At 61.3% G+C, this 57,671-nt stretch carries 46 protein-coding genes and 2 riboswitches; of the genes, 20 read left to right on the top strand and 26 right to left on the bottom strand.

Annotated elements, in window-relative coordinates; translation table 11 throughout:
• Positions 1 to 76: 76 nt before the first annotated feature.
• Positions 77 to 1,150, top strand: a complete 1,074-nt coding sequence (locus KGA97_RS11215) for an ABC transporter substrate-binding protein (RefSeq protein ID WP_223450462.1) — start codon at positions 77 to 79, stop codon at positions 1,148 to 1,150.
• Here the strand turns inward: KGA97_RS11215 and KGA97_RS11210 are convergent.
• Together KGA97_RS11210 and metH are read right to left on the bottom strand one after the other, a co-directional pair.
• Positions 1,147 to 1,365: a DUF2970 domain-containing protein gene (locus tag KGA97_RS11210; RefSeq protein WP_192227412.1), complete on the bottom strand. Its 219-nt coding sequence runs from the start codon at positions 1,363 to 1,365 to the stop codon at positions 1,147 to 1,149. The two genes, KGA97_RS11215 and KGA97_RS11210, sit on opposite strands and share 4 nt — an antisense overlap.
• A 170-nt stretch (positions 1,366 to 1,535) precedes the next feature.
• On the bottom strand, positions 1,536 to 5,246 hold the full coding sequence (gene metH, locus KGA97_RS11205) for a methionine synthase (RefSeq protein ID WP_008040076.1): 3,711 nt from the start codon (positions 5,244 to 5,246) through the stop codon (positions 1,536 to 1,538).
• A gap of 156 nt (positions 5,247 to 5,402) precedes the next feature.
• On the opposite strand from metH, the gene KGA97_RS11200 reads away from it, so the two are divergent.
• Entirely contained in the window at positions 5,403 to 7,700 is a 2,298-nt protein-coding gene (locus KGA97_RS11200) for a fatty acid cis/trans isomerase (RefSeq protein WP_223480784.1), read from the top strand.
• 203 nt (positions 7,701 to 7,903) lie between these two features.
• Entirely contained in the window at positions 7,904 to 8,488 is a 585-nt protein-coding gene (gene nfuA, locus KGA97_RS11195; RefSeq protein WP_008035804.1) for a Fe-S biogenesis protein NfuA, read from the top strand.
• Positions 8,489 to 8,658: 170 nt separating this feature from the next.
• Here the strand turns inward: nfuA and cobM are convergent, their stop codons facing one another.
• The 4 genes from cobM to KGA97_RS11175 form a co-directional block, all read right to left on the bottom strand.
• On the bottom strand, positions 8,659 to 9,405 hold the full coding sequence (gene cobM / locus KGA97_RS11190) for a precorrin-4 C(11)-methyltransferase (RefSeq protein ID WP_008035806.1): 747 nt from the start codon (positions 9,403 to 9,405) through the stop codon (positions 8,659 to 8,661).
• A 71-nt stretch (positions 9,406 to 9,476) separates the two neighbouring features.
• Positions 9,477 to 9,902, bottom strand: a complete 426-nt coding sequence (locus KGA97_RS11185) for a cobalamin biosynthesis protein (protein WP_192227416.1) — start codon at positions 9,900 to 9,902, stop codon at positions 9,477 to 9,479.
• Positions 9,899 to 10,603, bottom strand: a complete 705-nt coding sequence (locus KGA97_RS11180) for a CbtA family protein (RefSeq protein ID WP_008040067.1) — start codon at positions 10,601 to 10,603, stop codon at positions 9,899 to 9,901. The genes KGA97_RS11185 and KGA97_RS11180 overlap by 4 nt, the downstream gene beginning before the upstream one ends.
• Positions 10,604 to 10,614: 11 nt before the next feature.
• Positions 10,615 to 10,809: a CbtB domain-containing protein gene (locus KGA97_RS11175; RefSeq protein WP_008040066.1), complete on the bottom strand. Its 195-nt coding sequence runs from the start codon at positions 10,807 to 10,809 to the stop codon at positions 10,615 to 10,617.
• Positions 10,810 to 10,929: 120 nt separating this feature from the next.
• Positions 10,930 to 11,158, bottom strand: a riboswitch (cobalamin riboswitch).
• A gap of 178 nt (positions 11,159 to 11,336) precedes the next feature.
• Positions 11,337 to 11,549, top strand: a riboswitch (cobalamin riboswitch).
• A gap of 95 nt (positions 11,550 to 11,644) precedes the next feature.
• Between KGA97_RS11175 and cobW the strand changes: the two genes are divergently transcribed.
• The 5 genes from cobW to KGA97_RS11150 all read left to right on the top strand — a co-directional run bounded on the left by cobW (position 11,645) and on the right by KGA97_RS11150 (position 20,190).
• On the top strand, positions 11,645 to 12,712 hold the full coding sequence (gene cobW / locus KGA97_RS11170; RefSeq protein ID WP_317848237.1) for a cobalamin biosynthesis protein CobW: 1,068 nt from the start codon (positions 11,645 to 11,647) through the stop codon (positions 12,710 to 12,712).
• A 3-nt stretch (positions 12,713 to 12,715) separates the two neighbouring features.
• Positions 12,716 to 16,561, top strand: coding sequence for a cobaltochelatase subunit CobN (gene cobN, locus KGA97_RS11165; protein WP_223480783.1), 3,846 nt, complete (start codon positions 12,716 to 12,718; stop codon positions 16,559 to 16,561).
• Positions 16,562 to 16,714: 153 nt separating this feature from the next.
• Positions 16,715 to 17,713, top strand: coding sequence for an ATP-binding protein (locus KGA97_RS11160; protein WP_008040060.1), 999 nt, complete (start codon positions 16,715 to 16,717; stop codon positions 17,711 to 17,713).
• Positions 17,714 to 17,766: 53 nt separating this feature from the next.
• Positions 17,767 to 18,378 carry a vWA domain-containing protein gene (locus KGA97_RS11155; protein WP_317848238.1) on the top strand — a complete coding sequence of 204 codons (612 nt, stop codon included), beginning with the start codon at positions 17,767 to 17,769 and terminating at the stop codon, positions 18,376 to 18,378.
• 165 nt (positions 18,379 to 18,543) lie between these two features.
• On the top strand, positions 18,544 to 20,190 hold the full coding sequence (locus KGA97_RS11150; RefSeq protein WP_223480782.1) for a phospholipase D-like domain-containing protein: 1,647 nt from the start codon (positions 18,544 to 18,546) through the stop codon (positions 20,188 to 20,190).
• Between the two features lie 151 nt (positions 20,191 to 20,341).
• Here the strand turns inward: KGA97_RS11150 and KGA97_RS11145 are convergent, their stop codons facing one another.
• Positions 20,342 to 21,565 carry an NADH:flavin oxidoreductase/NADH oxidase family protein gene (locus KGA97_RS11145; RefSeq protein ID WP_223480781.1) on the bottom strand — a complete coding sequence of 408 codons (1,224 nt, stop codon included), beginning with the start codon at positions 21,563 to 21,565 and terminating at the stop codon, positions 20,342 to 20,344.
• A gap of 108 nt (positions 21,566 to 21,673) precedes the next feature.
• A complete protein-coding gene (locus tag KGA97_RS11140) occupies positions 21,674 to 23,215 on the bottom strand; it encodes an MFS transporter (RefSeq protein WP_223480780.1) in 1,542 nt (513 codons plus the stop codon).
• 165 nt (positions 23,216 to 23,380) lie between these two features.
• On the opposite strand from KGA97_RS11140, the gene KGA97_RS11135 reads away from it, so the two are divergent.
• Entirely contained in the window at positions 23,381 to 24,247 is an 867-nt protein-coding gene (locus KGA97_RS11135; RefSeq protein WP_008040050.1) for a LysR family transcriptional regulator, read from the top strand.
• Positions 24,248 to 24,528: 281 nt separating this feature from the next.
• Positions 24,529 to 26,088, top strand: coding sequence for a TerC family protein (locus KGA97_RS11130; RefSeq protein WP_223415963.1), 1,560 nt, complete (start codon positions 24,529 to 24,531; stop codon positions 26,086 to 26,088).
• A gap of 128 nt (positions 26,089 to 26,216) precedes the next feature.
• On the opposite strand, the gene KGA97_RS11125 is transcribed toward KGA97_RS11130, so the two are convergent.
• The 4 genes from KGA97_RS11125 to KGA97_RS11110 all read right to left on the bottom strand — a co-directional run bounded on the left by KGA97_RS11125 (position 26,217) and on the right by KGA97_RS11110 (position 31,027).
• A complete protein-coding gene (locus tag KGA97_RS11125; protein WP_223480779.1) occupies positions 26,217 to 28,025 on the bottom strand; it encodes a monovalent cation:proton antiporter-2 (CPA2) family protein in 1,809 nt (602 codons plus the stop codon).
• 151 nt (positions 28,026 to 28,176) lie between these two features.
• Positions 28,177 to 29,196, bottom strand: a complete 1,020-nt coding sequence (locus KGA97_RS11120; protein WP_223435907.1) for a M48 family metallopeptidase — start codon at positions 29,194 to 29,196, stop codon at positions 28,177 to 28,179.
• 24 nt (positions 29,197 to 29,220) lie between these two features.
• Positions 29,221 to 29,826, bottom strand: a complete 606-nt coding sequence (locus KGA97_RS11115) for a LemA family protein (protein ID WP_008040042.1) — start codon at positions 29,824 to 29,826, stop codon at positions 29,221 to 29,223.
• A 127-nt stretch (positions 29,827 to 29,953) separates the two neighbouring features.
• Positions 29,954 to 31,027 (bottom strand): sensor domain-containing diguanylate cyclase, encoded by a 1,074-nt coding sequence (locus tag KGA97_RS11110; RefSeq protein ID WP_008040041.1) that lies wholly within the window; start codon positions 31,025 to 31,027, stop codon positions 29,954 to 29,956.
• A 163-nt stretch (positions 31,028 to 31,190) separates the two neighbouring features.
• Between KGA97_RS11110 and KGA97_RS11105 the strand changes: the two genes are divergently transcribed.
• Entirely contained in the window at positions 31,191 to 31,529 is a 339-nt protein-coding gene (locus KGA97_RS11105) for an FKBP-type peptidyl-prolyl cis-trans isomerase (RefSeq protein ID WP_207285623.1), read from the top strand.
• A 112-nt stretch (positions 31,530 to 31,641) separates the two neighbouring features.
• Here KGA97_RS11105 and KGA97_RS11100 read toward each other — a convergent pair whose 3' ends face one another.
• Entirely contained in the window at positions 31,642 to 32,673 is a 1,032-nt protein-coding gene (locus tag KGA97_RS11100; protein WP_223480778.1) for a D-cysteine desulfhydrase family protein, read from the bottom strand.
• A gap of 116 nt (positions 32,674 to 32,789) precedes the next feature.
• Entirely contained in the window at positions 32,790 to 33,902 is a 1,113-nt protein-coding gene (locus KGA97_RS11095; protein ID WP_223480777.1) for a cytochrome P450, read from the bottom strand.
• Between the two features lie 82 nt (positions 33,903 to 33,984).
• Between KGA97_RS11095 and KGA97_RS11090 the strand changes: the two genes are divergently transcribed.
• A complete protein-coding gene (locus tag KGA97_RS11090; protein WP_223480776.1) occupies positions 33,985 to 34,815 on the top strand; it encodes an ArsR/SmtB family transcription factor in 831 nt (276 codons plus the stop codon).
• 180 nt (positions 34,816 to 34,995) lie between these two features.
• Here KGA97_RS11090 and KGA97_RS11085 read toward each other — a convergent pair whose 3' ends face one another.
• From KGA97_RS11085 to KGA97_RS11065, 5 genes are all read right to left on the bottom strand, one after another.
• Positions 34,996 to 36,015: a branched-chain amino acid aminotransferase gene (locus KGA97_RS11085; protein ID WP_008034076.1), complete on the bottom strand. Its 1,020-nt coding sequence runs from the start codon at positions 36,013 to 36,015 to the stop codon at positions 34,996 to 34,998.
• A gap of 241 nt (positions 36,016 to 36,256) precedes the next feature.
• Entirely contained in the window at positions 36,257 to 37,639 is a 1,383-nt protein-coding gene (gene lpdA, locus KGA97_RS11080; protein WP_192416574.1) for a dihydrolipoyl dehydrogenase, read from the bottom strand.
• Positions 37,640 to 37,642: 3 nt separating this feature from the next.
• Positions 37,643 to 38,914: a dihydrolipoamide acetyltransferase family protein gene (locus KGA97_RS11075; RefSeq protein WP_223480775.1), complete on the bottom strand. Its 1,272-nt coding sequence runs from the start codon at positions 38,912 to 38,914 to the stop codon at positions 37,643 to 37,645.
• Positions 38,915 to 39,973: an alpha-ketoacid dehydrogenase subunit beta gene (locus tag KGA97_RS11070; protein WP_008040031.1), complete on the bottom strand. Its 1,059-nt coding sequence runs from the start codon at positions 39,971 to 39,973 to the stop codon at positions 38,915 to 38,917. It lies immediately after the preceding gene.
• Between the two features lies 1 nt (position 39,974).
• On the bottom strand, positions 39,975 to 41,210 hold the full coding sequence (locus KGA97_RS11065; RefSeq protein WP_008034068.1) for a 3-methyl-2-oxobutanoate dehydrogenase (2-methylpropanoyl-transferring) subunit alpha: 1,236 nt from the start codon (positions 41,208 to 41,210) through the stop codon (positions 39,975 to 39,977).
• A gap of 186 nt (positions 41,211 to 41,396) precedes the next feature.
• Between KGA97_RS11065 and bkdR the strand changes: the two genes are divergently transcribed.
• Positions 41,397 to 41,885 carry a Bkd operon transcriptional regulator BkdR gene (bkdR, locus tag KGA97_RS11060; protein ID WP_008034067.1) on the top strand — a complete coding sequence of 163 codons (489 nt, stop codon included), beginning with the start codon at positions 41,397 to 41,399 and terminating at the stop codon, positions 41,883 to 41,885.
• A gap of 321 nt (positions 41,886 to 42,206) precedes the next feature.
• On the opposite strand, the gene KGA97_RS11055 is transcribed toward bkdR, so the two are convergent.
• Positions 42,207 to 43,070, bottom strand: a complete 864-nt coding sequence (locus KGA97_RS11055; protein WP_223480774.1) for an MBL fold metallo-hydrolase — start codon at positions 43,068 to 43,070, stop codon at positions 42,207 to 42,209.
• Positions 43,071 to 43,230: 160 nt separating this feature from the next.
• Here KGA97_RS11055 and KGA97_RS11050 point away from each other — a divergent pair, with 160 nt between their 5' ends.
• The 4 genes from KGA97_RS11050 to nahK all read left to right on the top strand — a co-directional run bounded on the left by KGA97_RS11050 (position 43,231) and on the right by nahK (position 49,881).
• Positions 43,231 to 44,037, top strand: a complete 807-nt coding sequence (locus KGA97_RS11050) for a sulfite exporter TauE/SafE family protein (RefSeq protein WP_008034065.1) — start codon at positions 43,231 to 43,233, stop codon at positions 44,035 to 44,037.
• A gap of 175 nt (positions 44,038 to 44,212) precedes the next feature.
• On the top strand, positions 44,213 to 45,397 hold the full coding sequence (locus KGA97_RS11045; protein WP_008040029.1) for a porin: 1,185 nt from the start codon (positions 44,213 to 44,215) through the stop codon (positions 45,395 to 45,397).
• Positions 45,398 to 46,154: 757 nt separating this feature from the next.
• Complete coding sequence (gene nosP, locus KGA97_RS11040; RefSeq protein WP_008024902.1) at positions 46,155 to 47,318, top strand: nitric oxide-sensing protein NosP; 1,164 nt, start codon at positions 46,155 to 46,157, stop codon at positions 47,316 to 47,318.
• Positions 47,248 to 49,881 (top strand): hybrid sensor histidine kinase/response regulator NahK/ErcS', encoded by a 2,634-nt coding sequence (nahK, locus tag KGA97_RS11035; protein ID WP_223480773.1) that lies wholly within the window; start codon positions 47,248 to 47,250, stop codon positions 49,879 to 49,881. Before nosP ends, nahK begins: the two co-directional genes overlap by 71 nt.
• A gap of 321 nt (positions 49,882 to 50,202) precedes the next feature.
• Here the strand turns inward: nahK and KGA97_RS11030 are convergent, their stop codons facing one another.
• From KGA97_RS11030 to KGA97_RS11005, 6 genes are all read right to left on the bottom strand, one after another.
• A complete protein-coding gene (locus KGA97_RS11030) occupies positions 50,203 to 50,868 on the bottom strand; it encodes a response regulator transcription factor (protein WP_008024898.1) in 666 nt (221 codons plus the stop codon).
• A 56-nt stretch (positions 50,869 to 50,924) separates the two neighbouring features.
• Positions 50,925 to 51,482, bottom strand: coding sequence for a PQQ-dependent catabolism-associated CXXCW motif protein (locus KGA97_RS11025; protein WP_223480772.1), 558 nt, complete (start codon positions 51,480 to 51,482; stop codon positions 50,925 to 50,927).
• Positions 51,483 to 51,713: 231 nt separating this feature from the next.
• Positions 51,714 to 52,505, bottom strand: coding sequence for an ABC transporter permease (locus KGA97_RS11020; protein WP_223480771.1), 792 nt, complete (start codon positions 52,503 to 52,505; stop codon positions 51,714 to 51,716).
• Entirely contained in the window at positions 52,502 to 53,233 is a 732-nt protein-coding gene (locus tag KGA97_RS11015) for an ABC transporter ATP-binding protein (RefSeq protein ID WP_192416564.1), read from the bottom strand. Before KGA97_RS11015 ends, KGA97_RS11020 begins: the two co-directional genes overlap by 4 nt.
• Positions 53,230 to 54,189: a YVTN family beta-propeller repeat protein gene (locus KGA97_RS11010; protein ID WP_223480770.1), complete on the bottom strand. Its 960-nt coding sequence runs from the start codon at positions 54,187 to 54,189 to the stop codon at positions 53,230 to 53,232. Before KGA97_RS11010 ends, KGA97_RS11015 begins: the two co-directional genes overlap by 4 nt.
• A 29-nt stretch (positions 54,190 to 54,218) precedes the next feature.
• On the bottom strand, positions 54,219 to 55,403 hold the full coding sequence (locus tag KGA97_RS11005) for an ABC transporter substrate-binding protein (RefSeq protein ID WP_223480769.1): 1,185 nt from the start codon (positions 55,401 to 55,403) through the stop codon (positions 54,219 to 54,221).
• Positions 55,404 to 55,560: 157 nt separating this feature from the next.
• On the opposite strand from KGA97_RS11005, the gene KGA97_RS29450 reads away from it, so the two are divergent.
• Genes KGA97_RS29450 through KGA97_RS10995 form a run of 3 tightly spaced genes read left to right on the top strand, consistent with a single transcriptional unit; the run spans position 55,561 to position 57,583 of the window.
• Positions 55,561 to 55,683, top strand: a complete 123-nt coding sequence (locus tag KGA97_RS29450) for a hypothetical protein (protein WP_008024888.1) — start codon at positions 55,561 to 55,563, stop codon at positions 55,681 to 55,683.
• A 2-nt stretch (positions 55,684 to 55,685) separates the two neighbouring features.
• Entirely contained in the window at positions 55,686 to 56,948 is a 1,263-nt protein-coding gene (locus tag KGA97_RS11000) for a histidine kinase (protein WP_223480768.1), read from the top strand.
• On the top strand, positions 56,945 to 57,583 hold the full coding sequence (locus KGA97_RS10995; RefSeq protein ID WP_192227438.1) for a response regulator transcription factor: 639 nt from the start codon (positions 56,945 to 56,947) through the stop codon (positions 57,581 to 57,583). Before KGA97_RS11000 ends, KGA97_RS10995 begins: the two co-directional genes overlap by 4 nt.
• Positions 57,584 to 57,671 lie beyond the last annotated feature (88 nt).

Genomic DNA, 57,671 nt, shown 5'->3' with positions numbered 1-57,671 from the left:
AAACTGTAATAAACGCCGTTTTACGGGTGTTCGCTGGCTATAATGCGCGGCGAATTTCCGGGGGCTCGGACGATCCATGTTGAAGTTTTTCTACACCTTCCTGTTGCTGCTCGGCACGGTTTACGGCCCTGCTGCGCGAGCGGAATCGGTGTTGTTCCTGAATCCCGGGGAAACTGACGAAGCCTTCTGGGTCAGCTATTCGCAATTCATGCAGGCGGCCGCCACGGACCTGGGTATCGACCTTCGGATTCTCTATTCCCGGCGCATGCCGGAACTCACGCTGGCGCAAGCGCGCCGTGCACTGCAAGGTCCCGATCGTCCGGACTATCTGATCTTCGCCAACGAACAGTACATTGCCCCGCAAGTGTTGCGCCTGGCGCAAGGCAGCGGCGTGAAACTGTTTATGGTCAACGCGTCGCTGACGGCCAACCAAATGAGCCTGCTGGGTGAACGCCCTGATCGACTGGGCAGCCTGGTGCCCAACGACGAGGAGGGCGGTTACCTGATGGCCAAGGAGCTGATTCGCCAGCATCCGCCCGTGGCGCCTGGTCAGGTGATCGAGTTGCTGGCGTTCTCCGGCCTGAAGATCACGCCGTCGGCGCAACTGCGTGAGCAAGGCATGATGCGAGCGCTGGCCGAGCACCCGCAAGTGCGTTTGCGGCAACTGGTTTACAGCGGTTGGACCCGCGAACGTGCGTATGAACAGGCAAAGTTGCTGTTCCGGCGCTACCCGAAAGTCTCGCTGGTGTGGTCAGCCAATGACGAAATGGCGTTTGGCGCCATGCAGGCCTATTCGGAGACGGGCGGTGTGCCCGGAAAGGACGCATTGTTCAGCGCGGTCAATACCTCGACGGCCGCGTTGCAGGCAAAGGTCGATGGAAAGTTGAGCGTATTGTTGGGCGGGCATTTCACTTTGGGCGGTTGGGCACTGGTGCAGGTGCACGACCTTGATCGGGGCGTGGACATCAGCCAGTACGGCGGCCGTGACCGCCAGATCCCGCTGCTGCAACTGGTCGACAGGGCAACCGCCAGGCGAATGCTGGCCATGGGTGAGTCGCCGGACTACGGCGTGAACTTCCGCCGAATGTCGGCCAAGGGTCGGCCTGTGTCTTATCGCTATCCGTTCAGCCTGCAAACCCTGATGCGCTAAACCCCGGCCAGCGTGATCACCAGTTGCACGATGCCGTAGAGCGTCAACGCAAACACCGCCGTGAACAGAATCCCCAGAATCACGAAATGACTCGGCTTGCCGTGGGTGAAATCCCGCGCACGGTTCTTTCCGCTTTGCACCCCGAACGCCGCCGCCATGACGCTGTGCAGCATCTGCCAGAAAGTAGGCGGCTTGTTGTCGACTGGATCGTCCATAAACCCCTCGTCACTTGTGTGTGAATCGTAAGCATAGACATTCCAACCGGATCCTGTAGGAGCGAGGCTTGCCCGCGAAGAAGCCACCGCAGTCCTACAGGAAAACCGCGTCATCGTTCTTCGCGGGCAAGCCTCGCTCCTACAGAGGCGATGCTCAGCGCGAAGAGTGGTTAGTTGTCGTAACCCAGGTTCGGCGCCAGCCAGCGTTCGGTCACGCTCAACTCCTGACCTTTACGCGACGTGTAGCTCTGCACCTGATCCTTGTCGATCTTGCCCACTGCGAAGTACTGCGCCTGCGGGTGAGCGAAGTACCAGCCGCTGACCGCTGCCGCCGGGAACATCGCGTAGTGTTCGGTGAGGAACACGCCGCTGCGGCCGGCACGCATTTCGGCGGCCTCGGGGTCGAGCAGGGCAAACAGCGCGGCCTTCTCGGTGTGATCGGGGCACGCCGGGTAGCCCGGAGCAGGGCGGATGCCGGTGTATTGCTCTTTGATCAGCGCCTCGTTGTCCAGCGTCTCGTCCTTGGCATAACCCCAGTAATCCTTACGAACCTGCTGGTGCAGCCATTCGGCGCAGGCCTCGGCCAGACGGTCGGCCAGGGCCTTGACCATGATCGAGTTGTAATCGTCGCCGGCGTCCTGATACGCCTTGGCCACTTCCTCGGCACCGATGCCGGCGGTGGTGATGAAGCCACCCACGTAGTCAGTGATTTCGCTGTCCTTCGGTGCAACGAAGTCGGCCAGGGAGAAGTTCGGCTTGCCGTCGGTCTTGATGATCTGCTGACGCAGGTGATGCAGCTTGGCCAATGGCTTGCCGTCATCGCCGTAGACTTCGATGTCGTCGTCACGCACCTGGTTGGCTGGCCAGAAGCCGAACACTGCGCGGGCGCTGATCAGTTTCTCGTCGATCAGTTTGGCGAGCATTTCCTGGGCATCGGCGTACAGCGCGGTGGCGGCTTCACCGACCACTTCATCCGTGAGGATGCGCGGGAACTTGCCGGCCAGGTCCCAGGAGATGAAGAACGGCGTCCAGTCGATGTATTCGGCCAGGACTTTCAGGTCGATGTTGTCCAGCACTTTGGAGCCGGTGAACGTCGGTTTGACCGGCGCGTAGGTGCTCCAGTCGAACTGCGGCTTCTTGGCGATGGCCGCCGGGTAGCTCAGGCGTTCGGTGCGGGCGCTGCGGTTGGCAGTGCGTTCGCGAACGTCGATGTATTCCAGACGGGTCTTCTCGACGAAGCCGGCTTTCAATTCCTTGGACAGCAACTGCGTCGCCACACCTACGGCGCGGGAGGCGTCGGTCACGTAGATCACCGCGTCGTTGCTGTACTTCGGCTCGATCTTCACCGCCGTGTGTGCCTTGGAGGTGGTCGCGCCGCCGATCATCAACGGCAGGTGGAAGTCCTGGCGCTGCATTTCGCGGGCGACGTGGACCATTTCATCCAGCGAAGGCGTGATCAGGCCGGACAGGCCGATGATGTCGCACTTCTGCTCCTTGGCCACTTGCAGGATCTTCTCGGCCGGCACCATCACGCCGAGGTCGACGATGTCGTAGCCGTTGCAGCCGAGTACCACGCCGACGATGTTCTTGCCGATGTCGTGCACGTCGCCTTTCACCGTTGCCATCAGGATCTTGCCCTTGGCTTCCGGCTTGTCACCTTTTTCCAGTTCGATGAACGGGATCAAGTGGGCTACGGCCTGCTTCATTACGCGAGCGGATTTCACCACCTGCGGCAGGAACATTTTGCCGGCACCGAACAGGTCGCCGACGATGTTCATGCCGGACATCAGCGGGCCTTCGATCACCTCGATCGGGCGGGCGAACGACTGGCGCGATTCTTCGGTGTCTTCGACGATGTGCGTGGTGATGCCCTTGACCAGTGCGTGCTCAAGACGTTTGTTGACCTCCCAGCCGCGCCATTCTTCGGTCTCGGCTTCCTTGACGCTGCCGTCGCCCTTGTACTTGTCGGCGATGGCGAGGAGGGCGTCGGTGCCTTCCGGGGTGCGGTTGAGGATCACGTCTTCGACGGCGTCGCGCAATTCCACCGGGATCTGGTCGTAGATCTCCAGTTGGCCGGCGTTGACGATACCCATGGTCAGGCCGTTGCGGATCGCGTACAGCAGGAACACCGAGTGAATCGCCTCACGCACCGGGTTGTTGCCACGGAACGAGAACGACACGTTCGACACGCCGCCCGAGGTCAGGGCGTACGGCAGTTCGTCGCGGATGTAGGCACAGGCGTTGATGAAGTCCACAGCGTAGTTGTTGTGTTCTTCAATACCGGTGGCCACGGCAAAGATGTTCGGGTCGAAGATGATGTCTTCCGGCGGGAAGCCGACTTCGTTGACCAGAATGTCGTAGGAGCGTTTGCAGATCTCTTTCTTGCGCGCTTCGGTGTCGGCCTGGCCGGCTTCGTCGAAGGCCATCACGACGACTGCAGCGCCGTAGCGCTTGCACAGCTTGGCGTGATGGATGAATTGCTCGACGCCTTCTTTCATGCTGATCGAGTTGACGATGCCCTTGCCCTGGATGCATTTCAGGCCGGCTTCGATCACTTCCCACTTCGAGGAGTCGATCATGATCGGTACGCGGGAGATGTCCGGTTCGCCGGCAATCAGATTGAGGAAGGTCACCATGGCCTTCTTCGAATCGAGCATCCCTTCGTCCATGTTGATGTCGATCACCTGGGCGCCGGCTTCGACCTGCTGCAGGGCGACTTCCAGGGCTTCGGTGTAGTTGTCTTCACGGATCAGGCGGGCGAATTTGGCCGAGCCGGTGATGTTGGTGCGCTCGCCGACGTTGACGAACAACGAGCTGCGATCGATGGTGAACGGCTCCAGGCCGGAGAGGCGGCAAGCCTTGGGAATGTCCGGGATTTCACGCGGTGCATAACCGGCCACGGCTTTGGCGATGGCTTCGATATGGCCCGGCGTGGTGCCGCAGCAGCCGCCGACGATGTTGAGGAAGCCGCTTTGGGCGAATTCTTCGATGACCTTGGCGGTTTGCGACGGCAGTTCGTCGTACTCGCCGAATTCGTTCGGCAGGCCGGCGTTCGGGTGCGCCGAAACGTGGGTGCCGGCCTTGTTCGACAGCTCTTCCAGGTACGGGCGCAGTTCGCTGGCGCCGAGGGCGCAGTTCAGGCCGACCGAAATCGGTTTGGCGTGGGCCACGGAGTTCCAGAACGCTTCGGTGGTCTGGCCGGAAAGGGTACGGCCGGAGGCGTCGGTGATGGTGCCGGAAATCATGATCGGCAGCTCGATGCCCAACTCTTCGAACACCCCTTGCACGGCGAAGATCGCGGCTTTGGCGTTCAGGGTGTCGAAAATGGTTTCGATCAGGATCAGGTCGGCGCCGCCTTCGATCAGGCCTTTGGTGGCCTCGGTGTAGTTTTCCACCAGTTCATCGAAGGTCACGTTGCGATAGCCGGGGTTGTTCACGTCCGGGGACAGCGAGCAGGTGCGGCTGGTCGGGCCGAGCACGCCGGCGACGAAGCGCGGCTTGTCCGGGTTCTCGAGGGTTTTCGCATCGGCAATCTTGCGGGCCAGGCGAGCGCCTTCTACGTTCAGTTCGTAGGCCAGTTCTTCCATGCCGTAGTCGGCCATGGAAATCCGCGTGGCGTTGAAGGTGTTGGTTTCCAGAATGTCAGCGCCGGCATCCAGGTAGGCTTTTTCGATGCCACCGATCACGTCCGGGCGCGTCAGCACCAACAGGTCGTTGTTGCCTTTGACATCGCTTGGCCAGTCGGCAAAGCGTTTGCCACGGTAATCCTGTTCCTCGAGCTTGTAGCTCTGGATCATCGTGCCCATGCCGCCATCGAGAATCAGAATGCGCTCTTTGAGGGCGTGCTTGAGGGCTTGAAGGCGAACACTGCGATCGGACATTGGGACTACTCGGAAAGACCATGACGAAGGGGCGGAATCATAGCAAACCTGTGCGGTTTTAGAGCATGTCGGGGAATTGCATGAATATCGCTCATGTTGGTCGGCGCGCTGTCCCGGTAGAATCGCTGCGTTTTTTCAAGGATCGGGAACAGGGACATGTCGTATCGCGTCGTCATCAGCAGCGTACTGCTGTTTTTAAGCTGGGGCGCCGTGGCGCAGGGCCTGGCGCCTTCCGCTGCCATTTCCTACACCCGCGACATCCAACCGATCTTCACCGAAAAGTGCGTGGCCTGCCATGCCTGCAATGACGCCGCTTGTCAGCTCAACCTGGGCAGCGGCGAAGGCGCGGCGCGCGGTGCGTCGAAAGTCCCGGTTTACGACGGCGACCGCAGCCAGGCGGCCGCGCCGACCCGGTTGTTTTATGACGCCTTCGGCAAGCACGCCTGGCAGCAAAAAGGCTTCTATCCGGTACTTGACGCCCAGGGCAGCCAGGCCGCGTTGATGGCGCGGATGCTGGAACTGGGTCACAAAACGCCTTTGACGCCTAACGCCAAATTGCCGGAAGACATCGTCCTGGGCCTCAATCGTGAAAACATGTGCGCGATGCCGGCCGAGTTCGACGGTTACGCGGGCGCTCATCCGAAGGAAGGCATGCCGCTGGCGGTCACCGGCCTGACCGATCAGCAGTACCAGACGCTGCAACGCTGGCTGGCCTCGGGTGCGCCGATCGATGAACAAGGCCTGGTGCCTTCGGCGAAAGAAGCCTTGCAGGTGGTGCAGTGGGAAAACCTGCTCAACTCGCCGGGCGCCCGGCAGAGTCTGGTGGGGCGCTGGTTGTTCGAGCACTGGTTCCTTGCCCACATTTACTTCAAGGACGGTGAGCCGGGACATTTCTTCCAATGGGTGCGTTCGCGCACGCCGACCGGCCAGCCGATTGACCTGATCAACACCCGCCGCCCGAATGACGATCCGGGCACGCAGGTGTATTACCGCTTGTGGCCGGTGCAGGGCGTGATCGTGCAGAAGACCCACATCACCTATCCGCTGAGCGCGGCGAAGATGGCACGGGTCAAAAGCCTGTTCTACAACGGCAACTGGCAGGCCAATGCCTTGCCGGGCTACGGCCCGGAACGCCGGGCCAATCCGTTTGCCACGTTCGAGGCGATTCCGGCGCAGGCGCGCTATCAGTTCATGCTCGATAACGCCGAATACTTCGTGCGCACGTTTATCCGCGGGCCGGTGTGCCGTGGGCAGATCGCCACGGATGTGATTCGCGATAACTTCTGGGCGCTGTTCCAGGCGCCGGAACATGATCTCTACATCATCGACCCGATCTACCGCGGCCAGGCCACGCCGTTGCTGGCCATGCCGGGGCAGAACGACGATGTCGGCAGCGTGCTGAGCCTGTGGCATGACTACCGTGACAAACGTAACGAGTATGAAGTGCTGCGCCGCGACAACTACGCCGACGCGCCCGCGCCGAGCTGGTCGACTTTATGGGCTGGCAACGACAACGCGCTGCTGACCATCTTCCGGCATTTCGACAGCGCCTCGGTGAACAAGGGACTGATCGGCGATGTGCCGCAAACGATGTGGCTGTTCGATTTCCCGTTGCTGGAGCGCACGTATTATCAGTTGGCGGTCAACTTCGACGTGTACGGCAACGTTTCCCATCAGGCGCAGACGCGCCTGTATTTCGACCTGATCCGTAATGGCGCCGAGCAGAACTTCCTGCGCCTGATGCCCGCCGATTCACGCGACGACTATCTCGACGACTGGTACCAGAGCAGCGGCAAATTCAAGATGTGGCTGGATTACGAGGCCATCGACAACGACAAGCCGACGGCACTGAACCTCGACGAAAAAGACCCGAAACGCGACTTTTCCAAGCAACTGCTGGCCCGTTACGGCGAGCTCAATGCCAAGCCCGATCCGATCAATCGCTGCGACGGGGCCTATTGCTCTCGGCCGAACATCGACCCGGATTTGCAGAGCGCCGAGCAGGCCTTGAGTCGCCTGGCCTCACGGCCTGCCGCCGGGCTGAAGGTTATTGATCAACTGCCGGAAGCGACGATGCTGCGTATCGAAGCCGCGAGCGGCAAACGCGAGGTTTACAGCCTGTTGCGCAATCGCGCGCACAGCAACGTCGCATTCCTGCTTGGTGAGTCGCTGCGTTATCAGCCGGGGCTCGACACGCTGACCATTTTTCCGGGAGTGCTCAGCAGCTATCCGAACTTCATGTTCAACATTCCCGCCGATCAAGTGCCAGCCTTTGTCGAGGCGATGGAAAACGCCAAGGATGCCAATCGCTTCGAGAAAATCGTCGAACGCTGGGGGATTCGCCGCAGTCATCCGCAATTCTGGTTCTACTTCCATGACCTGAGCCGGTACGTCCACGAAACCGACCCGGTGGAAGAGGGCGTGCTGGACATGAACCGCTACGAGAATCTCTGAATCCCCCTATCTAACGTAGGAGCGAAGCTTGCTCGCGAAGGTGTGTCAGGCGACATGTATGTAGCTGATACACCTTCGCGAGCAAGCTTCGCTCCCACATTAGGCAGGGGGGGTATTGTCGTAATCTTTCCCGACAAAAATACTAGGACTTTGTGCGGCGCGATGATTGGCGTAAACTGCGCCCAAGCCTGCGAGGAGTTTCCATGACCGCTATTACCATTACCGACGCCGCCCACGATTACCTGGCTGATCTGCTCTCCAAGCAGAACACCCCGGGCATCGGCATCCGCGTCTTCATCACCCAGCCTGGCACCCAGTACGCCGAAACCTGCATTGCTTATTGCAAGCCGGGCGAAGAAAAACCCGAAGACACTGCGCTGGGGCTGAAAAGCTTCACTGCTTACATCGACTCGTTCAGCGAAGCTTTCCTGGACGATGCGGTTGTCGACTACGCCACCGACCGCATGGGCGGCCAGCTGACCATCAAGGCGCCTAACGCCAAAGTCCCGATGGTCAACGCCGACAGCCCGATCAACGAGCGCATCAACTACTACCTGCAAACCGAGATCAACCCGGGGCTCGCGAGCCACGGCGGTCAGGTCAGCCTGATCGATGTGGTCGATGATGGCATCGCCGTGTTGAAGTTCGGCGGCGGTTGCCAGGGCTGCGGCCAGGCAGACGTCACCCTGCGTGAAGGCATCGAGCGCACCTTGCTCGAGCGCATTCCCGAGCTCAAGGGTGTTCGTGACGTGACTGACCACACGCAGAAAGAAAACGCCTACTACTAAGGTGTTCGCTGCGACATGAAAAACGGCGCCCCGTGAGCGCCGTTTTTTTATGGGTGAAATTCATTGGCCCCATCGCGAGCAGGCTCGCTCCCACAGGGGATCGTGACCAGCCCCAAATACTGTGTCCACCACAGATCTAATGTGGGAGTGAGCCTGCTCGCGATGGGGCCCTATGGCCGATACAAATGCGCATGCCCGGCGCGATACAGCGACGACTCACTAAAGTGATCACTGCCCAACACCCGACCCACCAGAATCAACGCCGTGCGCCGAAACCCCTTCGCCTCAACCTTTCCGGCAATATCCGCAATCGTCCCCACCACCCAATCCTGATCCGGCCAGGTCGCCCGGTGAATCACCGCAATCGGGCAGTCCGCGCCGTAATGCGGCAGCAATTCAACCAGGATTTTCTCCAGGTGATTCACCCCCAAATGAATGGCCATGGTCGCCCCATGCTGCGCCAGGCTGCCCAGCTCTTCACCGGCCGGCATCGCGGTCTTGTCGGCGTAGCGAGTCAGGATCACGCTCTGTGACACGTCCGGCAACGTCAGCTCCGCACCCAACAGCGCCGCACACGCCGCCGTCGCGGTAACACCGGGAATGATTTCAAACGCAATATCGAGTTCGCGCAGGTAACGAATCTGCTCGCCAATCGCGCCATACAGGCTCGGATCGCCGGAATGCACCCGCGCCACATCCTGGCCGTTGGCATGGGCGGTTTTGATCAGCTCGATGATCTGTTCCAGGTGCAGTTCGGCGCTGTTGACCACCTGTTCGGCGTTGTGGCCTTCCAGCACGGCGGCGGGCACCAGTGAGCCGGCGTAGATGATTACCGGGCAGCTGCGAATCAGCCGCTGCCCTTTGACGGTGATCAGTTCCGGGTCGCCGGGACCTGCGCCAATGAAATAGACGGTCATCGTCGTTTCCTGTCAAAAAAGGGGGCTGGGCAAGGCTTCAGATGAAGATTGCTCATGATCGAAGGCGAGGATTATCGGGGATTTTGCGCCGCGCAGGCCAATGCCAGGGTCGCCTGGGCATATTTTTGTCGGGAAATCAGCAGTTTTGCCGGCGCCTGGGCCAGTTGTTCGGCAAGGGCGAGGGCGGCGCTTTCTGCTACGCCGTAGCAGCCGGTGCGCTCAAAAGCGATTTCCGAACGGTGGCTGAGTTGCGGTTGATAACCGGCCAATTCTTCACTGCTGAAGTACGTCAGCGGCAATTCGAGTTGCGCGGCAAGCTCGATCAGGCCCGGTTCGTCGCGCTTCAGGTCGATGCTGGCCAACGCCGTGATCTGCTGAAGTCCGATTTGATGCGCCTGTAATGCCTGATCGAGTAACGCCCGAAGCGTGCTGACGGGGCAGCCGCGCTGGCAGCCCAGGCCGACCACTAACGTCGGCGCTGTGCTGGTGTCGCTCATGCGTGGTATTGACCATCGCTTTTGCGGCGGAACAACCAGGCGCTGATCAGGCCCAGGGCCAGCCAGAATCCAAGGTTGGTCAGCTGCGAAGCGATTTTGAATTGCGTTTCCAGGGCTTGCGGCGCGAGCATCGAGTGCACTTCCGGTTGTGGTGCACCGATCACGTGAGGGACGGCGAGAATCGCCACGCCCAGGATCTTCATCAGCCAGTGGCGGCTGAAAGCGATCAGCGCGATGCCGACGGCGGTGGACGCTGCAGTGCCGATCCACCAGATTTGCCGTTGTGCCAGGTCAGCTGCTGCCGTGCCCGGCAGTTCCGGCGGCAGGCCGAGGGTCGGCGCCAGTACAAACGTTGCGTAACCGGCCAGGCCCCAGAGCAAGCCCTGCGAGGTTTTGGTCGGCGAGCGCAGCGTGTAGAGGCCCGCGAGCATCAGGGCGAAACCGACAGCCACTACCAGGTTGCCGCCAGTTGTCGACAGCACGCGCTGCCAGCCATCTTCCGGCTCCCAGGCTTCTGCATCGTGGGTGTGAGCGGCGGCACCGGCGGCGTGTTCATGAACTTCAACAGCGGCCGGCTCGGATTTTTCGTAAGTCTCGGCCTGCAGAATCAGCGGAGCGACCCAGAAGCTTTGCAGCAGGGTCAGCAACAGGGCGGCCAGCAGCCCTGTGAAACCTGCGGTTTGCGCAATACGCTTGATCATGTCGACAGGTCTCAATGGCACGGGAAGGCGGAGCTGTGACGGGTATCGTGCGCAGCGTTGTGCACCGCTTCGATGTGCGAGAAACCGGCGAAATACACCAGGCACGCGCCAAGGATCGACGCGCAGACTGCGGCGGTCAGGCGTTGAGCCAGGGTGGTCGTGGTGGTGCTGGTGGATGTGTGGCCGGTGCTGCTGATGATCGACATGGCGCTTCCCTCTGGTCTGTCAGCGGGTGAATAGAGCGCATGGAAGACCCCTGCGAATCGGGCTCGCAGAGATTCAAACAGCGCCCGCCCACCGCGGGTTTGTTATTCAGTGAACGTAAATCGTCACTTTGTGTTGCGGGCCGGTCTCCGGGCTCACGAGGGGCTTTGGCGTCAGCCGAAACCTGCAAGCGTCACCTTCCCATGCCGAACTGCTGGCACAGTGGATCTGACGCTTCGCTCGCTTACCGTTGCGGGGGCAGCACCGGACTGACATGGCTTTGAGTAAAGCACATGAATCACCGGTTTCCCGTTTCACCCTGTGAAGGGCACCCGTAACAAGGTGTGTAGGAGAGCATGGGCGGGGGTTGGGCGTCAATTGGCAAGGGTTCTCAACTCGGAACCGAGGTGGATTCTTCGCGGGCAAGCCTTGCTCCTACGGGGCGGCGGTGTTCTTGGTAGGAGCGAGGCTTGCCCGCGAAGGGGCCCGTGCGGCTACCACAAGACATTGACCCGCCCCCACACCATGCGTAGCCTTGCGCATTCGAGGTTCTTCGGCGTTTGCCGGAGCTAAGAAGGGAACGCGGTCGATGCCGCGGCTGCCCCCGCAACTGTGAACGGTGATGTTCGCTGCCACGCCACTGCAAACCTGTCCAACGGGTTCGCGGGAAGGCGCAGCCAACGCCAGTCTCGCGACAGGCACACCGTCAGCCAGGAGACCTGCCTCGACACGAATTCTCACTACAACCGGGCGGGGTGATCCGGTGGCGAACTCTTCCGCGCGCCTGTCGCTGCGGTCGTCGTCCCGCATGCCCGCCACCTTGCCAAAGGGCATCCGATGAAAACACTGGCCAAACTCCCCGTCACCATCGTTACCGGCTTCCTCGGCTCGGGCAAAACCACCTTGCTGCGGCACATGCTCGATAACGCGCAGGGCCGCCGCATCGCGGTGATCGTCAACGAGTTCGGCGAGCTGGGCATCGACGGCGAAATTCTCAAGCAGTGCTCCATCGGTTGCACCGAAGAAGAAGCCAACGGCCGCGTCTACGAACTGGCCAACGGCTGCCTGTGCTGCACCGTCCAGGAAGAGTTCTTCCCGGTAATGCGCGAACTGGTGGCCCGTCGCGGCGACCTCGATCACATCCTGATCGAAACGTCGGGCCTGGCCCTGCCAAAACCTTTGGTCCAGGCCTTCCAGTGGCCGGAAATCCGCAGCGCCTGCACCGTTGATGCGGTGATCACCGTGGTCGACAGCCCGGCCGTGGCGGCCGGCACGTTCGCCGCGTTCCCGGACCAAGTGGATGCCCAGCGCAAACTCGACCCGAACCTGGACCACGAGTCGCCGCTGCACGAGCTGTTCGCCGACCAACTGGCCAGCGCCGACCTGGTGATTCTCAACAAGGCCGACCTGATCAGCGCCGAAGACCTGGCCCGCGTACGCCTGGAAGTCGCCGAAGAACTGCCGCCCGCCGTCAAAGTCATCGAAGCCAGCAGCGGTCGCCTGCCACTGGACGTGCTGATCGGTCTCGGCGCCGGTTCCGAAGAACACATCGACAGCCGTCATAGCCACCACGATCATCACCACGACGGCGATGACCATGACGACCACGATCACGACGCGTTCGACTCCATTTCCATCGAACTGCCACAAGCCGACGAAAGCCTGCTGATGGACGCGCTGACGCAATTGGTGGTCAAGCACGGCATCCTGCGGGTCAAGGGTTTCGCGGCGATCCCGAACAAGCCGATGCGCCTGTTGATCCAGGGCGTGGGCACGCGTTTCGACAAGCATTTCGACCGTCAGTGGGGCGCCGACGAAGCGCGCACCACGCGTCTGGTGCTGATCGGCCAGGCGCTCAACGCCGCGCAACTCGAAGCGCAACTGCGCGCCGCGCTCAGCGTTTAACCCATGCACCTGCTCAGGACCCAGCCCGGCGGTTTCGTCTCGGATGACAACATTGCCGACCTTGGACAAACCCCTGCCGAGCTGGTGATCCTGTGCAGCGGCGATTCCAGCCTCGCGCTGCTCGCCGAAGCCGCGCAACAGTTGCCGGACGATTACCCGAGCGTGCGTCTGGCCAACCCGATGCAGGTGCAGAACCACGCCTCGGTCGATTTGTATGTCGACGAAGTGCTGCGCCACGCCAAGGTGATTCTGATCTCGCTGCACGGCGGCATTGCGTATTGGCGTTACGGCGTCGAGCGGTTGGTCGAGCTCTCCCAGCGCGGCGTGCAGCTGATTCTGGTGCCCGGCGATGATCGCCCGGACCCGGAACTCAGCGACCTGAGCACGGTGGTTGCCGAAGACCGCGACCGGCTTTGGCATTACTTGCGTCAGGGCGGCATGGCCAACGCGCTCGATCTGTTTCGCTGCCTCGCCACTCGTTGGCTGGAGCGCGACTACGCGTGGGCCGAACCGCAAACCCTGCCGCGCACAGCGATTTACCACCCACAAAAAAGTCCCGCCGCACTGCAGGATTGGCTAGCCGACTGGCAGGCCGGTCAACCGGTGGCGGCGGTGCTGTTTTACCGCTCGCATTTGCAGGCGGCGAACACCGCGTTCATTGATGTTTTCTGCCAGCGTTTGCAAGCGGCTGGGTTGAATCCCTTGCCGATTGCCGTGGCCAGTCTCAAAGAGCCCGGCTGCCTGACGGTAGTCGAGGACTGGCTGGATGAAGTCGAAGCCTCGGTGATCCTCAACACCACCGGCTTCGCCCAATCCAGCCCCGAAGCGCCGCACTTGCGACCGTTTCGACGCAACATCCCGGTGATCCAGGCCATCTGCGCCCAGGACAACGAACCCGGTTGGCGTGCCAGCGAGCAAGGCCTCGGTCCGCGGGATCTGGCGATGCACATCGCGCTGCCGGAGCTGGACGGGCGGATCATCAGTCGCCCGATCAGCTTCAAGGACCTGGCGTGGCGCAGCGAGCGCAGTCAGTCCGACGTGGTGTGCTATCGACCACAACCGGAACGCATGGATTTTGTCGCCGAACTGGCGCGGCGCTGGATCGATCTGGCGCGGGTGCCGAACAGCGAAAAACGCATTGCCCTGATCCTCGCCAACTACCCGACCCGCGACGGGCGCATCGGCAACGGCGTGGGCCTCGACACACCGGCCGCTGCACTGAATATTCTGCGTGCGCTGCATCAAGAAGGTTACCCGCTGCCGGCCGAACTGCCGGGCAGCGGCACCGAACTGATCCAGCAATTGCTCGGCGGCGTCAGCAACGATCTCGACACCATCGATCAGCGCCCGTGCCAGCAAAGCCTCGCGCTGGATGATTACAACCTGATGTTCAACGCCTTGCCCGAGGCTAATCGCCAGGCAGTGCTGGAACGTTGGGGCACCGCGCAAAACGATCCGATGTTCCGTGACGGGCGAATGATGATCGCCGGCCTGCGTTTCGGCCTGACCTTCGTCGGCATTCAACCGGCGCGCGGTTATCAGGTGGACCCGAGCGCGGTCTATCACGACCCGGACCTGGTGCCGCCTCACGGTTATCTGGCGTTCTATTTCTGGTTGCGCAACACCTACGGCGCCCACGGCGTGATCCACGTCGGCAAGCACGGCAACCTCGAATGGCTGCCGGGCAAAGGTGTCGGACTGTCCGAGCATTGCTGGCCGGACGCATTGCTCGGGCCGCTGCCGAACATCTATCCGTTCATCGTCAACGATCCGGGCGAGGGCGCCCAGGCCAAGCGCCGCACGCAAGCGGTGATCATCGATCACCTGATGCCGCCGCTGACCCGCGCCGAAACCTACGGCCCGCTGCGCAACCTCGAACTGCTCGCCGACGAGTATTACGAAGCGCAATTGCTTGACCCGCGCCGCGCCCGTGAATTGCAGCGCGACATTCTGCAATTGGTACGCGACACGCACATCGACCGTGAGTTGCAACTGGACGAGAAGCTCGACAGCGACGCCGATGCAGCGATCTGGCTGCCGCGTCTGGACACGTATTTGTGCGATCTGAAGGAGTCGCAGATCCGCGATGGGCTGCACATCTTTGGTGAATCGCCGACCGGGCGTCTGCGCATCGACACGTTGTTGGCTTTGTTGCGGATTCCACGGGGCGATGGCCGTGGGGCGCAGTCGAGTTTGCTGCGGGCGTTGGCCAAGGCGTTTGGGTTGGGCTTTGATCCGCTGGATTGCGCGTTGGCTGAGCCTTGGGTTGGGCCGCGACCGATTGAGCTGCAATCGCTCGACGATGAAGTCTGGCGCACGGCAGGTGATACCCGCGAACGCCTCGAACTGTTCGCCGCTCAACTGATCTCGCAAGCGCTCGATACCTGTAGGAGCGAGCCTGCTCGCGAAAGCGGAGTGTCAGTCGACATTGATTTGCCTGTCACACCGCATTCGCGAGCAGGCTCGCTCCCACAGGGGCCGGGGTGGTCTGATGTGAGCGCCATCCTCGACAACCTGCGCGAAGTGGTCGCGCCAAGGCTCGACGCCTGCGGCCCGGCGGAAATGCGCGGCTTGCTCGACGCCCTCAGCGGTCGTTTCGTCCCTGCCGGCCCCAGCGGCGCGCCGAGTCGCGGGCGGCTGGACGTGCTGCCGACCGGACGCAATTTCTATTCGGTGGACGTGCGCAACCTGCCGACCACCACCGCGTGGCGCATCGGTTTCCAATCGGCGAACCTGATTCTCGAGCGGCACTTGCAGGACCACGGCGATCACCTGCGTCAACTCGGCCTGTCGGTCTGGGGCACCGCGACCATGCGCACCGGCGGCGACGACATCGCGCAAGCCATGGCGCTGATGGGTGTGCGCCCGGTCTGGGCGACGGGCAGTCAGCGGGTCGATGACTTCGAAATTCTGCCGCTGAGCCTGCTCGACCGCCCACGCGTGGACGTGACCTTGCGCGTGTCCGGATTCTTCCGTGATGCCTTTGCCAATCTGATCCGCCTGTTCGATGCGGCGGTGCAGGCAGTCGCTGCGCTGGATGAACCGGACGATCTCAATCCATTGGCGGCCAAGGTCCGCGCCGAACGTGAGGCGTTGCTGCAATCGGGCCTTGATGAAGAAGCGGCCAAACGGCAGGCCGGTTGGCGCATCTTCGGCGCCAAACCCGGTGCTTACGGTGCTGGCGTGCAAGGGGCAATCGATGGTCGTTTGTGGCAGAGCCGCGAAGACCTGGCCGAGGTTTACCTGAATTGGGGCGGCTACGCTTACGGCGGTGCCGACGAAGGCACGGCGGCCCGCGAGCAGTTCGCCCAGCGCCTGAGCCAGGTTCAGGCCGTGCTGCAAAATCAGGACAACCGCGAGCATGATTTGCTCGACTCCAACGACTATTACCAGTTCCAGGGCGGTATGCTCGCGGCCGTGGAAAGCCTCAGCGGTGCAGCGGCGGCCAGTTACCATGGTGACCACAGCCAGCCGGACTTGCCGAAAATCCGTACGCTGAAGGAAGAACTGAACCGGGTGATCCGCTCGCGGGCGGCCAATCCGAAGTGGATCGACGGCGTGAAGCGCCACGGCTACAAAGGTGCGTTTGAACTGGCGGCGACGGTCGATAACCTGTTCGCGTTCGACGCGACGACGCAGTTGATCGACGATCACCAATACGCGTTGCTGGCCGATGCGTATTTGCTGGACCCTGCAACCCGGGATTTTGTGCGCGAGCACAATCCCCATGCGTTGCGCGACATGACCGAGCGCATGCTGGAAGCACAGCAGCGCGGGATGTGGCAAGAGCCCGGCGCCTATAAAGAAGCACTGGAAAACCTGCTGCTGGACATAGAAGAAGACACCTGACACACCGTAGATCCCCTGTAGGAGTGAGACCGGCTTGCCGGCGATAGCGTTGGGTCAGTCAATATTGATTTGCCTGACACACCGCTATCGCCGGCAAGCCGGTCTCGCTCCCACAGTTAGAAGCATTTCACCGACCATGACCGAGATTTGATAATGACCGACACCCCGCATTTCCCGCTCTCCGCCGTGGTCGGCGCCGACGATCTCAAACTCGCTTTGTACCTCACCGCCATCGACCCGAAAATCGGCGGCGTGCTGATCGAAGGTCCACGCGGCATGGCCAAATCCACCCTGGCCCGAGGCCTCGCGGACCTGCTCGCCAGCGGTCAGTTCGTCACCTTGCCGCTGGGTGCCACTGAAGAACGCCTGGTCGGCACCCTCGACCTTGATGCCGCCCTGAGCGAAGGTCGTGCGCAGTTTTCTCCCGGCGTACTGGCTAAGGCTGACGGTGGCGTGCTCTACGTCGATGAAGTCAATCTGCTGCCCGATCACCTGGTGGACTTGCTGCTCGACGTCGCTGCCAGCGGCACCAACCTGATTGAGCGTGACGGCATTTCCCATCGGCATTCGGCAAAGTTCGTGTTGATCGGCACCATGAATCCGGAAGAGGGCGAGTTGCGTCCGCAACTGCTCGACCGCTTTGGCCTGAACGTCGCCCTCAGCGGTCATACCGCACCCGCCCAGCGTGGGCAGATTATCCGTCGGCGGCTGGATTTCGACAGCGATCCGCAACGCTTCTGCGCCGAGTGGGAAAGCCAGCAGCAGTCTTTGCGTGAGCGTTGCCAGACAGCGCGCAGCACACTGGCGAGCATCCCCCTGGACGATGAGGCGCTGGCGCAGATTACCGAGCGCTGTTTTGCCGCTGGTGTCGATGGCCTGCGCGCCGATCTGGTCTGGCTGCGTGCCGCCCGTGCCCATGCGGCGTGGCGGGGGGCGAGCGCCATTGCCGAGGAAGATATCGACGCCGTTGCCGAGTTCGCCTTGCGCCATCGTCGTCGCGAACAGTCGCCACCGGCGCCGCAACAGGCCCGGCAACCCGCCCCGCAACAATCCAGCCCGAGCGAAGGCCAGGGCCAATGGGGCGAAATGCCCGCGCAGGCGCTGCCGGTCGGCGCTCGACGTGAAGTGCCGAGCTGGCCAAAAAAGCCCTAGGCATTCGCCCTCGAACTGACGCGGGGGCGAATGCCAGGCCCCGCGCCGGACGGCTGGACCACGGCAAGCAGGGTAAGCGTCATGCCGCCCGCAGCGGTTCGATCAATTGGCCCGGCACCTTGCTCAACGGCCGCCCGCGCCAACGCCAGGATGTGCTGTTTCAATTGCGCACCCGTTCGCCCCATGAACTGTGGCTGGTGATCGTCGACGCCTCGGCCTCGACGCGCCGCCACCAGGCCTTGAGCGATGCCAAGGGGCTGTTGGCGCAGTTGTTCGACGACGCTTACCGCCAGCGTGTGCACCTGGCGTTGCTGACGGCCAGCGGCCATGCGCCGAAGTGGCAAGTGCAGGGGTTGAAAGCTTCCAGCGGGTTGCGCCACTGGCTCGATGGCCTTGGCGCGGGCGGCGGTACGCCGTTGCTGGCGGCATTGGGCGAAGCGGGGCGATGGCTCGCGGTCCGGCAAAAACGCTTCCCGGCGGAGCAGCAACGGTTGTTGCTGGTGACCGATGGGCGGTTGAAGGAGTGGTCGGGGTTACCGGCGCTGGCGTGTCCGGGGCTGCTGATCGACATCGAGCGTGGGCCGATTCGGTTGGGGCGGGCGCGGCAGTTGGCAGAGGAGTTGCAAACGGATTATCGGCATATCGATGAGATGGTTTCAGGCTGAGTTTGCAGTGTCTGTGCTGGCCTCTTCGCGGGCAAGCCTCGCTCCTACAGGGACAATGCGTAACCTGTAGGAGCGAGGCTTGCCCGCGAAGGCATCACCGGATAATCCGGTTAATCTGCAGCGCTGCCCTATGCTATCCAGGCAAGCCATTCACAGGAGTGAAGCATGCGTGTTCTAGCCACAAACAGTCAGGACGATTTCCGCGTCAAAGCCTACGCCGGCACCAACGGCGTGCTGCTGGCCATGGACCTGGCCGAATCCCGCCGCAAAGGCCTGCTGGGTTTCGCCATCGAAAAACAGCAAGGCAGCAAACCCTGGTTGTTCCTGTTCAATAGCCTGACGTTCCCCGGCAAGGCTCATACGTTCCCGCAGTTTCACGCCACCCCGAGCGACCTCGCGCCGTTGCAGAAATTTCGCTGGGCCGATTACGCGGTCAATCCGGGGATGACGATCCATTACCGAATCCACCTCGCCTATGGCAGCGCAGATGCACCGCAGCTGGGCGAATTTCTCGAAGTGACCGTCACGTCCGACAACGGCCTGCCGCACAATCAGAGTGTGATTTTCAACCGCGCGGTGGCCGCCAGCCAGGCATTCCAGCGCAAGTTTCCCGACCTCGACGCGTTGATCAGCGCCAACAAGAACCTGCCCATCGAGGCCTGGCCCGATGCGCCGCGCCAGTGGCTGGAAAACGGTTTGCTCGGGCGCCTGCTGGGGTTTATCGAACGGGCGGTGGATGGTCAGTGGGCGCTGGACATTGCCATTTACGAGTACGAGTTGCAGGTGATCGTCGATGCCGTCAACGCGGCGTTCGAACGGGGTGTGAAGGTTCGCGTGCTGTATCACGCACAACCCGACGATGACGACACCGTCATCAACCAGGCCAGCCTGGAAAAAATACCGGCGGCGAACAAGCGCGGGCGTGTCACCCATAACATCTTCCACAACAAATTCATGGTGCTGAGCCAGGTCGATGCCGCCGGGCAGCTTCAGCCTGAAGCGGTGCTGTGCGGCAGCACCAACTTCACGCCCAATGGCGTTTATCGACAGGCCAACGTGGTGCATGTGCTGGACGACGCGCGCATCAGCGCCAGCTATCTGCAGACCTTCGAGCAAGTCTGGGCGACACCGGACGACGTCGGCGCCACCCGGCAATGGATCACGCAACACAACCCGATAGACCCGCAGCAGCCGTTGTTCGCCGGGTTCTCACCGCGTTCGGGGCAGGGTGATTTGCGGGCGTTTGTCGAGATCATCAACGCCGCGAAAAAGGACGTGCTGTTTGTCACTGCGTTCGCCTTGCCCGATGACATTCTCAACGCGCTGCTTGGCCAGCCCCACGACGACATTTTGCGTTACGGCCTGCAAAACACCGCTAGCCGCATCACCGGTTTTCACGCTGATCGCAGCGCCGAATTTGCCGCGACTGCGCTGCTCAACACCGGGCTGGAAGGCTGGCTTCGAGAGAACATGAAGGGCCAGAAGGGCAATTTGCTGGTGCACACCAAAGCCGTGGTCACCGACTTCACCAGCGACGCGCCGACGATCATCAGCGGCAGCCACAACCTCAGCGCTGCGGCCAGCAACGGCAACGACGAGAACTACCTGATCGTGCGCGGTGATACCGATCTGGCTGATCGTTATGGTTTGGAGTTGCTGCGGTTTTACGAGCATTACCGCTTTCGCTACTTCGCGAAGAAACTTGCGCTCAAACAGGTGCAGCCGTTGAAGGTGGATGACAGCTGGACTGATGATTATTACCTGGCGGGGGATTTGCGGCAGCTGTCCAGATTGCGATTCTCCGGACGGTAAATCAGTGTATCCAATGGCCCCATCGCGAGCAGGCTCGCTCCCACATGGGATTTGTGTACGCCACCGACCAAATGTGGGAGCGAGACCGGCTTGCCGGCGATGGGGGCGACACGGTCTCCCCGCGTCAGTGGAACTTTGAACTTCCCCCCGATTACTTCCCCATCGCCTGTCGGTACTGCCGCGTACGCCGCCCAATGTACAAACGGTCAAGGATCAGCGCCCAGACTGCCGACACCTCCGGCCGGGGCTTGCGGCCACGGCTCAGGCGCTGGAGCTGGAATTTCACCACAGCCATGCTCGCCAGCGAGGCCAACGGTTTGCGTTTCCACTGGATCGGCGGCAGTTGCGGATGGCTGTTCCGGCCTTCGCGCCAGTGTTTGACCAACTGCGGTTCGAGGGCCAACGCGGTGCCGATACCGGCCATGGCGATGCCGCTGTCCAGCACTTGTTCGACGATCGCCAAACGCCGAATCCCGCCGGTCACCATCACCGGCATACGCGCCACGCTCGCCAGTTCGCCGGCCATTTCCAGAAAATACGCTTCCCGCGCCAGGGTCCGGCCATCGCGTGCCTCGCCCTGCATGGCTGGCGCTTCGTAGCTGCCGCCCGACAACTCAAGCAAATCGATCGGTTGCTCGTTGAGCCACTGGATCACTTGGCGGGCATCGTCGGCGTCGAAGCCACCGCGCTGGAAGTCGGCCGAGTTGAGTTTTACCGAGACGCAAAACTTCGGTGATACGGCCTGGCGAACGGCGCTGATCACGTCGAGCAACAAGCGTGCGCGATTCTCCAGGGATCCGCCCCAGCGGTCGGTGCGGCGATTGGTCAATGGCGACAGGAACTGGCTGATCAGGTAACCGTGTGCCGCATGAATCTGCACGCCGGTGAAACCGGCCTTTTCGGCGAGGGCAGCGCTGGTGGCGAAGCGCGTGATTACCTCGGCGATATCGCCCTCGGACATCGGTTTGGGTTCGGCAAACATCTTGGAAAATGAACCGAGATCCAGCGCCACCGCCGAGGGCGCCCACGCTTGCTGGCCGAGGTTGGCCATGGTCTGGCGCCCCGGATGATTGAGCTGCATCCAGAATTGCGCGCCACCAGAGCGGCCAATCGTTGCCCATTGGCGAAAGCGTTCCATGTCGCGATCATCTTCCAGCACCACGCCACCGGGGCCGGTCATGGCGCGGCGGTCGATCATCACATTGCCCGTCAGCAACAACCCGGCTTCGCCCCCGGCCCAGGCCTGGTACAAGCGAAACAGTGCATCGGACGGCGCCTGCCCGGTGTCGGCAAGGTTCTCTTCCATCGCCGCTTTGGCAATGCGATTGCCGATTGTCTGGCCGTTGGGCAAATTCAACGCTTGGAAGGGCGACATGCTTGACTCCTCATCAGTGAAGATCAGAGGCTAAGCTTAAAGCTAACTTTAATGTCAAGCAGGAAAACGAGACCGGGATGAAAATTGGTGAATCGGCTCTGGCGCCGTTCAAGCCTTCGCGCTGATGGCGGCAGCCGATGGGGCGGGAATCGGATTGCGCATCAGCGTGCCCACCACCAACGCCCCCAGCAATGCGAGTAATCCGGCGACCAACAACAAGAGACTGAAGCCGCCGACGAACGCCTGTCGGGCCAACGGTTCGACCCCGTTGCGCGCGGCTTCCGGCAACAAGCCCAGCGCTGCCGGCATGTCACCGGCCACCACCCGTGATGCGATGCCTTGGGTCTGGGCGAGCCATTGCGCGCCTTGTGCCGACAAATCTGCGCGCAACAACTGTTCGGCATGGCTGGATAGCAACGCGCCGTACACGCCGATGGCCAGCACGATCGCACTGAAACGCATGGTGGTGCTCATGCCCGAGGCCATCCCGGTGCGTTCCCTGGGCACGCAGGCCATGATGTTTTTCTGCGTGTCGCCATTGAGCAGCCCGGCCCCCGCGCCGGTGACGGCAATCGCCAGGGCAAAAGGCAGGTAACCGCCGCTGCTGACCGCCCAGGCACTGAGCAGATTGCCGCTGCCGACCAGGGTCAAACCGGTCGCCATCAACGTGGCCGGGGCAAATCGACTGGCCAGGCGCACGCCGATACGCGGGCAAATCAACATGGTCAGGGCAAACGGCAACATGCCCAACCCTGAGGCGATGGCCGAGAAACCCAGGCCGTTTTGCAGATAAAACGGCAGCAACGTCATCATCACTTGCGCGCAACCGGCGTAGGCAAACATGCCCAGCAGCGCGCCAATGAAGCGCGGATGTTTGAACAATTGCAGGTCGACCATCGGCCGCCGCTGCATCCGCTCGATCACGACGAACAACCCCAGTAACAGCGCGCCGCCGATCAGTCGGGCGTAAGTGATCGGGTTGTTCCAGCCGATCCGGTTGGCCTCGATCAGACCCCAGATCAGGCACAACAAACTGCCACTGAACGCCAGGCTGCCCCACGGATCGAGGCGTGCGGATTGAGGGTCGCGGGATTCCGGCACCGCACGCCAGACCATGACCATCAGGAACAGACCCACCGGCAAATTGAGGTAGAAGATCCAGCGCCAGCCAATGAATTCAGTGATCAAGCCGCCGACGGTCGGCGCGGCGGTCATCGCCACACCCATGCACGCGCCCCAGAACGCCCAGGCCTTGGCCCGTTCCACTTCATCGTGAAACGTATGGCCGATAGAGGCCAGGGCCGAGGTCAGCAGCAACGCCGCGCCGACCCCCTTGATCGCCCGTGCGATGTCGAGGAACAACGCGTTGGGCGCAGCGCCGCAACCGATGGACGCCAGAATGAAAATGCCCAGGCCACAGAGCAGGGTTTTCTGCCGGCCGAAGCGGTCGGCGATGCTGCCCGCCGGCAGCAACAGGGCGGCGAAGGCGAGCATGTAGGCGCTGACCACCCATTCGATGTCGGCAAAATTGGCGCCCAGGTCCCGGGCGATCGTCGGCAGGGTGACGGCGACGATGTTGGTATCGAGGACGATCAACGAACACACGCCAGAGGCGGTCAGCAATGTGAGGCGCGGATTGACGCGGCTCATGAGCGGATTGCCTTTTGCACAAGGCTGCTTTCTGTAACGGCGAAAAGGGGTTTGACGTACATGCTGTGGGCTCTCTACTGTGATTGCCGAATGAGCTTATCGCGACCGCTTGTGCGCTTCGTTAGCCGAAAACCGACACTTCATTACCTTTGAGCTAATGCGTCCATGGACATACGGCATTTCCGCTACTTTCTGGCCGTTGCCCGGCAAGGCAACTTCACGCGTGCTGCCGAACAACTCGGTATCGCACCGCCGACCCTGACTCGACAGATCCAGGACATGGAGAACGAGCTCGGCACGCGACTGTTCGTGCGCCAGACCCGCGAAGTCAGCCTGACCGAAGCCGGTGCCGCACTGCTGATCGAAGCCGAGGCGACGGTGCGGCAATTCGAGTATGCCCAACGCAACGCCCAGCGCGCCGGGCGAGGGGATATCGGTCATATCGAGTTGGGTTACGTGGCCTCTGCGGTGTACTCGGGCCTGCTGCAAAAGCAGGTGCAAGCGTTCAGCCGCGAATGCCCGGACGTCAGCCTCAACGTGCGCGAAAGCCCGATGGCGAGCTTGCCGGCGATGGTCCTCGAAGGCCGGTTCGATATCGGTTATGTGCGTTCACCCATGACGTTGCCCGAAGGGCTGGAAGCCATTCGCCTCGACGCGGAAGGTTTTGTGCTGGCGCTGTCGAGCGAGTCGTGGCTGTGCCGTTTGACCGAGATCGGCCCGGAGCATTTGCAGGGCGAGACGTTCATCCTGCCGGAGCAGATCAGCGGCACCTTGCAAGTCGCCGCCGAGGGTGGGTTTGCGCCGAAACTCGGGGCGCAACCCGGCGGGCTGGTGGCGGTGCTGGCGCTGGTGTCGCTGGGGCAGGGCGTGGCGGTGGTGCCGGAGTCGGTGGTCGGGCACGTCGGGTTGCCCGGCGTGGTTTACCGGTCGATCAAAGGGTGTGAGGCGAGCTCGTGGTTGTCGTTGGTTTATCGGCGGTTTGAGAAGTCAGCGGCGGTGGTGCGGTACATCGAACGGGTGAAAAACCGTTAAAAGATCGCAGCCTTCTACAGATTTTGTAATGATTTCTGGCTGTAGGAAAAGTCGCTTTCACCTGTACGCTCCAAGGCCTTTTTCCTTTCAGGACTTGCATGAACACCCTCTCGGAGCCCCCCGGTTATCCTTCCCTTCAGCGCCATCGTGCGCGCCTGATACACGCGAAACACCCGGTCTTTCGCCTTCCGAACACCCTTGTCATTGCAGCTCCACGGCCTCTGCGCCGCGCCTTGCCGTGCCCGGCATTCTGAATTCACTGAAGAGATCGAGACGTTTTTATGGAATGGATAGCTGACCCCACCGCGTGGCTGGGCCTGTTGACGTTGATCGTGCTGGAGCTGGTGCTCGGCATCGACAACCTGGTGTTTATCGCGATCCTGGCGGACAAACTTCCGCCCGAGCAGCGTGACCGTGCGCGAATCATCGGTTTGTCCCTGGCCTTGCTGATGCGCCTGGGTCTGCTGGCGAGTATTTCCTGGCTGGTGACCCTGACCCAGCCGCTGTTCGAGGTGTTCGAGCACAGTTTCTCCGGCCGTGACCTGATCATGTTGTTCGGTGGTGTGTTCCTGTTGTTCAAAGCGACGATGGAATTGCACGAGCGACTTGAAGGCCATGTTGGCCAGCGCTCGTCCAACACGGCTTACGCGCTGTTCTGGCCGATCGTCGCGCAGATCGTGGTGCTCGACGCGGTGTTCTCCCTCGACGCGGTGATTACCGCCGTGGGCATGGTCGATGAGCTGGCGGTCATGATGATCGCGGTGATCATCTCCATCGGCCTGATGATTGTCGCCAGCAAGCCGCTGACCCGTTTCGTCAACGCACACCCGACGGTGATCATGCTGTGCCTGGGTTTCCTGATGATGATCGGCTTCGCGCTGACCGCTGAAGGCCTGGGCTTCCATATTCCGAAGGGCTACCTGTACGCGGCCATTGGTTTTTCGATTTTGATCGAGCTGTTCAACCAGATCGCCCGGGCGCGCCGCAAAAAGTCCATGCAGGGCCTGCGACCGATGCGCGAGCGCACGGCCCATGCGGTTTTGCGTTTGCTGGGGGGGCGCAAACTGGCGGTGGAAGAGGTCGGCGAAGAGATTGCCGACATGCTCGACAACGGCGAGGCGCCGAGCGAAGAGCTGTTCGACCGTCGTGAGCGGGTGATGATCAGCGGCGTGCTGCAACTGGCCGAGCGCCCGATTCGCACGTTGATGACGGTCCGCGCCGACGTCGATCACATCGACCTGTCCGACGATGCAGAAGCCATTCGTACACGGCTGATGCATTCGTCCTACTCGCGCCTGCCGTTGATACGCGACGGTGCGGTGGATGAGCCGCTGGGCTTCGTGCACAAGAAGGAATTGCTCAAGGAATACCTGGCCGGCAACGAGCCTGACCTTGAACATCTGGCGCGCAAGACCATCAACTTGCTGGACAGTTATTCGATCCTCAATGCCCTGGAACAGATGCGCCAGGCCTCGACGCACATCGCCTTTGTGGTCAATGAGTTCGGTGACTTCGTGGGCGTGCTGACCATGACCGACATTCTCGAATCGATTGCCGGAGAGTTGCCCGACGCCAGCGAAATCGAGGGGCCGGACGTGGTGGAAGAGCCGGGCGGGTTCAGGGTCAATGGTGCGTTGAACCTGATGCGGGTTCGCCAGCGGACCGGGTTCGCCGTAGAACCGACCGAGGACTATCAGACCTTGGCGGGGCTGGTGATGAGCATGCTGGATCGACTGCCGATGATTGGCGACAGCCATGAGTGGGAAGGCTGGCGCATGACGGTGATGGCGGTTGAGGAGCGGCGGGTGACGCGGGTGTTCCTGACGCGGATCGGCGGGTGATTATTCGTTGAGTTTGAGGGCCTCATCGCCGGCAAGCCGGTCTCGCTCCCAAAGTTGACCGAGTAATTCAGGCCGACACGGTCAACTGTGGGAGCGAGCCTGCTCGCGATGAGGCCCTCACATTCACCTCAACCCTTCGCGGATTGCTCTTCCAGCTGATCCGACTCAAACAGCTTCGCCAGTTCCGCCCTGGCTTCCTGTGCGGTCTGCAATACCTTCGCCGCATCGTCATACACCGCATGCTGCGCTTCCAGCACTTGCTCGTCGTGATGCTGGAAACGCATGATCCGCGCATCGGCCTGCGCCTGGGTCAGGCCCAATCCCACCAGCGTGCGCCGGCTCATTTCCAGGCTCGAATAATAGGTTTCCCGAATCGCCTCGGCCCCCAGGTCCACCAACCGGTGCACATGCTGACGGTTACGGGCACGGGCGATGATCTTGATGTGCGGATACAGCCGGTGCACGACCTCGGCGGTCTTGATGTTGGTGTCCGGGTCGTCGGTGGCGATGATGAAATATTCCGCGTGCTCGATCTTGGCCGCGCTGAGGATTTCCGGGCGCATCGGGTCGCCGTAGAACACCGGCACGCCGCCAAAGCTGCGCGACAGTTCGATGGTTTCCACCGAGGTGTCGAGGGCGACGAACTTGATGTTCTGCGCGCGCAGGATACGGGCGACGATCTGCCCCATCCGGCCCATGCCGGCAATCACCACACGCGGCTCGTCGGTGTCGATCTCGCGGAATTTCTCCGGCACCACCACCGGCTGCACCTTGGGGCTGACCAGTCGCGCGCAGATCAGCAACAACAACGGCGTCACCGCCATGGACAGGGTGATAGTCAGCACCAGCAGATCGTACAGGCGCGGTTCGAACAAACCCTGGTCGCGGCCGATCTTGAACACCACAAACGCAAACTCACCGCCCGCCGCCAGTACGATACCGAGACGAATCGCACTGACCTTGCCCAAACCGCCAGCCAGTCTCCCCACGACAAACAGCAGCGGCAGCTTGATGGCGATCAGCAGCAGGGTCAGGCCCAGCACCGTGATCGGTGCGCTGAGCAGCAGGCTGAGATTCGCGCCCATGCCGACGCTGATGAAAAACAGCCCCAGCAGCAGGCCCTTGAACGGTTCGATCTGCGCTTCCAGTTCGTGGCGGTATTCGGAATCCGCCAGCAGCAAACCGGCGAGGAACGCGCCCAGTGCCATCGATACGCCGACCAGATCCATCAGCCACGCCGTGCCGATCACCACCAGCAACGCGGTGGCGGTGGAAACCTCCGGCAGACCGGTGCGGGCGACCACACGGAACACCGGTCGCAGCAGATACCGTCCGCCGATCACCACCACGGCGATGCTGCCCAAAACGCGCAAGCCGTGGTTCAAATCCTCGGTCGCGGTGGTGGTGTGATCACCGCCCGCCAGCAACGGCACCATGGCGATCAGCGGGATCGCTGCGATGTCCTGGAACAGCAGAATCGCGAATGCCAGACGCCCATGGGGGCTGGTCAATTCCTTGCGTTCGGCCAGGCTTTGCAGGCCGAAGGCCGTCGAGGACAGTGCCAGGCCCAGTCCCAGCACAATCGCACTGTTCAACGGCTGGCCAAACACGAACAGCGCCACCACGCCAATCACCGATCCGGTCAGCAGCACCTGCGCCAGACCGACGCCAAACACCGATTTGCGCATCACCCACAAGCGTCGCGGCGACAGCTCCAGGCCGATGATAAACAGCAGCAACACCACGCCGAGTTCGGAAATATGACTGACGCTTTGCGGGTTGCCGATCAGCCCCAGCACCGACGGCCCGATGATCACCCCGGCAAACAGATAACCCAGCACCGCCCCGAGTTGCAGGCGCTTGGCTAAAGGAACGGTGAGCACCGCCGCGAACAGGAACACGACAGCGGCTTGCAACAGGTTGCCTTCATGGGGCATGGGGAAACTCCAGAACTCGGTACGGCGGGGGGTACAAGGATAAAGGCTGAGACGACGGGCGCAAGCCAGGCCTGCAATGATTGTATGGATGGCGCGTTGTTGCGTATTTCACCTGCAACAAAGCCGATGAACAGAAACCCCCAATGTTTATTCAGTTCCTTTTTAGTTGAGAACGAGGGATTTCAACGTGAGGAAAAATGCCGTCCCATTGCGCATCGATCCGCCAGATTCGCTCACTCAAATCAGGATGGGTTGCAAATAAACGATCCATTGCCGACGACACGCCAGTATTGAAATACAGGTGACTGAACTCACCCGCCCTGGCGGCCTTGATGTGCGAACCTTGTGCATGACCGCCAATCTTTTTCAGTGCGCCGGCAATGCTTTGCGGATTTCGGGTGTACTGCACCGCCGTGGCATCGGCCAGAAATTCACGTTGCCGACTGACGGCGGCCTTGATCAGACTGCCAAAAAAACTTCCGGCGAATCCGGCTATACACAAAAAAATGCCGATCAGTACACCCGCCAGTTTCAGTCGTTGGTCACGGTGGTTGCTCTGACTCGCTTTGACCAATATCAGGCTGCCCGCCAGTCCGAGCACCAGCAGTCCGCTAATGATTGCCAGCATGTGCATGTTGAGACGCATGTCCCCGTTGTAGATATGGCTGAACTCATGGGCAATCACGCCTTGCAGCTCTTCTCGCGTGAGCAGCGATATCGCACCCTGCGTCACGCCGATCACTGCATCTTCGGGGGTAAACCCGGCCGCGAAGGCGTTGATGCCCTCATCCGGTAACAGATAGACCGTCGGCACAGCGATGCCTGAGGCAAGCGCCATTTCCTCGACGATGTTGATCAGACGTTGCTCTTCGAGCGTTCGCCCGCCGTGATTGATCAGACGTCCGCCCAGTTTTTCTGCGATGACCTTGCCGCCGGCCCGGAGCTCTGCGTACTTGACCAGACTGCCCAGCAGAACAACGCCGATGATTAACGGCGCCACAACCCCGACGGCTTGCCAGTTGAGGGTCAATCTGCGGCTGCCGTCATTCGCATGGTCAAGACTGAATGCGAGGCAGGTTATGGTGATCAGGCTTAGCACCGACAGGATCATCAACAGGACGAGCAGCGCCGTTCGGTGTTTGGCCTGGCGCTGTTGCTCAAAAAAATTCATCGGACCATCCGTGGGCAAAGCGTTTTAGAAGGAAACCTGAGGTGCTTGTTGAATAGACGCGGTGTCGGGGAATTCCAGCGGGGTGGCATCGGCGGCATGGCCGAAGCGAGCGGCCAGTAGCACGGCGGGAAAGCTTTGTTTGAGATTGTTGTAGGTCAGCACCGCGTCGTTGAACACTTGACGCGCGAAAGTCACTTTGTTTTCAGTGCTGCTGATTTCTTCGCTGAGTTGCTGCATGGCCTGCAAAGCCTGGAGTTCCGGGTAGGCTTCCAGGGTTACATTCAGTCGCCCCATGGCGCTGCTGAGAACACCATCGGCCAGACTCAGTTGAGCCATATTTCGCGCGTCGCCCGGTTGAGCCTGGGCGGCCTTGAGCCCGGCCAGTGCGTTGTTGCGCGCGGCGATGACGGCCTCGAGCGTCTCGCGCTCATGGGTCAGATAACCTTTGGCGGTTGCTACCAGATTGGGGATCAGGTCATAACGGCGCTTGAGTTGCACCTCAACCTGCGCGAAGGCATTTGCTATTTCATTGCGGCGGGCGACCAGGCTATTGAAGAGCCCGATGACGTACAGAATGCCTAGAACCAGAACGGCCAAAATGACCAGCAAGACGATGCTGTTAGTGCTCATGGTGTGATGTCCTTGTTCACGGAAGGAGATTTTGCGCAGGATGTTAACGGAAAACCCAAGGCTTGACTGCTTTCGGCCAAGTCAGGTTGATCGTGCAGCTTCATGTCGGCCAGTGGAGCGTCAAACCCTATTCGCTATGAACCCGCACCGGGGGCTCGGTGCCCAACCGATACTGATTATTCCCGCTGCGCTTGGCCTCATACATCGCCAGGTCCGCAATATGAATCAACCGGTCCATGCTCGGCGCATGATCGGGGAACACCGCGACGCCCAGGCTGGTGCCGATGTGGCGCTGGTCGTTGCCGATGGTGACGGGAGGTGAGAGTTCGACGAAGATTTTCTGGCAGATGTTGCGGGCTTCGTCTTGCAAACTGCCGCCTTGCGGCAGGCCCTGGAGGATGACCACGAATTCGTCGCCACCGATGCGGGCGACGGTGTCGGTTGAGCGCAGGATTCGCTTCAGGCGCGTGGCGGTGGTGACGAGTACGCGGTCGCCGGCGGCATGGCCGTAACGGTCGTTGATCGCCTTGAAACCGTTGAGGTCGACGAACACCAGTGCTACTCGGGTGGCGGTGATTCGGGCTTGTTCCAGTGCCTCGGACAAACGCTCTTCGAGCACCAGCCGGTTGGGCAGGCCGGTCAACGGGTCGAAATGGGCCAGGTGCTGCAGGTAACTGGCGGAGGCTTTTTCCTCGGTGATGTCGCGGACCACGCCCATCATCTTGATCGTTTCATCGTGGTTGTTTTTCACCACGTTGCCGGTTTCGCGCAACCAGCGGATGGTGCCGTCGGGCCAGATGACCCGGTATTCCTCGTCATGGTTCTCGCCGGTTTCAAGGCAACGCAGCTCACCGGCCCGCACCCTGACCCGGTCGTCGGGATGCACGCAGGCGCAAAACAAGGCGTAGGAGGGCGTCACTTCGCCGATCTTGAAGCCGAACATGCCGTAAATCGCGTCCGACCAGTAGAGCCGATCGGTGTCGACATCCCAGTCCCAGGTGCCGATTCGGGCGAAATACTGGCTGCGTTTGAAGCGTTCGGCGTCGCTGTCCTGATGGATGTTTTGTCGTTCGGACAGGTGGGTGATGAGCACGCGATATTCGTCGAGCTGCTTTCGCAGCGAACGCTCGCGACAGATCAGCGCGATAATCAAGGCAAGCAGCAAAGCGCAAATGGCTGCGCCGGTCCAGACATGAATCATGCAGAGGTTGCCGTCATGGCGTTTTGATCCCTAGGGTAGGTGCTGCATATCTTAGTTCACGCTTAGTGGCAGAAACAGGCCGTATGGGTTGCCAATCGCGCACGTTTCTGGGAAAACGGCGCCGTTACGTCCAATTGGGCGAGTGAACAATAGAGTGAACATGATGAATGATGAACTGCAGGTAATCGATCTTGAAGCGGGCGACGGCAAAGCTGCCGTCAAAGGTGCGCTGATCACCACCCAGTATCGTGGCTGGCTGGAAGACGGAACCGAGTTCGATTCTTCCTACAGCCGGGGCAAACCTTTCCAGTGCGTGATCGGCACCGGACGCGTGATCAAGGGCTGGGATCAGGGGATCATGGGGATGCAGGTCGGTGGCAAGCGCAAATTGCTGGTGCCGGCACATTTGGGCTATGGCGAGCGCACGATGGGGGCAATTCCGCCGAACTCGAACCTGATTTTCGAGATTGAATTGCTGGAAGTTTTGACGCGGGATGATTGATTGGCGCGTCAGGGGGGGTGTTGTTTGTCATGCCGCCATCGCCGGCAAGTACGCAATCCCTGTAGGAGCCGGCTTGCTGGCGATGAACGATAACGCGGTCAATCTGGCATGACTAACCCTGAAACGTCTCCCGGTACGCATACAACCCCGGTGTCCCGCCCGTCATCACAAACAGCACGTTGTCCCCGGTGCGAAAACGTTCTTGCTTGAGATCCGCCACCAACCCGGCAAACGCCTTGCCGGAGTACACCGGGTCGATCAACAGACCTTCGGCGCGAGCCATCAGTCGCACGGCGTCTTGCATGGCTGGCGTCGGCAGGCCGTATCCCTCGCCCAACTGACTGCCGTCGATCACAACCTCTTCTGGCCGTACGGTGGCGGTGTTGCCCAGTAAAGCCAGGGTGTCCTGGGTCAATTTCAGGGTTCTGGCGGCTGACGATTCCCTATCCGACAACACCGAATAAGACTTGACCATCGAGGCCCCTCGGTCCAGCAACTGGAAGCCTGCCGCGAGCCCAGCGTGGGTGCCGGCGCTGCCGTTGGGCACCACGACCTGATTGAAGACCAGGCCGAGTGCCGTCTCCTGCTGCATGATTTCTGCGGCGCAACGCGCATAACCGAGACTGCCGAGGGGCGTTGAACCGCCCATGGGAATCACCAGCACCTTGTGGCCCGCGTCCCGAAGTTGCGCCGCGCGAGCCTCGGCCCGGGCGAGCGAGTCGGTGCCTCCCGCCAGCACTTGCAGTTGAGCGCCAAACAATTGATCGAGCAGCACATTGCCGTTGAGTTCGTAATCCACATCACTCTTGGGGACCGAGCGGGTCAGGATCAATTCGCAGGCGATGCCCAGGCGTGCGCAGGCTGCGGCGGTCAGGCGCGCATGGTTGGACTGCACGCCGCCGACGGTAATGACCGTATCAATGCCGGCCTGCTGCGCCGCACCGATATGGAATTCGAGTTTGCGCAGTTTATTGCCGCCACCACCCAGCAACATGTGATCGTCGCGCTTGAGGAACAGGCGAATTCCTCGCGTCCCCAGGCCCAACAGCTGTTCGAGGCGTTCGGCTCGTTGAATGGGCGTGGGGCCTTGCAGAAGGTCTGCTCGCGCAAATGCGCTCAGGGCTTTGTCCAGTTGGGTTTGCATCGATGGCGCCTCGCTGACGTTTATCAGAGTGACTCTAGGGAGAAAGTCACTCGCGATAAACGCATTGCCAGTCATTACACCCTTAACCTGATGTAACAAATGCGCCGGCGTGATCTTCACGAGAACAGCGGGATTCGGCCATTCAGGGAAGGGCGGTAGCGCCAGGTCAATCGCTCCAGCGCGGGTTTCAATGCCAGAATCTGCCTCAGCGTGGCGCTGGCGATACTCATGGCCAGTACCTGCCCCGGGCATTGATGACGACCGGCACCGAAGGTGAAACTGCGTCGCTGCGGGCGTTCGAGCATGAATGCATCAGGCTGCTCATTGAACTGCGGATCGCGATTGGCCGACGCCAGCATCACCAGGATCACATCGCCCGCATTGAAGTTCATACCCTCGATTTCACAGGCTGCGGCGACGAAGCGACGGGTGTTCTGTACCGGCGGATCGAAGCGCTGGACTTCGGCCAACAGGTCGTCAATGTTGATCGAATCGTTCAGCCACTGCGGATGTCGAATCAACGCCAGTAACGCATTGCCGATCAGCCCGGCGGTGGCTTCATAGGTTTGCGAGAACAGGCCGATGAGGTTGGCAATCAGGGCTTCGCTGTCGTCGGAGGTTGCCGAAAACCGCTGGCGGATACCGGCAAGAAGGGCGCTTTGATTGTCCGGGTCGTCCAGCAACTCAATGAAATAACCGCGCAACTGTTCCGCCGCCTTATGGGCTACGTCCAGGTGTGCCTGAGCGCTGAGGGGCGACAGGCACGCGACGAAATCCCCGGTCAGCTCGCTGATCACCCGAGCTTGTGCGGGCGAAACCCCCAGCAACGCCGCCACTACGCACACCGGGCCAAGGAACATTGCCTTGTGCAGCCCTTCGGCGTCGGGGCTGAGCAACCGCGCACCGACCAACGCATTGACTTCCTCCCCGTCAATAAGCGCCACCTCCGGCTGGATCGCCGATCTTGGGCAACGCTGGCGTTCGCCCTCGTTCATCCGCATCAACTGACTGAAGACCTTGCCGGCCATGCCACTGGCAATGGCCTTGGGCACTGATTCGTGAGTCGGCCGCACGTGACAGTCAGGATGCGCCAGCACCGCCGCCACGGCTTTGGCGCTACTGGCCACCCACAGTTTCAGTCCCTGGTGAAAAACCAGTCCGCCTTGAGCGCGCAGTTGCGCGTAATAAGGATAAGGATCGGCATGAGTCGCAGCGTTGATCGGGTCCATGGGTCGCAGCCTTGTTCGTGGTGGGAAAAGTGTTGCTACTATCTCCAGTCCGAAAAGGGCTTGATTCGTCCGGGAGCGAAATATGAACGCAGAACTTCACGACCTCGGTGTTTCACAGGTGGCGGCGGCCATTGCCGAACCGGCCCGGACCAAAATGTTGTGTTCTTTGATGGACGGCCACGCCCGCACCAGCACCGAGTTGGCGGCGATTGCCGAAGTCAGCGCTTCCACTGCCAGCGCGCATCTGGCCAAACTCAAGGAACTGGCGCTGCTGCGTCTGCACGTCCAGGGGCGCCATCGCTATTACAGCCTCGCGGACAAACGCGTGGCCCAGGCGCTGGAAGCGTTGATGGTGATCGGCCAGAACACCGCGCCGACCTTCAACCCACGCACTCCGGATCGCCTGCAATTTGCCCGCACGTGCTACGACCACATGGCCGGCACGCTGGCGGTGTTGCTGCATGACCGGCTGCTGGAAAAAGGCTGGTTGCTGGAAACCGATGAACAGGCTTATCGGTTGAGTGACAGCGGCGAGGCGTTGTTCGAAGGGCTGGGCATTGAAGTCAACAACCTGACCACGCAGCGCCGACGGTTTGCCTGCCCGTGCCTGGACTGGAGCATGCGCCGACCGCATCTGGGTGGTTCGTTGGGCGCGGCGTTGCTGCAAACGGCGATCAAGCGCAAATGGGTGACGCAGGATCTGGACAGCCGGGCGCTGACGTTGACCGCGTTGGGCCGCAAGGAAATCGGCGCCCGGTTTGACCTGAAGCAAAATCTGCCCGTCGGCGAGCTGATTCCGGGATTGATCACCCAGGCCGGTCAGGTCAGCGGTATCGAGGGCAGGGTGGGCAAGCGACTCACACTGGCAAACGGAGTTTCTGACACGGACTCTCGGGAAACACAGAACCTGTAGGAGCCGGCTTGCTGGCGATGGACTCCAGTGCACCGCGGTGAACCAGTCAGTAAGCGTTATCGTTAACGACCATCGCCAGCAAGCCGGCTCCTACAGTTCTGAGGCGAATGGAATGTCTGGCTCATAAAAAAGCCCCCCATCGCCAAGACGATGGGGGGCTTGGATGCAGCAGAGGTCAGGTCAAACCTTGACGATCCAGCCTGCTGGCGCTTCGATCTCACCGGTTTGCACGCCGGTCAGCTCTTTGTAGAGCTTCTGGGTGACCGGGCCGACCTCGGTTTCGCTGTGGAACACGTGCAGGTGGTCGTTGTAGCTGATACCGCCGATCGGGGTGATCACGGCAGCCGTACCGCAAGCGCCGGCTTCCTTGAAGTCGGACAGCTTGTCGATGAACACGTCACCTTCAACCACTTCCAGGCCCAGACGCGTCTTGGCCAGTTCGATCAACGACAGACGGGTGATGCCCGGCAGTACCGACGGCGAGTTCGGGGTGACGAACTTGTTGTCGTGGGTGATCCCGAAGAAGTTGGCCGAACCGACTTCTTCGATTTTGGTGTGGGTCATCGGGTCCAGGTAGATGCAGTCGGCAAAATGCGCCTTCTTGGCCTGGGAGCCAGGCATCAGGCTGGCGGCGTAGTTGCCACCGACCTTGGCTGCGCCGGTGCCTTGTGGAGCGGCACGGTCGTAGCTGGAGATCAGGAAGTTGTGCGGGGTCAGGCCACCTTTGAAGTAAGCGCCGACCGGGATGCAGAAGATCGAGAAGATGAACTCGGGTGCGGTACGCACGCCGATGTTGTCACCCACGCCGATCACGAACGGGCGCAGGTACAGCGCGCCGCCGGTGCCGTAAGGCGGGATGAAACGCTCGTTGGCGCGGACCACTTCCTTGCACGCTTCGATGAACTGCTCGGTCGACACATGCGGCATCAGCAGGCGGGCGCAGCTGCGCTGCATGCGGGCGGCGTTCTGGTCCGGGCGGAACAGGTTGATCGAACCGTCCTTGCAACGGTAGGCCTTCAGGCCTTCGAAGCATTGCTGGCCATAGTGAAGGGCAGTCGAGCCTTCGCTGATGTGCAGCACATTGTCTTCGGTCAGGGTGCCTTTGTCCCACTCGCCATTACGCCAGTGCGACAGATAGCGCTTGTCTGTCTTGATGTAATCAAAACCCAGCTTGTCCCAATTGATGCTTTCGTTACCCATGACACCCTCTATCACTTAACAACCGTCGAAACGGTTCAAGGCTTCTGACGTTTTTTGGATGGGGACAACAATACTTCATTCCGGGCCTAAATCGCAGCCCGGACTATCGGATGACAGACAGATAAATTGTGTTGGCCTCAAGAATTCGCTAGCAGGCTAGCTCCCACAGGAGAACGCATTCCAAAGTGGGAGCTAGCCTGCTAGCGATGGGGCCATCTCTGCCGCCATCCATTGTTCTGAATTACAGGTGCAACGCATGCCCCAACGCACGCAACGCCGCTTCCTGGACGGCTTCGCCCAAGGTCGGATGCGCATGGATGGTGCCGGCGATGTCTTCCAGTCGGGCGCCCATTTCCAGGCTTTGGCCAAACGCGGTCGACAATTCCGAAACACCCACGCCAACGGCCTGCCAGCCAACAATCACGTGATTGTCCCGACGAGCGACCACTCGCACGAAGCCACTTTTCGATTCCAGCGTCATCGCCCGGCCATTGGCCGCGAACGGGAAGCTTGAAACGATGCAGTCCAGGCCCGCAGCCTTGACCTCGTCCGGGGTCTTGCCGACCACCACCAGTTCCGGGTCGGTGAAGCACACGGCAGCGATAGCCGTCGGGTTGAACTCGCGGGTTTTACCGCTGATCAGCTCGGCCACCATCTCGCCTTGAGCCATGGCCCGGTGCGCAAGCATCGGTTCACCGCTGAGGTCGCCGATGGCGTACACGTTGCGCATGCTGGTCTGGCAACGGTTGTCGATCTTGATCGCCGAGCCGTTCATGTCCAGATTCAGCGCTTCGAGGTTCCAGCCCTGGGTGTTGGGTTTGCGGCCAACGGCGACCAGTACCTGATCGGTTTCCAGGTTCAGGGTTTCGCCGTTCGGTTCCAGAACCTGCAATGTATTGTTATTAGAATCAAAGCCTTGGACGCTGTGCTTCAAGTAAAGCTTCACGCCGAGTTTTTTCAATTCATCATGAACAGGCTGGGTCAGTTCAGCGTCGTAGGCCGGCAGGATGCGATCCTGCGCCTCGACCACGCTGACGTCGGCGCCGAGCTTGCGATAGGCAATCCCCAGTTCCAGACCGATGTAACCGCCACCGACCACCACCAGCCGTTTCGGTACCGATGTGGGTGCCAAGGCTTCGGTGGAGGAGATGATCGGCCCGCCGATCGGCAGCATCGGCAGGTTCACGCTTTTCGAACCGGTGGCCAGCACCAGGTGCTCGCACTGAATGCGCGTGTCGCCGACTTCTACGGTTTTACCATCGATTACTTTCGCAAAGCCTTGAATAACCTGAATTTTGTTCTTTTTCAGCAGCGCCGAAACGCCTGTGGTCAAGCGATCGACGATGCCGTCCTTCCATTCGACGCTTTTGCTGATATCGAGGGTCGGCGCCGAGACGCTGATGCCCAGCGCAGAGTGTTTGCTGTGGTGCTGCGTTTGGTGGAACTGCTCGGCAACGTGGATCAACGCTTTCGACGGGATACAGCCGATGTTCAGGCAGGTACCGCCCAACGATTCGCCTTCCACCAGAATGGTCGAGATGCCCAGCTGGCCGGCACGGATCGCCGTCACATAACCGCCAGGACCGCCGCCGATGATCAGCAGCGTGGTGTTCAAAATCTGCATGCCTTACTCCACAAACAAGGTAGCGGGTTGTTCGAGCAAGCCACGAACGGCCTGGATGAATTGCGCCGCGTCCATGCCATCGACCACGCGGTGATCGAAGGAGCTGGAGAGGTTCATCATCTTGCGGATCACGATCTGGCCTTTGACCACCATCGGGCGTTCGACGATTTTGTTGACGCCGACGATCGCCACTTCCGGCAGGTTCAGCACCGGGGTGCTGACGATTCCGCCCAATGCGCCGAGGCTGGTCAGGGTGATGCTCGAGCCGGACAATTCATCGCGGCTGGCCTTGCCGTTACGCGCGGCGTTGGCCAAGCGGGAGATTTCGGCGGCGTTGTCCCACAGGCTGCGGGCTTCGGCGTGACGCACCACGGGCACCATCAAACCGATGTCGGCTTGAGTGGCGATGCCCACATGCACCGCGCCGAGGCGGGTGATGACCTGGGCTTCGTCGTCGTAACGGGCGTTGATCTGCGGGAAGTCGCGCAGGGCGACAACCAGGGCACGGACCAAAAATGGCAACAGGGTCAGCTTGCCACGGGTCGCACCGTGTTTTTCGTTCAGGTGCGCACGCAGTTCTTCCACGGCCGTGACGTCGATTTCTTCGACATAACTGAAATGGGCGGCGCGCTGGGTGGCGTCCTGCATGCGTTGGGCGATCTTGCGGCGCATGCCGATCACCGGGATCTGCTCTTCGTCGTTACGCTGGGCGTAAGCGGCGGTGGCAGTCGTTGCATTCGACTGACCTTGCGCCAGATAGGCGTCCAGGTCTTCGTGCAGCACGCGACCGGCAGGACCAGTGCCACGCACCAGGCGCAATTGAATGCCGAGGTCCAGTGCATGTTTGCGCACGGCCGGGGAGGCCAGCGGACGCTCGTCGGCTTCGCGAGCCACCATCGGGCCCTGGCAGACGGCCGCTCGCGGCGCTGCGGCAGGAGCCGGTTTGGTTGCTGCAACAGCTTCGACTTTGGGTGCCGGTGCTTCTTTCGCGACGGCAACCACAGGCTGGGCCGACTCTTTAACGTTGCCCGCACCTTCGACTTCAATGCTGATCAGGATGCTGCCAACCGCCATGACTTCGCCGGGTACGCCGCCCAGCGAAATGACTTTGCCGTGTACCGGCGAAGGGATGTCGACCATCGCCTTGTCGGTCATGACATCGGCCAGCACCTGATCCTCGACGACCATGTCGCCGACTTTGACGTGCCACACCGACAGTTCAACTTCTGCAATGCCTTCACCAATGTCCGGCATTTTAATAACGTGCGTGCCCATTCAGACCTCCATAACCCGATGCAAAGCCGCGCCCACTCGGGACGGACCAGGGAAATACGCCCACTCTTGCGCGTGCGGGTAGGGGGTGTCCCAACCGGTGACGCGTTCGATCGGCGCTTCCAGGTAGTGGAAGCAATGCTCTTGCACCAGGGCAGCCAGTTCGGCACCGAAACCGCAAGTGCGGGTCGCTTCGTGAACGATCACGCAACGGCCGGTTTTCTTCACCGACTTGGTGATGGTTTCCAGGTCCAGCGGCCACAGGCTGCGCAGGTCGATGACTTCAGCGTCGATCCCGCTTTCTTCAGCGGCGACTTGCGACACATAAACGGTGGTGCCGTAAGTCAGGATGGTCACATCCTTGCCCGGGCGGGTGATGGCGGCGACGTCCAGCGGTACGGTGTAGTAACCATCCGGGACTTGCGCGGCCGGGTGTTTCGACCATGGCGTGACCGGACGTTCGTGGTGACCATCGAACGGGCCGTTGTACAGGCGTTTTGGCTCCAGGAAGATCACCGGGTCATCGTTTTCGATGGAGGCAATCAGCAGGCCCTTGGCGTCGTACGGGTTGGACGGCATCACCGTGCGCAAGCCGCAGACCTGGGTAAACATCGCCTCGATACTCTGGCTGTGCGTCTGGCCACCGTAGATGCCGCCGCCGCAAGGCATGCGTAGGGTCATCGGTGCGGTGAACTCGCCGGCCGAGCGATAACGCAGGCGGGCGGCTTCGGAAATGATCTGGTCCGACGCCGGGTACACGTAGTCGGCGAACTGGATTTCGGCCACCGGACGCAAACCGTAGGCGCCCATGCCCACGGCAACGCCGACGATGCCGCTTTCGGAGATCGGCGCATCGAACACGCGGGAGGTGCCGTACTTGTTCTGCAAGCCTTCGGTGCAACGGAACACGCCGCCGAAGTAGCCAACGTCCTGACCAAACACCACGACGTTGTCGTCACGTTCAAGCATCACATCCATGGCCGAGCGCAGGGCCTGGATCATGGTCATGGTGGTCGTGGTCATGGCGGTTTCCGGTTGAATATTGTTGTTGTGATCGTTCATGTCAGATCCCCAACTCTTGACGCTGGCGCTTCAAGTGCTCCGGCATCTCTTTATAAACGTCTTCGAACATGGTCGCGGCGCTCGGAATCTGGCCGCCGGCGAGGGTGCCGTACTGCTCGGCTTCTTTCTGCGCGGCGATGACTTCGGCTTCCAGTTCGGCGCTGACGGCGACGTGTTCCTCTTCGGACCAGTGACCGATTTTCACCAGGTGCTGCTTCAGGCGCGCAATCGGGTCGCCCAACGGGAAGTGGCTCCAGTCGTCGGCAGGACGGTATTTGGACGGATCATCGGAGGTCGAGTGCGGGCCGGCGCGGTAGGTGACCCATTCGATCATGGTCGGGCCAAGGTTGCGGCGGGCACGCTCGGCGGCCCAGGCGGAAGCGGCGTAGACCGCGTAGAAATCGTTACCGTCGACGCGCAGGGAGGCGATGCCGCAACCGACGCCACGACCGGCGAATGTAGTGGCTTCACCACCGGCAATTGCCTGGAAGGTGGAGATGGCCCATTGGTTGTTGACCACGTTGAGGATCACCGGCGCGCGGTACACGTGGGCGAAGGTCAGGGCGGTGTGGAAGTCCGACTCGGCAGTGGCGCCGTCGCCGATCCAGGCCGAGGCGATTTTGGTATCACCCTTGATCGCCGAGGCCATGCCCCAGCCGACAGCCTGGACGAATTGGGTGGCGAGGTTGCCGGAAATGGTGAAGAAACCGGCTTCCTTGACCGAGTACATGATCGGCAACTGACGGCCCTTGAGCGGATCGCGCTCGTTGGACAGCAACTGGCAGATCAGGTCCACCAGCGGCACTTCACGTGCCATCAGGATGCTTTGCTGGCGGTAGGTCGGGAAGCACATGTCGTCGATGTTCAAGGCCAGGGCCTGGGCGCTGCCGATGGCTTCTTCGCCAAGGCTTTGCATGTAGAACGACATTTTTTTCTGACGCTGGGCGACGACCATGCGGTTGTCGTAGATCCGCGTCTTGAGCATGGCGCGCATGCCTTTTCGCAGGATCTCTACCGGTACGCCTTCGGCCCACGGGCCCAGGGCATTGCCCTGATCGTCGAGCACGCGAATCAGGCCGCGGGCCAGATCGGCCGTGTCGGCGGGTTCAACGTCGATTGGGGGTTTGCGCACCGTGCCGGCATCGGTCAGATGCAGGTAGGAGAAGTCGGTTTTACAGCCGGGACGGCCCGAGGGTTCAGGGACGTGCAGGCGCAGCGGTTCATACGCTTGGTTCATGGCTTCTACGCTCGATCTTGTGAATTTCTTGTAGTGAGCTGACCGTCATTCCACGTGTTATGGAAATCTTGTCCTACAAACATCATAGGCCCGGCGCAGGAGAATATTTATCTGTGTTTCGTTGCGTTGGTGGTCATTTGAGGTTAAAAAATCTGCATAAACAAAAATAACAGGTGGTTTTTTCTCATGCGCAAATTGGACCGTACCGATATCGGCATTCTCAACAGCCTTCAGGAGAACGCGCGCATCACCAACGCCGACCTCGCACGCTCGGTGAATCTCTCGCCGACGCCGTGCTTCAACCGGGTCAAGGCGATGGAAGAATTGGGCCTGATTCGCGAGCAAGTGACGCTGTTGGACGCCGACCTATTGGGGCTGCATGTGAATGTGTTCATTCATGTCAGCCTGGAGAAACAGGTGGAGGAGGCGTTGCAGCATTTCGAAGAAGCGATCTCGGATCGTCCGGAAGTGATGGAGTGCTATTTGATGGCGGGTGATCCGGATTATCTGATCCGGGTGCTGGTGCCGACCATTCAGTCGCTGGAGCGTTTCATGATGGACTTCCTCACCAAAGTGCCCGGTGTGGCGAACATCCGCTCAAGCTTTGCGCTCAAGCAAGTGCGCTATAAAACCGCGCTGCCGCTGCCGGCAAACGGATTGACCCTGACCAATTGACCTGCCCCCCCAAACACCACAAAACCTGTAGGAGCCGGCTTGCCGGCGATGGCGGCGCATCAGCCACCATCATTGTTGCCTGACACACCGCCATCGCCAGCAAGCCGGCTCCTACAGGTTTTGTGGTGGGGGCGGGTTGGTGCGGCACCGCGCAATTGTAGGAGCCTGGCTTGCCAGCGATGGCGGCTTCGGAATCGCTATCGCCGGCAAGCCGGCTCCTACAGGATTTTGTGGTGGGGGCGGGTTGGTGTGACACCGCGCAATTGTGGGAGCCTGGCTTGCCAGCGATGGCGGCCTCGGAATCGCCATCGCCAGCAAGAGTCAGAGTTTGTTCAGGGGGATTTTCAGGTAGGTGACGCCGTTCTCCTCGGGCGGCGGCAAATTCCCGGCTCGTACGTTGACCTGAATCGCCGGCAACAACAGTGTCGGCATGCCCAGTCCCGCATCGCGCCGGGTGCGCATGGTGACGAATGCCGCTTCGTCGATGCCGTCATGGATGTGGATGTTGCTCTTGCGCTGCTCGCCCACCGTGGTCTGGCACTGGGGCTTGCGATTTTCAGGCGGATAGTCGTGGCAAACGTAAAGCCGCACGCTGGCCGGAAACGCCAGCAGCTTCTGGATCGAGGCGAACAATTGATTGGCATTCCCGCCGGGAAAGTCGCAGCGCGCAGTGCCGACATCCGGCATGAACAACGTATCACCCACCAGAATGACGCTGCTGTCGATCAAATAGGCCATGTCCGCCGGCGTGTGACCGGGCACGTGCAGCGCCGTGGCCTTGAGGTTGCCGATCATGAACGATTCGTCCGGGGCGAACAGGTGATCGAACTGCGAACCGTCCACGGCAAATTCCGGCTCAAGGTTGAACAGGCCTTTGAACACGCCCTGCACCTTGCTGATCGACTGACCAATCGCAATCCTGCCGCCCAGCTCCCGACGCAGATAAGGCGCGGCAGACATGTGATCGGCGTGGGCATGGGTTTCCAGCAGCCATTGCACCTGCAACTGATGTTCACCCACGAAGGCGATGATTTTATCGGCCTGGGTGGTGGCGGTGCGCCCGGCGGCCGGGTCGTAGTCGAGCACCGGGTCGACGATTGCACACTGGCTGCCGTCGGCCTCGTAAACGACGTAACTGTAGGTCGATGAGGCGGGGTCGAGGAAGGCTTCAATCAAGGCGGGCATGGTGGCCGTTTCTTTTGGGACAGGTGTTCAGGGTAGTTTCATTTTCCCTGCGCTGACCAGCCCCGATCAATTCAATGCAGGAAAAAAGCTGCGCGGGCTCTATCCTGTCAGTCATCGATACCGGGCGTTCCCGGCTCTTCTCACGGATCACGAGCGTTTTATGTTGCTGGCAAGTTTTTTTGGTGTGGCCATGGGCCTGGTCCTCGGATTGACCGGTGCCGGTGGCGGCATTCTTGCGGTTCCGGCCCTGGTGCTGGGGTTGGGTTTGACCATGACACAAGCGGCCCCCGTTGCATTGTTTGCGGTGGGCAGTGCGGCGGCGGTCGGCGCCGTCGATGGGTTGCGCCATGGCCTGGTGCGTTATCGCGCAGCGTTGTTGATCGCCTTGCTGGGGGCGATTTTTTCCCCGGTCGGCATCTACTTTGCCCATCAACTGCCGGAAAAAATCCTGATGATTCTGTTCAGCCTGCTGATGGTCATGGTGGCCTGGCGGATGCTGCGCCGCGAGCGCCATGAAGAAGGGCCGAGCGATCACGGCCACGCCAACTGGGGCCAGAAAAACTGCATGCTCGATCAACAGACCGGGCGCTTTTCCTGGACCGCCAAATGCACCGCAACCCTGGCGGCACTTGGCGCGGTGACCGGTGTGGTCTCCGGGTTGCTCGGGGTCGGTGGCGGGTTTCTGATTGTCCCGGCGTTCAAGCAACTGACCGATGTGCAGATGCGCGGGATCGTCGCGACGTCCTTGATGGTCATCAGCCTGATTTCTGCCATCGGCGTGATCGGTGCATTTCATGCCGGGGTGCGGATCGATGGTCTGGGCGTGGCGTTCATCGTCGCGAGCGTCATCGGCATGATTGTTGGCCGACAGCTGTGCGCCCGAGTCCCGGCCCGGGCCTTGCAGATCGGCTTCGCCAGCCTCTGCGTGGTGGTCGCGGCCTACATGCTGTTCAAGGCCGGCATCTAGGCGTCTTACACCTTAAGTTCCGGGCCCTCGTCGTGGCCCGGTCTTACACCGAACTTGCTGCACGCCACCGGCCACGCCAAAGCACTTCAAAACCACCCCCAAGGCAGCGTATGACGCCGCCGGTCCGCTTTCGATAATCGCCTCCGACATCCAGTCCCCCGCTGCGGAGCGCGTCATGCACAACAATAAGAATTTCAAGCACCGTTACTTGCCAGCCTTCATCGCCAGCCTGTCGGCCCTGGGTTTGAGCTCAATGGCCGAAGCCGAAATCATGCTGTACGACAAGGACCAGACCACGTTTTCCACCGATGGCTACATCAACGCCTTCTATGTGAACAGCGATGTCGACCGTGCCGGCGAGCAGTTCGACCGTCGACAGGCGCGGGTGAAAATGGGCTTTTTGCCCAACTACCTGGGCTTCAACATGGGCAAGCAGGTCGACGACCTCAAGCTCGGCGCCCGGGCGTCGTTCTGGGTGACCATCAACGACAGCGAAACCAACGGCACCGACACCGCCATCGACGTGCGGCAGTTCTACGGCACGGTGGCCAACCCGGAATGGGGCGAAGTGCTGATCGGCAAGGACTTCGGCCTGTTTGCCCGTTCCAACATTCTGCTCGATGAGTTGCTGGCCGGTTACGGCCAGGTCAGCGACACGCTCGGGTTGGTGGATGGCGGCGGGGTGTCGTTCGGCAACATCGGCAGCGGCTATCCGTACCCGTTCCCGACGTCGCAGATCACTTACCGCACCCCGGTGATGGACGGCCTGCGAGTCGCGGTCGGGATCATGGACCCGGTGGACACCAACGACAGCAGCGCAACCGGCAAGGCCTATCAGGAAAACCCGCGCACCGAGAGCGAGATCACTTACCAGTTCGACCTCGCCGGGGCGAAGATTTACAGCTGGGTGAATGGCAGCTACCAGACCTCGGACAACACCGATTCCACGGTGCAGTCCGTGACCTCCAAAGGTTTGGGTTATGGCGTGCAGGCGAAAATGGGCGGTTTGTCGCTGACCGGTTCGGGCTTTCAGGCCAAGGGTATCAACCCGTTCTTCACCAACAACGCTGGCGAACCGACGTTGCGTAATGTCGACAGCGACGGCTACCTGTTACAGGGCTCGTACAAGCTGGGCAAAAACCGCCTGGCCTTGTCCTACGGCAAGACCAAGGACGACGGCAACGGCGTGGTGGGCAGCGGCGCGGACTATGAGACTCGCGGCATTGCGCTGTTCCATGACGTTAATGACAACCTGAAGCTGGTGGCCGAGTACAACCAGTTCGAAATCAATGGCCACCAAACCAGCGCGCAAAACGAAGACACCGACACCTTCGCGGTGGGGGCGGTGTTGACCTGGTAACCCCCAATCCCTTGTAGGAGCCGGCTTGCTGGCGATGGCGGTGTATCAGTCAACATCATTGTCGCCTGACAGTCCGCTATCGCCAGCAAGCTGGCTCCTACAGGTTTTGTGTTATGGCAGAAAATGGCGCGCCGGGCGCGGATTTGTAGGAGCCGGCTTGCCGGCGATAGCGGCGCATCAGTCACCATCATTGTTGCCTGACCCACCGCTATCGCCAGCAAGCTGGCTCCTACAGGTTTTGTGTCATGGCAGAAAATGGCGCGCCGGGCGCGGATTTGTAGGAGCCGGCTTGCCGGCGATGACGGACTGTCAGTCACCATCATTGTTGCCTGACTCACCGCTATCGCTAGCAAGCTGGCTCCTACAGGTTTTGTGTCATGGCAGAAAATGGCGCGCCGGGCACGGGATTGTAGGAGCCGGCTTGCTGGCGATGATGGACTGTCAGTCACCATCATTGTTGCCTGACCTACCGCTATCGCCAGCAAGCCGGCTCCTACAGGTTTTGTGTGATGGCAGACAATGGAACGCCGGGCGCGGAATTGTAGGAGCCGGCTTGCTGGCGATGACGGACTGTCAGTCACCATCATTGTTGCCTGACCCACCGCTATCGCCAGCAAGCCGGCTCCTAGAGGTTTTGTGGTGTTTGCTGGGACTCTCATCCCATCGAAGCGCCTGACCGCTACCCAAGTAGCATACGTCGCCGACCGCTGCCTTCGTACACTCCAACCTCACACATGCGCACCTGCGGGAGGCGACGATGCAGCAGGTTCAGAGCGACGGGGTCGTCAGTGCGATGTCCCAGGCGACCGATGCCCAGCAGGTAGCCCAGGAGTTGGCGCGGCAGTTGCTGCATCCGCATTTGGGCTTTGTGCTGTTTTTCTGCTCCGCCGAGTACGACTTGCAGGCGCTGGGCCAGGCCTTGCAGCAGAGCTTCGGCGGTATCCGTCTGGTCGGTTGCACCAGCGCCGGTGAAATCACCCCGCTGGGTTACGGGCGCAACTGCGTGACGGCGGTGGGTTTCGACCATCGGCATTTTTCCATCGATGCCGAATTGATCGACGAGATGGAGCGCTTCAGCCTGATCGACGCCCAGCAAATGGTCGAGCGTCTGGTCAGTGGTTGTCGCAGCAACACCCTGGCGCCGATCAAGGGCAACAGCTTTGCCCTGACCTTGCTCGATGGTTTGTCCAGCCGTGAAGAAATGGTGCTCGCGGCGTTGAGCGCGGCGTTGGGCGACATTCCGCATTTCGGTGGCTCGGCCGGCGACGACAATTACCTGACCCACACCCACGTTTACTTCGGCGGCGAGTTCCACAGCGGCGCGGCGGTGGTGGTGCTGGTCAATACCTGGCTCGACTTCGAAGTTTTCACCACCCACCACATCCTGCCGAGGGCGGAAAAACTGGTGGTCACTGGCGCCGACAGTGCCTCGCGCCGGGTCTTCGAACTGAATGCCGAACCGGCCGCCGAGGAGTACGCCCGGCACATCGGCGTGCCCGTGGCTGAACTCGATCACCGGATCTTCGCCGCCCACCCGCTGGCAGTGCGGATCAACGATCAGTATTACGTGCGGGCCATCCAGCAGGTGCACCCGGACTTGAGCCTGAGTTTCTACTGCGCCGTGGAAAACGGCATCGTCCTCACCGTCATGACGCCCGGCCCGATGCTGCCCAATCTGCAAACCCTGTTCGACGGTTTGCAGGAACGCCTCGGTGACCTGTTGTTGACCATCGGCTGCGACTGTTTTCTCAGGCGCCTGGAACTGGAAGATGGCGGCAATCTGGAGCAGATCGGCAGGTTTTTGCGCGACCAGCGGGTGATGGGTTTCAACACCTACGGAGAACAGTTCAATGGCATGCACATCAACCAGACCTTCACCGGGGTTGCCATTGCCCGAGGCCGCTCCCCTGGACATCGCTGAGCTTGCGGCTCAAGTCGCCAGCCTGCGGCACGAAAACCACAAATTGCAGCGCATCAATAGTGCGCTGATCGAACGGATCGAGTCCGGCATCACCCGCGGCAACGACCCGTACGCGGCGTTCCAGCATTCGGTGGTGCTGGCCGAACAGGTGCGAGAGCGCACCGATGCCTTGAACCAGGCTATGGCCGAACTGAAGTCAGGCAATCATTTGCTCAGCGACGCGCGTCTGCGCGCGGAAACCGCGCATCAACACCTGATCGACGCCATCGAGAGCATTTCCGACGCCTTTGTATTGTTCGACGCGGAGCAGCGGATCGTGCTGTTCAACAGCCGCTTCAAGGCGTTCTGGGGTAACAGCCGGGTGCGAATCAACGCCGGCATGCGCTTGGCCGAGGTCAAGCGGTTGATGCTGTCCACCGGCCTGTTCACCGAAGAACCGCGCGGGCAGGCCGACGAGAACCTGCTGTTCCGCTTGCAGGACGGTCGCTGGTTGCAAGTCAGCGAACGGCCGACCCAGGAAGGCGGGCGGGTGATCCTGTTCACCGACATCACCGACGTCAAACTCAGTGAAACCGTGCGCCGCGAGCAGGCCGTGGCGCAGAAATCGCATTTGCTGCAACGGGCCGTGGACAACCTGTCCCAAGGCGTGGCGATGGTCAACGCCGAGGGCATTCTGGAGTTGTGGAACCGGCGCTTCCTTGAACTCAGCGGCCTGGCGCCGGTGGCGGCGCATCGACCGTTCGCCGAAGTGATCGCCGACAGCGAGTTGAACCTGCTGACCCCGGCCAGCCGCGACGGCAATGGGCGCCCGGTGCAGGAATGCGAGCAGCGACTGTACGATGGCCGGGTCCTGGAAATCCGCACGCATCCGCTGCCCACCGGCGGCTTCGTCAACACCTTTACCGACATCACCGAACGCTACCAGCACGCCGAAGCGCTGAGCGAAAGCGAGCGCTGGATTCGCCTGATCACCGACCACGTACCGGCGCTGATCGCCTACCTCAATGCCGACCTGGTCTACGAGTTCACCAACAAGGTCTACGAAGAATGGTACTGCTGGCCGCGTGGCGTGATGCTCGGGCAAAGCCTGCGCGAAGTGCACAGCGAGCAGCATTACCAGCGCCTGGAAGCCTACGTGGCACGGGCGTTGGCCGGTGAGAGCGTGACGTTCGAGTTCGCCGAAACCAATATCAACAACCAGGAGCGCTACATGCTGCGCTCCTACGTGCCCAATCGGCTGGTAACTGGCGAAGTGGTGGGGATTTTCGTGTTGATCCGCGACATCACCGAGCGCCGCCGCACGGCCGAGGCGTTGCACCAGGCCTATCAGAACCTTGAACTGCGGGTGCGCGAACGTACGGCGGAACTGACGACCCTCAATGACCAGTTGCTGCGCGAGATCGACGAACGTCGGCGGGTTGAATCACGCCTGCGGGAGGCCAAGCTTGAAGCCGAGCAGGCCAACCTGTCGAAGACCAAGTTTCTTGCCGCCGTCAGCCACGATTTGCTGCAACCGCTGAACGCCGCGCGCCTGTTTACCAGCGCCTTGCTCGAACGCCGGGAGCCGCTGGCCAACGAGATTCTGGTGCGCAACGTCAGCAATTCCCTGGAGGACGTGGAGAATCTGCTCGGTACGCTGGTCGACATTTCCAAACTCGATGCCGGGGTGATCAAGGCCGACATTGCGCCGTTCGCCTTGAGCGAGTTGCTGGAAAACCTCGCCGCCGAGTACACCCAGGTCGCGCGCAGCGAAGGGCTTGAGCTGCATTTCATCGGGTGTTCGGCGCTGGTGCGCAGCGACATTCAATTGCTTGCGCGGATCCTGCGCAACCTGTTGAGCAACGCGATTCGCTACACCTACAGCGGCCGCGTGGTGCTCGGTTGCCGGCGGCATCATCAGCGGCTGTCGATCGAGGTCTGGGACAGTGGCATGGGCATCGCCGAAAACCGTCTGGAAGAGATTTTCCAGGAATTCAAACGCGGTGATGTGCAACGTCCGGATCAGGATCGCGGGTTGGGGCTGGGGCTGGCAATCGTCGAGAAAATTGCCGGGATTCTCGGGCACCGCATTCACGTGCGTTCGTGGCCTGGCAAGGGCTCGGTGTTTTCCGTCGAGGTGCCGTTGTGCGCGACGGCACCCAAGGCACTGCCGAGCCTGTTGATGAGCGAGCCGATGCTCGAACGCCTGCGTGGTGCGCGAGTGTGGGTGCTGGATAACGATGCGGCGATTTGCGCCGGCATGCGCACTTTGCTCGAAGGGTGGGGTTGTCTGGTGGTGACGGCGCTGTCGGAGCAGGATTTGGCGCGGCAAGTGGACAATTATCACGCCGAGGCGGATTTGCTGATTGCCGATTACCACCTGGATGACGATCAGAACGGCGTGGATGCCGTGGCGCGGATCAACGCCCGGCGCGGCTCAGCCATTCCGGCGATGATGATCACCGCCAATTACAGCAATGAGCTCAAATTGCAGATTCGAGAGCTGGGGCACACCTTGATGCATAAGCCGGTGCGGCCGATGAAGCTGAAGACGGCGATGAGTCATTTGCTCGGTAGGCCTTGAGATATTTGTTGATGTTGAGGGCCTCATCGCCGGCAAGCCGGCTCCTACAGGGGATTGCGTTGTTGCTGTAGGAGCCAGCTTGCTGGCGATTTGTTCGGCCGGCCCTGAAGTTTGTGCGGGTGCTGATGGCCTCATCGCCGGCAAGCCGGCTCCTACAAGGGATTGCGTTGTTCCTGTAGGAGCCAGCTTGCTGGCGATTTGTTCGGCCGGCCCTGAAGTTTGTGCGGATGCTGAGGGCCTCATCGCCGGCAAGCCGGCTCCTACAGGGGATTGCGTTGTTCCTGTAGGAGCCGGCTTGCTGGCGATGGGCGCGACGCGGTCTCAACGCCGTAGATAAGAGCCGAAATCAATATCCCCGGCACTCAGGATCGCCTGCACCCGATTGTGCACGTTGAGTTTGCGCAAGATCGCCGAAACGTGGGCCTTGACCGTGGTTTCAGCGATTTCCAGGGTGTAGGCGATCTGTTTGTTCGACTCGCCTTTGGTCATGCGCTCCAGCACCAGCAACTGTTTGCGGGTCAGGGCCTGGAGCAGTTCCGGCGGGAAGCTCGGGGTGTCGTTCATCCGGCGGTGGGTGCCGCTTTTCTGCGTGCGGATGATGTCCGGCGGCAGGTAGACGTTGCCATTGAGAATCTGCTGGATCGCGTCGGTCATCTGCACCCGTGGCGAGGACTTGGTGATGAAACCCACCGCGCCATAGGTGATGGCTTGCAGCACGATCTGCTTGTCCTGTTCCGCCGAGACGATCACCACTGGAATGGTCGGTGCCTCGTTGCGCAGGTTGATCAGGCCATTGAGGCCGTGCATGCCGGGCATGTTCAGGTCGAGCAGGATCAGGTCCAGGTCGTCGTGGTCCTGAGTCAACGCCAGGGCGCTGTCGAGGTCGGCGGTTTCCATGACCTCGCTGCCCGGGAATCCATCGCTGATGACGTTATGAATGGCTTCGCGAAACAGCGGGTGATCGTCGGCAATCAGAATTTTGTACATAGCCTTTCACCTCATTATTTTGATTATGGTGTGGCAACAACACGCACGCGTAAAGGTCAGGGAAAAGGTTCGGGCAGGGCGGGTGTCACGGGCAGGTTCGCCGCTTGCCAGGCATCCAGGCCATCGCGATACCAATACAGAGTCTTATAGCCCATGGCGGCCGCGCGTTTGACTGCATTCCAGCTCAACCAGCAATCGGACCGGCAGTAAAAGACCAGCGGTTGCCGGGGATCGCCGGCGGTGAATTTTTGCAGATTGCGTGTGAAGTAATCCTGCCAGTCGGGTGTCAGGTCGCCGTCGCCGGTGTTGGCCAGCCAGTGGCTGCCGGGCAGGTTTTCGTGGGGCTGGTCTTCGATGAAACGCCCTTGCAGCCATTGGCGGCGATAGACATCGATCAACACCGGGCGAGGCGTCTGGGTGAGCAGGGTTTGCAGGGCGGCGGTGTCGATGATGGTGGCCCCCTCGGCCTGATTCGGCGTGGGGCTGCGGTACAGGCCGATGCGGTAGCCATCAGCGGAGAACAGCGGTGTTTCGGCGTGTGCGACGCCCAGCAACAGGCTCAGCGATAACACAGCGAGGGAAGGGCGCAGCAGAACACGTCGGGCACGCGGCATGGGTTCAGTCCTTATAGTTATGGACCCATTACATGCCAGTCGCGGTGCGTTGGGAATGCGACGATAGACAGGAAAACCAGTACTAAAGTAGTAATTTTGCCATGTTTGATGGAGATCCAATTGTGGGAGCGAGCCTGCTCGCGATGAAGCCATCACATCTGGCATTGATGTCGGCTGACACTCCGCCATCGCCGGCAAGCCGGTCTCGCTCCCACAGGGGGATTTGGGTGGTTAGTTGGCTTTGCGCAGGGCGGCATGCTGCGGGTTGAAGGTGAGGACTGCCAGTAGCGAGAACAGCAGCGTCAAGCCGATGCACACCGCCAATGCCAACGGGCTGAAGCGCTCGTACAAGGCAAACCGCACCAGTTCCACTGCATGCGTAAACGGGTTCACGGCGCACAACCAATACAACCACTCGCTCGACTCGCGCATCTTCCACAGCGGGTACAGCGCCGACGACAGGAAAAACAGCGGGAAGATCACGAAATTCATCACCCCGGCAAAGTTCTCCAGTTGGCGGATCGCGTTCGACAGCAACAACCCCAACGCACTGAGCATCAACGCCACCAGCAGCAACGCCGGCAAGGCGATCAACAGGCCCATGGCCGGCGGCTGCACGCCGTACACCCAGGCAATCGCCAGGAAGGCGTACACCTGCAACAGCGAAATCAGCGACGTGGCCAACAGTTTGCTGCACAGCAGAAACGTGCGGGGCAGGGGGCTGGTCAGCAGTACGCGCATGCTGCCCATCTCCCGGTCGTAGACCATCGACAGCGAACCTTGCATGCCGTTGAACAACAGGATCATGCAGGCCAGCCCCGGAATGATGTAGACCTCATACGGAATGTAGGTGTCGTAGGGCTCGATGATCGCGATGCCGAGTGCCGCGCGAAAACCGGCGGCGAACACCAGCAGCCACAGCAGTGGCCGCACCAGTGCACTGAGAAACCGCGTGCGCTGCAACACGAAACGCAGCCATTCACGCAGCACGATGCCGCTGAAACATTGCCAATACGCATTCATTGGACGGCTCCCGAGGTGGTCAAGCGAGCGAAGGCCGAACCGAGGTCGCCGCCGTGTTCCAGGCTCAACGCATCGGCCTGGCCACTGGCGACCAAACGACCCTGATGGAGAATCAGCAAGTCATCGCTCGGCTGCACCTCGTCCAGCAAGTGCGTGGTCCAGAGCACGCTGAGGCGGTGCTCTCGGCATAGGCTGCGGATGTGTTGATTGAGCGCCAGACGACTGGCCGGATCGAGGCCGACACTGGCCTCGTCGAGCAGCAACAGGCGTGGCTCATGCAGCAGCGCGCGAGCGATTTCCACCCGGCGACGATGACCGCCATTCAGCTCGCGTACCCGCTCGCGACGGCGTTCGGTCAACGACTGACGGGCCAGTTCGGCATCGACCCGAATTGCGGTTTCACGCCGCGACATTCCGTGCAGCGCGGCGTGATAGCGCAGGTTCTGCTCGACGCTGAGGTCCAGGTCCAGGGTACTTTGCTGAAACACCACACCCAATTGCTTGAGCGCCGGGCGTGGCGCATCCCGCAACGAACAAGCGCCGACACGGATATCACCGCGTTGCACATCGTACAGCCGGGTCAGCAAGGCAATCAGCGTCGATTTGCCGGCGCCGTTCGGTCCCAGCAGCGCCGCAAAACGACCGGGCGCCAGGCTGAAACTCACTTGGCGCAACGCCTCCCGCGCACCGTAGGCGAAACTCAGGTCGCTGACTTCCAGTGCGTTCATGGCGTCACCACCACGCCCCACGGATAGCGCCCGACCTTCACCGACTTGCTCACTTTGAGGCTGTCGACATCAATCACCGACACATCGCCGCTGACGCCATTGGTGGCCAGCAATTGCTTCTGATCCGGGGTAAACGCCATCTGCCACACGCGGCGGCCGACCAGCAGGTAATCGAGGATTTCGAAGGTTTTGGCATCGATCACCGCGACATGGTTGGCCGGGCCCAGCGCGACGAAACCGTACTTGCCGTCGGCGCTGAGTTTGATGCCCACCGGTTGCACCTTGTCCGGGTGCACGCCCTTGATCTGGAAGGTCAGGGTCTTGAGGACCTGCCGGGTGGCGGTGTCAAGAATGGTCACGGTGCCGCCGATTTCCGCCGAGGCCCACAACTGTTTGCCGTCGGGCGCGAACTCGACAAAACGCGGGCGCTGATCCACCAGCGTGCTGTCGGCCAGGGTCTGGGTGCCGGTGTCGATCCAGTGCAGCATGTTGGTGGTTTCGCTGGTGTTCACCGCCCATTTGCCGTCCGGGCTGACGGCCATGCCTTCGGGCTCGACGCCGACGTTGATCTGGCTCAGCACCTTGGAGGTTTCGGTGTCGATCACCGTCACCAGCGCATCGTCCTCGTTGGAAACGTAGAGCCAGCGATTGTTCGGGTGCAGGGCGAATTGCTCGGGGTCCTTGCCCGAAGGCAGTTCCTTGATGATCTTGCGCGTTGCCACGTCCATCACCTGCACCCGGTCCGAATCGCTGGCGCAGATGTACAGCAGCTTGTTGTCGTGGGACAGCAACAGACCGCGCGGGCGCTGGCCGACGGGCAGGGTGTCGGTGACTTGCAGGGTCTGCATGTCGATCAGGCTGAGGCTGTTGTCTTTTTCGTTGGAGACCCAGGCGGTGCTGGCCGCGGCGTGCCCGGCAGCGAGCAACAGGGCGCATGAAAGCAGGGTGCGGCGCATGGCGGATTCCTTATTGTTGTTGTGGAAGATCAGGGAAAGCGGCAGCTGACCTCGGGCTTGTCGTAACCGAGGCTGTCCATTTCGTTGAAGGGGTGCAGAAAGCCGTCCTGTGGCGAGGTGCTGACCAGCGCCCGCGGCTGCACGATGGGGATCGGCTGGCGCAACTGGCCGTTCCACGGGCGATAACTGAGCTTGCGACCCTTGAAGCCATCGAGCGGCAGTTGGTCGCTGATTTCCAGGTTGCGGATCGCCATCGGATCGGTCTGACGCAGTTTGCTCACCGCGCTGGCGATGCTGCGCACGGCCATCCACGCGGCAAAGTCGCGGTCGTTCATCCAGCGTCCGGCCATGGCTTCGAAGCGTTTCTGCAATTGGGCGGCGCCGTAGGTTTCCACGGTCTTGTGCCAGCCCACCGGGGTCAGGCCTTGAGTGCCGGCCACCGGGCGCGGATACCAGGTCTGGTAGGGCACGTATTCGCCGAAGTCACCGCGTTCATCGGCCACCAGTACCACGTCGTACTCGGCGGTCTGGGTGAACAGCGGCATGTCGGCCTGGGCGCTGCGGCGTTGATCGTTATCGAAACTCCAGGCTTTTTCCGCCACCAGTTGCACGCCGAAGCGTTTTGCCGCGCGGCGCAGGGCGGCGGCATAGGCTTGATCGTCGACGGTCGGGCCGACAATCAGCAGCGCCCGTTGCCATTTGCGCACCACCAGAAACTGCGCCAAGGCATCAGCGAGCATCGCCCGGCTCGGCAGCGTGTGCAGCACGTTCGGCAGGCAATCGGTGGTGCGCAGGCTGTCATCCGGGCTGCCGGCGTTGATCAGCAAACTGTCGGGCAGGGCGGCGCTGAGTTGCCGCAGGCTGGCCACCGGTGCGTTCACCACAAACAGGCGCAGGCCTTGCGCGTGTTGCGCCTTGGCCGCATCGAGCAAGGCCTGCGGGTTGTCGACGTTGGCGTTGGCCAGGCTGTAACTGTGATTGAGAAAGCGCCCGGTGCTGTTGCTGTCGGTGATCGCCAGTTCGGCGCCAAGCAGGCCGGCATCGACGGGCTCGGGAATGATGTTCGACAGCAAGGGCCCCGGGTCGGGGCGATAACCCAGGTAACCGATCTGCACTTGCAGCGGTGCATCGGCCGCCTGACTTTGCGTCGCCAGCCCGGCGGCGCAGGCAATCGCCAACAGGTAGATCAGGGCGTAAGGGGCAAGCTGGCGCATAAGGCACTCCATCACGGGTAGCGCCAGCATAGGAAGCCTGAGGACGGGATGAAATATGCAGAAAGTACCAGTGAGGCAGTACCAAGGTAGTAACTCGTCGAGGGCGGCGCGGTTTTAGCATGGGCAACAACGGCCATCACTCTGAAGGAGATCGACCATGCGTATTCTCAAGGCGCTGCTCCTGCCGTTGTTGCTGATCCTGAGTCTGATTGGCGTCGACAAGCTCCACGGCCCGCGCCCTGCGTCGCTGCTGGTGATGCCTGCGACACCGGGGCGCTAGGCGTGTCGGCCCTGTGGCGGATCAACCTCTGGGTCTGCGGATTTTTCGCGCTGGTCACGTTGGCGTGCATGGGCTTGCTGGTGCACCAGGCGCTGGCGGATGTGGAGCGAGAGCTGCAATCCGCCGAGGCGGTGGTCGAGTACTTGAGCGAAACCGCCGCGCGCGATCCCGCCAGTCTGCAACCACGGTTGACGCAAAGTCTGCGTCACGTGCGGGTGCGCTGGCTCGAACCGGGCGAAGCGGCACAACCGCCAATGCAGGACGGGCTCGACGCCTGGCTCGGGCGATTGCTGTTTGCCGAGTCCCGGCACAGCGTGCGGGAGCTGGATCTGCAGGATGGCCGGCGTGTGCTGATTGCGGTCGATCCACGGGATGAAATCGATGAAGTCTGGGATTCCCTCCAGCAATTACTGAGCCTGTGTGGCCTGGCGTTGTTGTTGAGTCTGTTGACCATTCGCTGGGCCGTGAGCCGGGGCATGGGCCTGCTCGATGAGTTGCTGCGCGCATTGCGGCAGGTTTCCGGCGGCCAGCTCAAGGTGCGACTGCGCGCGCAAGGGCTGCCGGAAGCGCGGCAACTGGCGGTGCACTTCAATCGCATGACCGAGGCACTGGAACAGGCGCGCGCCGACAACACGCAACTGACCCAGACCTTGCTGGCGGTGCAGGAACAGGAACGCACTCATCTGGCGCAGACCCTGCACGACGACCTCGGTCAATACCTGGCGGGGATTCGCGCGCAGGCCTGTCTGTTGCGCCTGGTCGCCGATCAGCCGGACACCGTGGAGCGCACGGTGCGTGAGCTGGAACACAACTGCGAGCACCTGCAACAAGGATTCAGAGCGCTGGTGCACGACCTCTATCCGGTGGTGTTGCAACACCTGCCGTTGGCCGAGGCTTTCGCGTTGTTGGTGGAGCAGTGGCAAGGCCGACAGGGTGTCGATTGTCAGTTGCGCGTCAGCGCTTCGTTGCCGCCATTGTCTGCGCCGGACAAGACCCATCTCTACCGCCTGTTGCAGGAAGCCTTGACCAACGTCGCTCGCCACGCCGATGCAAGCCAGGTGCGGGTTCGCCTGCAACACTGCGGCGGCCACTTGCGCTTATTGATTCGTGACAACGGATGCGGCGCCCGCCAGCCACAGCGGCCGGGTGTCGGTTTGTATTCGATGTTCGAGCGCGCCCGCAGTCTGGGCGGTGAGTTACGCATCATCAGCCACCCCGGCGCCGGTTGGGCGCTGGCCTTGAGCATGCCTTTGGAGGCGTCATGAATATTCTGCTGGTGGATGACCATGCGGTAGTCCGTCAGGGCTACGCGAGTTTGTTGCGCGCGTTGCTGCCGGCGATGGAAGTGCGTGAAGCCGCGACGGGTGAAGAAGCGCTGATCAGGGTTCAGGAGGCAGTGCCGAATCTGGTGATCATGGATTTCGGCCTGCCGGGGATCAGCGGGCTGGAAACCACGCGCCGGTTGCGACAGCGTCTGCCGCAGCTGCGCGTGCTGTTTTTCAGCATGCACGATGAGCTGCCGCTGGTGCGCCAGGCACTGGAGGCGGGCGCTTCGGGTTACCTGACCAAAAGCTCGGCGCCCGAAGTGCTGATCGAGGCGGTGCGGCGGATTCTCGCGGGCCACGCCTACATCGAACAGCCCCTGGCCACTCAACTGGCGTGTCACCCGCAACAGGACGCCAGCGACCCGCGTTTGCAGAGCATGACCCAGCGCGAGCTGGAGATTTTCGTGATGCTCGCCAAAGGCACCCCGGCCCGTGTGATTGCCGAACAGCTGAGCATCAGCAGCAAGACCGTCTCCAATCACCTGACGTTGCTCAAGAGCAAATTGCAGGTGAGCTCCCATGCCGAGCTGGTGCATCTGGGGATTGATATGGGGGTGGTGCGCAAGGCGGGGTAGCTGAACTCACACATTCCCCTTGTAGGAGCCGGCTTGCTGGCGATAGCGGTGGATCAGTCGACATCAATGGTGCCTGACCCACCGCTAT

The organism is Pseudomonas sp. BF-B-15 (genome assembly GCF_019946675.1).
GTDB lineage: Bacteria > Pseudomonadota > Gammaproteobacteria > Pseudomonadales > Pseudomonadaceae > Aquipseudomonas > Aquipseudomonas migulae.
The sequence above is the reverse complement of the archived record's forward strand: the minus strand, read 5'-3'. Positions and strand labels throughout refer to the sequence as shown.

Bases quoted from the DNA above. Each gene is read 5' to 3' on its own strand.
- KGA97_RS11215 (WP_223450462.1), top strand. From the start codon at position 77: ATGTTGAAGTTTTTCTACACCTTCCTGTTGCTGCTCGGCACGGTTTAC.
- KGA97_RS11210 (WP_192227412.1), bottom strand. From the start codon at position 1,365: ATGGACGATCCAGTCGACAACAAGCCGCCTACTTTCTGGCAGATGCTG.
- metH (WP_008040076.1), bottom strand. From the start codon at position 5,246: ATGTCCGATCGCAGTGTTCGCCTTCAAGCCCTCAAGCACGCCCTCAAA.
- KGA97_RS11200 (WP_223480784.1), top strand. From the start codon at position 5,403: ATGTCGTATCGCGTCGTCATCAGCAGCGTACTGCTGTTTTTAAGCTGG.
- nfuA (WP_008035804.1), top strand. From the start codon at position 7,904: ATGACCGCTATTACCATTACCGACGCCGCCCACGATTACCTGGCTGAT.
- cobM (WP_008035806.1), bottom strand. From the start codon at position 9,405: ATGACCGTCTATTTCATTGGCGCAGGTCCCGGCGACCCGGAACTGATC.
- KGA97_RS11185 (WP_192227416.1), bottom strand. From the start codon at position 9,902: ATGAGCGACACCAGCACAGCGCCGACGTTAGTGGTCGGCCTGGGCTGC.
- KGA97_RS11180 (WP_008040067.1), bottom strand. From the start codon at position 10,603: ATGATCAAGCGTATTGCGCAAACCGCAGGTTTCACAGGGCTGCTGGCC.
- KGA97_RS11175 (WP_008040066.1), bottom strand. From the start codon at position 10,809: ATGTCGATCATCAGCAGCACCGGCCACACATCCACCAGCACCACCACG.
- cobW (WP_317848237.1), top strand. From the start codon at position 11,645: ATGAAAACACTGGCCAAACTCCCCGTCACCATCGTTACCGGCTTCCTC.
- cobN (WP_223480783.1), top strand. From the start codon at position 12,716: ATGCACCTGCTCAGGACCCAGCCCGGCGGTTTCGTCTCGGATGACAAC.
- KGA97_RS11160 (WP_008040060.1), top strand. From the start codon at position 16,715: ATGACCGACACCCCGCATTTCCCGCTCTCCGCCGTGGTCGGCGCCGAC.
- KGA97_RS11150 (WP_223480782.1), top strand. From the start codon at position 18,544: ATGCGTGTTCTAGCCACAAACAGTCAGGACGATTTCCGCGTCAAAGCC.
- KGA97_RS11145 (WP_223480781.1), bottom strand. From the start codon at position 21,565: ATGTCGCCCTTCCAAGCGTTGAATTTGCCCAACGGCCAGACAATCGGC.
- KGA97_RS11140 (WP_223480780.1), bottom strand. From the start codon at position 23,215: ATGAGCCGCGTCAATCCGCGCCTCACATTGCTGACCGCCTCTGGCGTG.
- KGA97_RS11135 (WP_008040050.1), top strand. From the start codon at position 23,381: ATGGACATACGGCATTTCCGCTACTTTCTGGCCGTTGCCCGGCAAGGC.
- KGA97_RS11130 (WP_223415963.1), top strand. From the start codon at position 24,529: ATGGAATGGATAGCTGACCCCACCGCGTGGCTGGGCCTGTTGACGTTG.
- KGA97_RS11125 (WP_223480779.1), bottom strand. From the start codon at position 28,025: ATGCCCCATGAAGGCAACCTGTTGCAAGCCGCTGTCGTGTTCCTGTTC.
- KGA97_RS11120 (WP_223435907.1), bottom strand. From the start codon at position 29,196: ATGAATTTTTTTGAGCAACAGCGCCAGGCCAAACACCGAACGGCGCTG.
- KGA97_RS11115 (WP_008040042.1), bottom strand. From the start codon at position 29,826: ATGAGCACTAACAGCATCGTCTTGCTGGTCATTTTGGCCGTTCTGGTT.
- KGA97_RS11110 (WP_008040041.1), bottom strand. From the start codon at position 31,027: ATGATTCATGTCTGGACCGGCGCAGCCATTTGCGCTTTGCTGCTTGCC.
- KGA97_RS11105 (WP_207285623.1), top strand. From the start codon at position 31,191: ATGAATGATGAACTGCAGGTAATCGATCTTGAAGCGGGCGACGGCAAA.
- KGA97_RS11100 (WP_223480778.1), bottom strand. From the start codon at position 32,673: ATGCAAACCCAACTGGACAAAGCCCTGAGCGCATTTGCGCGAGCAGAC.
- KGA97_RS11095 (WP_223480777.1), bottom strand. From the start codon at position 33,902: ATGGACCCGATCAACGCTGCGACTCATGCCGATCCTTATCCTTATTAC.
- KGA97_RS11090 (WP_223480776.1), top strand. From the start codon at position 33,985: ATGAACGCAGAACTTCACGACCTCGGTGTTTCACAGGTGGCGGCGGCC.
- KGA97_RS11085 (WP_008034076.1), bottom strand. From the start codon at position 36,015: ATGGGTAACGAAAGCATCAATTGGGACAAGCTGGGTTTTGATTACATC.
- lpdA (WP_192416574.1), bottom strand. From the start codon at position 37,639: ATGCAGATTTTGAACACCACGCTGCTGATCATCGGCGGCGGTCCTGGC.
- KGA97_RS11075 (WP_223480775.1), bottom strand. From the start codon at position 38,914: ATGGGCACGCACGTTATTAAAATGCCGGACATTGGTGAAGGCATTGCA.
- KGA97_RS11070 (WP_008040031.1), bottom strand. From the start codon at position 39,973: ATGAACGATCACAACAACAATATTCAACCGGAAACCGCCATGACCACG.
- KGA97_RS11065 (WP_008034068.1), bottom strand. From the start codon at position 41,210: ATGAACCAAGCGTATGAACCGCTGCGCCTGCACGTCCCTGAACCCTCG.
- bkdR (WP_008034067.1), top strand. From the start codon at position 41,397: ATGCGCAAATTGGACCGTACCGATATCGGCATTCTCAACAGCCTTCAG.
- KGA97_RS11055 (WP_223480774.1), bottom strand. From the start codon at position 43,070: ATGCCCGCCTTGATTGAAGCCTTCCTCGACCCCGCCTCATCGACCTAC.
- KGA97_RS11050 (WP_008034065.1), top strand. From the start codon at position 43,231: ATGTTGCTGGCAAGTTTTTTTGGTGTGGCCATGGGCCTGGTCCTCGGA.
- KGA97_RS11045 (WP_008040029.1), top strand. From the start codon at position 44,213: ATGCACAACAATAAGAATTTCAAGCACCGTTACTTGCCAGCCTTCATC.
- nosP (WP_008024902.1), top strand. From the start codon at position 46,155: ATGCAGCAGGTTCAGAGCGACGGGGTCGTCAGTGCGATGTCCCAGGCG.
- nahK (WP_223480773.1), top strand. From the start codon at position 47,248: ATGGCATGCACATCAACCAGACCTTCACCGGGGTTGCCATTGCCCGAG.
- KGA97_RS11030 (WP_008024898.1), bottom strand. From the start codon at position 50,868: ATGTACAAAATTCTGATTGCCGACGATCACCCGCTGTTTCGCGAAGCC.
- KGA97_RS11025 (WP_223480772.1), bottom strand. From the start codon at position 51,482: ATGCCGCGTGCCCGACGTGTTCTGCTGCGCCCTTCCCTCGCTGTGTTA.
- KGA97_RS11020 (WP_223480771.1), bottom strand. From the start codon at position 52,505: ATGAATGCGTATTGGCAATGTTTCAGCGGCATCGTGCTGCGTGAATGG.
- KGA97_RS11015 (WP_192416564.1), bottom strand. From the start codon at position 53,233: ATGAACGCACTGGAAGTCAGCGACCTGAGTTTCGCCTACGGTGCGCGG.
- KGA97_RS11010 (WP_223480770.1), bottom strand. From the start codon at position 54,189: ATGCGCCGCACCCTGCTTTCATGCGCCCTGTTGCTCGCTGCCGGGCAC.
- KGA97_RS11005 (WP_223480769.1), bottom strand. From the start codon at position 55,403: ATGCGCCAGCTTGCCCCTTACGCCCTGATCTACCTGTTGGCGATTGCC.
- KGA97_RS29450 (WP_008024888.1), top strand. From the start codon at position 55,561: ATGCGTATTCTCAAGGCGCTGCTCCTGCCGTTGTTGCTGATCCTGAGT.
- KGA97_RS10995 (WP_192227438.1), top strand. From the start codon at position 56,945: ATGAATATTCTGCTGGTGGATGACCATGCGGTAGTCCGTCAGGGCTAC.